The 54666-nt window shown below is 70.1% G+C and carries 53 protein-coding genes (2 of these 53 cut by a window edge); 18 read left to right on the plus strand and 35 right to left on the minus strand.

Annotated features, from left to right (window positions below; genetic code table 11):
• The 4 genes in view from G6N75_RS10760 to G6N75_RS10775 are tightly spaced (at most 13 nt apart) and all read right to left on the minus strand, a layout consistent with a single transcriptional unit that may run on beyond the window.
• Positions 1–862, minus strand: the 5' portion of a protein-coding gene (locus tag G6N75_RS10760; protein WP_165348360.1) for an acyl-CoA dehydrogenase family protein. The gene continues 299 nt to the left of window position 1, outside the view; the window shows 862 of its 1161 coding nt (coding positions 1–862); the start codon lies at positions 860–862; its stop codon lies off the left edge, out of view.
• A 2-nt stretch (positions 863–864) separates the two neighbouring features.
• A complete protein-coding gene (locus tag G6N75_RS10765; protein ID WP_165348361.1) occupies positions 865–1659 on the minus strand; it encodes an enoyl-CoA hydratase-related protein in 795 nt (264 codons plus the stop codon).
• Complete coding sequence (locus tag G6N75_RS15495; RefSeq protein ID WP_165348362.1) at positions 1659–3791, minus strand: 3-hydroxyacyl-CoA dehydrogenase NAD-binding domain-containing protein; 2133 nt, start codon at positions 3789–3791, stop codon at positions 1659–1661. Before G6N75_RS15495 ends, G6N75_RS10765 begins: the two co-directional genes overlap by 1 nt.
• 13 nt (positions 3792–3804) lie before the next feature.
• Entirely contained in the window at positions 3805–5013 is a 1209-nt protein-coding gene (locus tag G6N75_RS10775) for an acetyl-CoA C-acetyltransferase (RefSeq protein WP_165348363.1), read from the minus strand.
• Positions 5014–5238: 225 nt separating this feature from the next.
• Between G6N75_RS10775 and murI the strand changes: the two genes are divergently transcribed.
• Positions 5239–6036 (plus strand): glutamate racemase, encoded by a 798-nt coding sequence (murI, locus tag G6N75_RS10780; RefSeq protein WP_206203077.1) that lies wholly within the window; start codon positions 5239–5241, stop codon positions 6034–6036.
• A 10-nt stretch (positions 6037–6046) separates the two neighbouring features.
• Here murI and G6N75_RS10785 read toward each other — a convergent pair whose 3' ends face one another.
• The 3 genes from G6N75_RS10785 to G6N75_RS10795 are packed head-to-tail and all read right to left on the minus strand — an operon-like array spanning position 6047 to position 9971.
• The gene (locus G6N75_RS10785) at positions 6047–7540 is read right to left on the minus strand and encodes a helicase HerA-like domain-containing protein (protein ID WP_346765527.1); all 1494 of its coding nucleotides are present in this window, start codon (positions 7538–7540) and stop codon (positions 6047–6049) included.
• A 2-nt stretch (positions 7541–7542) separates the two neighbouring features.
• Positions 7543–8868 carry an MFS transporter gene (locus G6N75_RS10790; protein ID WP_346765524.1) on the minus strand — a complete coding sequence of 442 codons (1326 nt, stop codon included), beginning with the start codon at positions 8866–8868 and terminating at the stop codon, positions 7543–7545.
• On the minus strand, positions 8865–9971 hold the full coding sequence (locus G6N75_RS10795) for a prephenate dehydrogenase/arogenate dehydrogenase family protein (protein ID WP_165348366.1): 1107 nt from the start codon (positions 9969–9971) through the stop codon (positions 8865–8867). Before G6N75_RS10795 ends, G6N75_RS10790 begins: the two co-directional genes overlap by 4 nt.
• Before the next feature lie 73 nt (positions 9972–10044).
• Between G6N75_RS10795 and G6N75_RS10800 the strand changes: the two genes are divergently transcribed.
• Positions 10045–11754: a CoA-transferase gene (locus G6N75_RS10800; RefSeq protein WP_165348367.1), complete on the plus strand. Its 1710-nt coding sequence runs from the start codon at positions 10045–10047 to the stop codon at positions 11752–11754.
• Between the two features lie 13 nt (positions 11755–11767).
• Positions 11768–13495, plus strand: a complete 1728-nt coding sequence (locus tag G6N75_RS10805) for a thiamine pyrophosphate-binding protein (RefSeq protein WP_165348368.1) — start codon at positions 11768–11770, stop codon at positions 13493–13495.
• Positions 13496–13505: 10 nt separating this feature from the next.
• Here G6N75_RS10805 and arsB read toward each other — a convergent pair whose 3' ends face one another.
• Genes arsB through thrA form a run of 4 tightly spaced genes read right to left on the minus strand, consistent with a single transcriptional unit; the run spans position 13506 to position 18742 of the window.
• Positions 13506–14597 (minus strand): ACR3 family arsenite efflux transporter, encoded by a 1092-nt coding sequence (arsB, locus tag G6N75_RS10810; RefSeq protein ID WP_165348369.1) that lies wholly within the window; start codon positions 14595–14597, stop codon positions 13506–13508.
• A complete protein-coding gene (locus tag G6N75_RS10815; protein ID WP_165348370.1) occupies positions 14594–14941 on the minus strand; it encodes a metalloregulator ArsR/SmtB family transcription factor in 348 nt (115 codons plus the stop codon). Before G6N75_RS10815 ends, arsB begins: the two co-directional genes overlap by 4 nt.
• A gap of 49 nt (positions 14942–14990) precedes the next feature.
• Positions 14991–16280: a threonine synthase gene (thrC, locus tag G6N75_RS10820; RefSeq protein WP_165348371.1), complete on the minus strand. Its 1290-nt coding sequence runs from the start codon at positions 16278–16280 to the stop codon at positions 14991–14993.
• Entirely contained in the window at positions 16280–18742 is a 2463-nt protein-coding gene (gene thrA / locus G6N75_RS10825; RefSeq protein ID WP_165348372.1) for a bifunctional aspartate kinase/homoserine dehydrogenase I, read from the minus strand. The genes thrC and thrA overlap by 1 nt, the downstream gene beginning before the upstream one ends.
• 86 nt (positions 18743–18828) lie before the next feature.
• Between thrA and G6N75_RS10830 the strand changes: the two genes are divergently transcribed.
• Positions 18829–19869: a phosphotransferase gene (locus G6N75_RS10830; RefSeq protein ID WP_206203078.1), complete on the plus strand. Its 1041-nt coding sequence runs from the start codon at positions 18829–18831 to the stop codon at positions 19867–19869.
• Positions 19870–19964: 95 nt separating this feature from the next.
• Entirely contained in the window at positions 19965–20153 is a 189-nt protein-coding gene (gene hemP, locus G6N75_RS10835; RefSeq protein WP_165348373.1) for a hemin uptake protein HemP, read from the plus strand.
• 17 nt (positions 20154–20170) lie between these two features.
• On the opposite strand, the gene G6N75_RS10840 is transcribed toward hemP, so the two are convergent.
• The 3 genes from G6N75_RS10840 to G6N75_RS10850 are packed head-to-tail and all read right to left on the minus strand — an operon-like array spanning position 20171 to position 22772.
• Positions 20171–20809 (minus strand): class I SAM-dependent methyltransferase, encoded by a 639-nt coding sequence (locus tag G6N75_RS10840; RefSeq protein ID WP_165348374.1) that lies wholly within the window; start codon positions 20807–20809, stop codon positions 20171–20173.
• Positions 20806–21666: an S-formylglutathione hydrolase gene (gene fghA / locus G6N75_RS10845; protein ID WP_165348375.1), complete on the minus strand. Its 861-nt coding sequence runs from the start codon at positions 21664–21666 to the stop codon at positions 20806–20808. The genes G6N75_RS10840 and fghA overlap by 4 nt, the downstream gene beginning before the upstream one ends.
• Complete coding sequence (locus G6N75_RS10850; protein WP_165348376.1) at positions 21666–22772, minus strand: S-(hydroxymethyl)glutathione dehydrogenase/class III alcohol dehydrogenase; 1107 nt, start codon at positions 22770–22772, stop codon at positions 21666–21668. Before G6N75_RS10850 ends, fghA begins: the two co-directional genes overlap by 1 nt.
• A 138-nt stretch (positions 22773–22910) precedes the next feature.
• Here G6N75_RS10850 and G6N75_RS10855 point away from each other — a divergent pair, with 138 nt between their 5' ends.
• From G6N75_RS10855 to G6N75_RS10870, 4 genes are all read left to right on the plus strand, one after another.
• Positions 22911–24137, plus strand: a complete 1227-nt coding sequence (locus tag G6N75_RS10855; RefSeq protein WP_165348377.1) for a saccharopine dehydrogenase NADP-binding domain-containing protein — start codon at positions 22911–22913, stop codon at positions 24135–24137.
• 69 nt (positions 24138–24206) lie between these two features.
• A complete protein-coding gene (locus G6N75_RS10860) occupies positions 24207–25658 on the plus strand; it encodes a circularly permuted type 2 ATP-grasp protein (protein WP_165348378.1) in 1452 nt (483 codons plus the stop codon).
• Positions 25659–25660: 2 nt separating this feature from the next.
• Entirely contained in the window at positions 25661–26590 is a 930-nt protein-coding gene (locus G6N75_RS10865) for an alpha-E domain-containing protein (protein ID WP_165348379.1), read from the plus strand.
• 2 nt (positions 26591–26592) lie between these two features.
• A complete protein-coding gene (locus G6N75_RS10870) occupies positions 26593–27627 on the plus strand; it encodes a putative zinc-binding metallopeptidase (protein WP_165348380.1) in 1035 nt (344 codons plus the stop codon).
• Here G6N75_RS10870 and G6N75_RS10875 read toward each other — a convergent pair.
• The 7 genes from G6N75_RS10875 to G6N75_RS10905 form a co-directional block, all read right to left on the minus strand.
• A complete protein-coding gene (locus G6N75_RS10875) occupies positions 27566–28321 on the minus strand; it encodes a peptidase (RefSeq protein WP_165348381.1) in 756 nt (251 codons plus the stop codon). The genes G6N75_RS10870 and G6N75_RS10875 overlap by 62 nt on opposite strands.
• Before the next feature lie 10 nt (positions 28322–28331).
• Entirely contained in the window at positions 28332–28730 is a 399-nt protein-coding gene (locus G6N75_RS10880) for a hypothetical protein (RefSeq protein ID WP_165348382.1), read from the minus strand.
• Positions 28731–28876: 146 nt separating this feature from the next.
• Positions 28877–29167, minus strand: coding sequence for an RNA-binding protein (locus G6N75_RS10885; RefSeq protein WP_165348383.1), 291 nt, complete (start codon positions 29165–29167; stop codon positions 28877–28879).
• 91 nt (positions 29168–29258) lie between these two features.
• Positions 29259–30530, minus strand: a complete 1272-nt coding sequence (locus G6N75_RS10890; RefSeq protein ID WP_165348384.1) for a DEAD/DEAH box helicase — start codon at positions 30528–30530, stop codon at positions 29259–29261.
• 178 nt (positions 30531–30708) lie between these two features.
• On the minus strand, positions 30709–31155 hold the full coding sequence (locus G6N75_RS10895) for a RidA family protein (RefSeq protein ID WP_165348385.1): 447 nt from the start codon (positions 31153–31155) through the stop codon (positions 30709–30711).
• A 22-nt stretch (positions 31156–31177) separates the two neighbouring features.
• Positions 31178–32839: a GMC family oxidoreductase gene (locus G6N75_RS10900; RefSeq protein ID WP_165348386.1), complete on the minus strand. Its 1662-nt coding sequence runs from the start codon at positions 32837–32839 to the stop codon at positions 31178–31180.
• Positions 32832–33431, minus strand: coding sequence for a gluconate 2-dehydrogenase subunit 3 family protein (locus tag G6N75_RS10905; RefSeq protein ID WP_165348387.1), 600 nt, complete (start codon positions 33429–33431; stop codon positions 32832–32834). Before G6N75_RS10905 ends, G6N75_RS10900 begins: the two co-directional genes overlap by 8 nt.
• A gap of 180 nt (positions 33432–33611) precedes the next feature.
• Between G6N75_RS10905 and G6N75_RS10910 the strand changes: the two genes are divergently transcribed.
• The 3 genes from G6N75_RS10910 (at position 33612) to G6N75_RS10920 (ending at position 35906) form a co-directional block, all read left to right on the plus strand.
• Positions 33612–34631, plus strand: coding sequence for a serine/threonine protein kinase (locus G6N75_RS10910; protein ID WP_165348388.1), 1020 nt, complete (start codon positions 33612–33614; stop codon positions 34629–34631).
• A gap of 32 nt (positions 34632–34663) precedes the next feature.
• A complete protein-coding gene (locus G6N75_RS10915) occupies positions 34664–35077 on the plus strand; it encodes a nitrous oxide-stimulated promoter family protein (protein ID WP_240901081.1) in 414 nt (137 codons plus the stop codon).
• 85 nt (positions 35078–35162) lie between these two features.
• On the plus strand, positions 35163–35906 hold the full coding sequence (locus G6N75_RS10920; protein WP_165348389.1) for a twin-arginine translocation signal domain-containing protein: 744 nt from the start codon (positions 35163–35165) through the stop codon (positions 35904–35906).
• A gap of 9 nt (positions 35907–35915) precedes the next feature.
• Here the strand turns inward: G6N75_RS10920 and G6N75_RS10925 are convergent, their stop codons facing one another.
• The 10 genes from G6N75_RS10925 to G6N75_RS10970 all read right to left on the minus strand — a co-directional run bounded on the left by G6N75_RS10925 (position 35916) and on the right by G6N75_RS10970 (position 45540).
• Positions 35916–36659, minus strand: a complete 744-nt coding sequence (locus G6N75_RS10925; protein ID WP_165348390.1) for an ankyrin repeat domain-containing protein — start codon at positions 36657–36659, stop codon at positions 35916–35918.
• Between the two features lie 97 nt (positions 36660–36756).
• Entirely contained in the window at positions 36757–37764 is a 1008-nt protein-coding gene (locus G6N75_RS10930) for a formate dehydrogenase subunit gamma (RefSeq protein WP_165348391.1), read from the minus strand.
• A 127-nt stretch (positions 37765–37891) separates the two neighbouring features.
• Complete coding sequence (locus G6N75_RS10935) at positions 37892–38074, minus strand: hypothetical protein (RefSeq protein ID WP_165348392.1); 183 nt, start codon at positions 38072–38074, stop codon at positions 37892–37894.
• A 61-nt stretch (positions 38075–38135) separates the two neighbouring features.
• Complete coding sequence (gene fdh3B / locus G6N75_RS10940; RefSeq protein ID WP_165348393.1) at positions 38136–38723, minus strand: formate dehydrogenase FDH3 subunit beta; 588 nt, start codon at positions 38721–38723, stop codon at positions 38136–38138.
• Between the two features lie 14 nt (positions 38724–38737).
• Entirely contained in the window at positions 38738–41629 is a 2892-nt protein-coding gene (locus G6N75_RS10945) for a formate dehydrogenase subunit alpha (RefSeq protein WP_165348394.1), read from the minus strand.
• Positions 41630–41681: 52 nt separating this feature from the next.
• Positions 41682–41891 (minus strand): twin-arginine translocation signal domain-containing protein, encoded by a 210-nt coding sequence (locus G6N75_RS10950; RefSeq protein ID WP_165348395.1) that lies wholly within the window; start codon positions 41889–41891, stop codon positions 41682–41684.
• 42 nt (positions 41892–41933) lie between these two features.
• Positions 41934–42608 (minus strand): molecular chaperone TorD family protein, encoded by a 675-nt coding sequence (locus tag G6N75_RS10955; RefSeq protein ID WP_206203079.1) that lies wholly within the window; start codon positions 42606–42608, stop codon positions 41934–41936.
• A gap of 167 nt (positions 42609–42775) precedes the next feature.
• Entirely contained in the window at positions 42776–44449 is a 1674-nt protein-coding gene (locus G6N75_RS10960) for a 4Fe-4S binding protein (RefSeq protein WP_165348396.1), read from the minus strand.
• A complete protein-coding gene (locus G6N75_RS10965; RefSeq protein WP_165348397.1) occupies positions 44439–45047 on the minus strand; it encodes a DUF3306 domain-containing protein in 609 nt (202 codons plus the stop codon). Before G6N75_RS10965 ends, G6N75_RS10960 begins: the two co-directional genes overlap by 11 nt.
• A 4-nt stretch (positions 45048–45051) precedes the next feature.
• Positions 45052–45540, minus strand: coding sequence for a DUF3305 domain-containing protein (locus G6N75_RS10970; RefSeq protein ID WP_165348398.1), 489 nt, complete (start codon positions 45538–45540; stop codon positions 45052–45054).
• A gap of 192 nt (positions 45541–45732) precedes the next feature.
• Between G6N75_RS10970 and G6N75_RS10975 the strand changes: the two genes are divergently transcribed.
• The gene (locus G6N75_RS10975) at positions 45733–46686 is read left to right on the plus strand and encodes a helix-turn-helix transcriptional regulator (RefSeq protein WP_165348399.1); all 954 of its coding nucleotides are present in this window, start codon (positions 45733–45735) and stop codon (positions 46684–46686) included.
• 43 nt (positions 46687–46729) lie between these two features.
• On the opposite strand, the gene G6N75_RS10980 is transcribed toward G6N75_RS10975, so the two are convergent.
• The gene (locus G6N75_RS10980) at positions 46730–46945 is read right to left on the minus strand and encodes a DUF6494 family protein (protein ID WP_206203080.1); all 216 of its coding nucleotides are present in this window, start codon (positions 46943–46945) and stop codon (positions 46730–46732) included.
• Positions 46946–47001: 56 nt separating this feature from the next.
• Positions 47002–48378 (minus strand): sigma-54 dependent transcriptional regulator, encoded by a 1377-nt coding sequence (locus tag G6N75_RS10985; RefSeq protein ID WP_165348400.1) that lies wholly within the window; start codon positions 48376–48378, stop codon positions 47002–47004.
• 273 nt (positions 48379–48651) lie between these two features.
• On the opposite strand from G6N75_RS10985, the gene G6N75_RS10990 reads away from it, so the two are divergent.
• The 4 genes from G6N75_RS10990 (at position 48652) to glp (ending at position 52067) form a co-directional block, all read left to right on the plus strand.
• On the plus strand, positions 48652–49356 hold the full coding sequence (locus G6N75_RS10990; protein WP_165348401.1) for an ABC transporter permease: 705 nt from the start codon (positions 48652–48654) through the stop codon (positions 49354–49356).
• The gene (locus G6N75_RS10995; RefSeq protein ID WP_165348402.1) at positions 49349–50125 is read left to right on the plus strand and encodes an ATP-binding cassette domain-containing protein; all 777 of its coding nucleotides are present in this window, start codon (positions 49349–49351) and stop codon (positions 50123–50125) included. Before G6N75_RS10990 ends, G6N75_RS10995 begins: the two co-directional genes overlap by 8 nt.
• Before the next feature lie 65 nt (positions 50126–50190).
• Entirely contained in the window at positions 50191–50811 is a 621-nt protein-coding gene (gene mobA / locus G6N75_RS11000; RefSeq protein WP_165348403.1) for a molybdenum cofactor guanylyltransferase MobA, read from the plus strand.
• Positions 50808–52067, plus strand: a complete 1260-nt coding sequence (glp, locus tag G6N75_RS11005; RefSeq protein WP_165348404.1) for a gephyrin-like molybdotransferase Glp — start codon at positions 50808–50810, stop codon at positions 52065–52067. Before mobA ends, glp begins: the two co-directional genes overlap by 4 nt.
• A gap of 50 nt (positions 52068–52117) precedes the next feature.
• On the opposite strand, the gene G6N75_RS11010 is transcribed toward glp, so the two are convergent.
• Together G6N75_RS11010 and G6N75_RS11015 are read right to left on the minus strand one after the other, a co-directional pair.
• The gene (locus tag G6N75_RS11010) at positions 52118–53254 is read right to left on the minus strand and encodes a porin (protein WP_165348405.1); all 1137 of its coding nucleotides are present in this window, start codon (positions 53252–53254) and stop codon (positions 52118–52120) included.
• A 58-nt stretch (positions 53255–53312) separates the two neighbouring features.
• Entirely contained in the window at positions 53313–54071 is a 759-nt protein-coding gene (locus tag G6N75_RS11015) for a substrate-binding domain-containing protein (RefSeq protein ID WP_346765525.1), read from the minus strand.
• 134 nt (positions 54072–54205) lie between these two features.
• Between G6N75_RS11015 and moaB the strand changes: the two genes are divergently transcribed.
• Positions 54206–54666 carry the 5' portion of a molybdenum cofactor biosynthesis protein B gene (moaB, locus tag G6N75_RS11020; protein ID WP_206203081.1) on the plus strand. It continues 58 nt past the right edge of the window, so 461 of the gene's 519 nt are visible here — the first part of the coding sequence; the start codon lies at positions 54206–54208; its stop codon lies off the right edge, out of view.

Here is a 54666-nt window from a genome sequence, read left to right on the forward strand (position 1 = left end):
TCTCGGCCAGCTTGAAGCGCGTGTTCTGGAACTCCGCGATCGCCTTGCCGAAGGCGCGGCGCTCCTTGACGTAGTCGATGGTGATCCGCAGCGCCGCCTCGGCCGCGGCGACGCAGCCGCAGGCCACGATCAGCCGCTCCTCGGCGAGGAACTGCATCAGGTAGTAGAAGCCCTTGCGCGGGTCGCCGAGCACATTGGCCTTCGGCACCTTGACGCTGTCGAAGAACAGCTCGGCGGTGTCCTGCGCCTTGAGGCCCAGCTTCTTCAGGTTGCGGCCGCGGGTGAAGCCCGCCATGCCGCGCTCGACCAGGAACAGGCCGACGCCGTGCGGATGGTCCGGCACGGTGCGCGCGGCAACGATGAACACGTCGCCGTTGATGCCGTTGGAGATGTAGATCTTGGAGCCGTTCAGCACCCAGTGGTCGTCCTGCTCCACGGCCATGGTGCGGATGCCGGCGACGTCGCTGCCGGCGCCCGGCTCCGTCATGGCGATGCCGAGGATGGTTTCGCCGCTGATGCAGCCCGGCAGGAAGCGCTGCTTCTGCTCCTCGCTGCCGAGCTGGCCGATGTAGGGTGCGCACAGGCGGCTGTGCAGCGACAGGCCGAAGCCGGCGTCGCCATGGAACGCGTTCTCCTCGATCAGGATCTGCTCGAAGCGGAAGTCGTGCACGCCCATGCCGCCGTAGGCCTCGTCGGCCCACATCAGGCAGTAGCCCTGCTCGCCGGCCTTCTGGAACAACTCGCGGTCGATGATGCCGGCTTCCAGCCAGCGGTCGAGGTGCGGCTGCACCTCGGCCTGCAGGAATTTCGTCACGGAGTCCCGAAAGATCTCGTGGTCTTCCTCGAAAATATTGCGGTGCATAGTCACTTCCCCTTGAACTCCGCCTTGCGCTTGGCGAGAAAGGCTGCCACGCCCTCCTTCGCGTCCTCGCTCTCAACGCACACGTTCTGCAGCTGCGCCTCGTAAGCCACGGCCTCGCTGAAGCTGAGCGTCATGGCCGCCCGCATGGCGAGCTTGGTGCGCGCCAGGGCGAGCGGCGCCCGCTCCGCCAGGCTCTCCACCCAGGCCAGGCTTTCCGCCTCCAGGGCCGCGGCCGGCACCACGCGGTTGGCCAGCCCCAGCTCGAGGCAGCGCGCCGCCGGGACGCGCTCGCATTCCACGCACAGCTGGTAAGCGCGGTGATAGCCCAGCGTCCGCGCCAGCAGCCAGGTGGCCCCGCCGTCAGGGATCAGCCCGATGGCGGCGAAGGGCGAGAGGAAATACGCGTCCTCGGCCATCATCACCAGGTCGCAGGCCAGCGCGAAAGACAGCCCGATCCCCGCCGCCGGGCCCGCCACCGCGGCCAGCACCGGCTTCTCCATGCCCGCGATCATGTCCAGCACGGGCCGGAAGTCGGTGTTGAGCAGGTCCTCGACCCGCCGGTCGGTGGGGAAGCCCTGCTTGAGGTCCGCGCCGGCGCTGAACTTGCCCTCTGCGCCGCGCAGCACCACGGCCCGCACCGACTTGTCCGCGGCCGCGCGCATCAGGGCGTCGCGCAGGTCGTGGGCCAGCTGGCGGTTGAAGGCGTTGAGGACCTCGGGCCGGTTGAGCGTGACGATCGCGACGCGGCCGCGCTGCTCGTACTGCACGGTCCCGCCGCCTTCCTCTCCGGCCGCCATCAGCGCATCCGCTCGCGGCCGCGCAGCCACTCCGAGGGCCGGTAGTGCTCGCCGACCTCATCCGCCATCCGGTCGCAGGCAGCGAGGAAGTCACGCATGCCCACGGTGTCGATGTAGCTGGCGGTACCGCCGGTCCACGGCGGGAAGCCCCAGCCGAAGATGGAGCCGACGTCGGCGTCCGCCGGGTCGGTGACCACGCCCTCCTCCAGGCAGCGCGCCGTCTCCAGCGACTGGATGTACAACAGCCGCCGCTTGACCGCCCCCACGTCGGGCTGCTCCGCCGCCACCGGATAGACCTCGGCCAGGCCCGGCCAGAGATACTTCTTGCCGCCCTCCGGGTACTCGTAGAAGCCGGCGCCGTAGCGCTTGCCGAGCCGCTTCAGCTCGTCGTGGAACTTGATGATCACCGCGTCCGCCGGGTGCTCGCGGTAATCGTCCCCGAGGTCCTTCCGGGTCTGCTTCATGATCTTGTACTGCAGGTCCAGCGTGACCTCGTCGGACACCGCCAGCGGGCCGACCGGCATGCCGGCCATCTTCGCCGCGTTCTCGATCAGCGCCGGCTTCACGCCCTCGGCCAGCATGGCCAGGCCTTCCTTGACGTAGGTGCTGAACACCCGGCTGGTGTAGAAGCCGCGGCTGTCGTTGACCACGATCGGCGTCTTGCGGATCTGCTGCACGTAGTCGAGCGCGCGCGCCACCGCCACGTCGCCGGTCTTCCCGCCGACGATGATCTCGACCAGGGGCATCTTGTCCACCGGCGAGAAGAAATGGATGCCGATGAACTGCTCGGGCCGCTGCGAGGCCTCGGCCAGGCCCGTGATGGGCAGCGTGGAGGTGTTGGAGGCGAAGATCGAGCCCGCGGGGATCACGGCCTCGGTCGCCTCGGTCACCTTGCGCTTGATGTCGCGGTCCTCGAACACCGCCTCGATGACCAGGTCGCAACCGGCGAGATCGGCATAGTCGGTGGTCGGCTTGATGCGCGCCAGCACGTCTGCGGCCTTGTCCGCGGCCATCTTGCCGCGCGACACGCGCTTCTCCAGCAGCCCCTTGGAGTAACCCTTGCCCTTCTCCGCGCTCGCCAGCTCCGTGTCGAGCAGCACCACTTCCATGCCGGCGAAGGCCGAGACGTAGGCGATGCCCGCGCCCATCATGCCGGCGCCGAGGATGCCGAGCTTCTGTACCGGGATCTTGTCGACGCCCTTGGGCCGGCGCACCAGCTTGTCGGCCGCGCCCTTGTCGAGGAACAGGGTGCGGATCATGTTGCGCGCCACCGGGCCGGTCAAAAGCTCGGTGAAATACTGCGACTCGATCTCGAGGCCCTTGTCGATCGGGACGATGCTGCCCTCGTAGACGCAGGACAGGATCGCCAGCGGCGCCGGGTAGTTGCGCTGGGTCTTCTGCGCCACCAACGCCGTGCCCACCATGAAGGTCTGGGCCGTGCCGGGGCGGCTGGCGCCGGCGCCGCCGGGGAACTTGAAGCCCTTCTTGTCCCACGGCTGCACGGGGTCGCCGTGCTCGAGGATCCAGGCGCGCGCCTGCGCGATCATCTCCTCCGGCGTGTCGGCCAGTTCCTCGATGAATCCGGTCTCGTGCGCCTTGACCGGGTCGAGGTGCGTGCCCTCGACCATCAGCATCAGCGCCTTCTCGCTGCCGATCATGCGCGGCAGCCGCTGGGTGCCGCCGGCGCCGGGCAGCAGGCCCACCTGCACTTCCGGCAGCCCGATCTTGGCCTTCGGGTTCTTCAGCGCGACCCGGTGGTGGCAGGCCAGGCAGAGCTCGAGCCCGCCGCCGAGCGCGGTGCCGTTGATCGCGGCGACCAGCGGCTTGCCGCAGGTCTCGAGCTTGCGGAACAGCAGGCTGAAGCTGCGGGCGAAGCCGTAGATCTCGGCCGGGTCCCGCATCCGCTCGAACACGCCGACCAGGTCCTTGAGGTCGGCGCCGGCGATGAAGCTGTCCTTGCCCGAGGTGATGACCGCGCCCTTGACCTTGTCGTCGGCCGCCAGCGCGTCGACGGTCTGCTCGAGCTCCTGCATGAACTCCGGCGTCAGCACGTTCATCGGCCGGCCGGGGATGTCGATGACCAGCAGCGCGACGCCGTCCTGGTCCACGGAATACTTGATGGTGTCAGTCATGGTCGGCGTCCCCTCAGTCGCGCTCGAGAATCGTGGCGGTGCCCATGCCGGCGCCTACGCAGAGGTTCACCAGCCCGGTCGCCAGGTCGCGCCGCTCCATCTCGTCGAGCAGCGTGCCCATCACCATCGCGCCGGTGGCCCCGAGCGGATGGCCGAGTGCGATCGCGCCCCCGTTGACGTTGATCTGCTCGTGCGGCACCTCGAGCTGCTGCATGTAGCGCAGCACCACGGAGGCGAAGGCCTCGTTCAGCTCGAACAGGTCGATGTCGCTGCGCTTCATCTTCGCCCGCTCCAGCGCCTTCAGCGCCGAGGGCGCCGGACCCGTCAGCATGATGGTCGGCTCGCTGCCCACCGAGGCGAAGGCCCGCACCCGGGCGCGCGGCTCCAGGCCGAGGTGCTCGGCCATCGGCTTGCTGGCGACCAGCACGGCGGCGGCGCCGTCCACGATGCCGCTGGAGTTGCCGCCGGTGTGCACATGATTGATCCGCTCCACGTCCGGGTAGCGCTGCAGCGCCACGGCGTCGAAGCCGGCCTGCTGGCCGGGAATCTCGAAGGCAGCCTTCAGCCCGGCCAGGCCCTCGAGCGTGGTGTCGGGCCGCATGTGCTCGTCGTGGTCCAGCACCACCTGGCCGAGGCGATCGCGCACCGGCATGACGGACTGGGCGAAGCGGCCGCCCTGCCAGGCCGCGGCGGCCCGGCGCTGGCTCTCCAGCGCGTAGGCGTCGCAATCCTCGCGGCTGATGCCGTAGCGCGTGGCGATCAGGTCGGCGCTGATGCCCTGCGGCACGAAGTGGGTATGCCACGCCACCTGCGGGTCGGTGGCCATGGCGCCGCCGTCCGAGCCCATCGGGATGCGCGACATCGACTCCACGCCGCCGGCGACCACCAGGTCGGCCTGGCCCGACATGACCAGCGCGGCCGCGGTGTTCACGGCCTCCAGCCCCGAGGCGCAGAAGCGGTTGATCTGCTTGCCCGGCACGCCCTCGTCGTAGCCGGCGTTGAGCGCCGCCACGCGGGCGATGTTTGCGCCCTGCTCGCCGACCGGGGCGACGCAGCCCATGATGACGTCCTCGACGAAGGCGGTGTCGAGCTGGTTGCGGTCCCGCAGGGCCTGCAGGACCTGGGTGAGCAATTCGATCGGCGTGATCCCGTGCAGGGCGCCGCTGGGCTTGCCGCGGCCGCGCGGCGTGCGCACGTGGTCGAGGATGTAGGCGTCGGTCATGACTCGCTGTCCCGTGTGGTGGGCGCCGACGCACGCGACCTCGGGATCGCGCCGCAGGCGACTGGGCGATGGGCTGAGCCGCAGACCCATGGAGTCATACGGCCGTTTGACTCGCCCATTATAGACACGGAGGCCGCCGGCCCGCAGGCCCCTTGCCGGCGCCTGCCCGAGGTTGCCCGGCCTCGACGCGAAGGGTAACTTTGAGTGTTTCGGCGGGAGGTCATCTTGCGGATCGGCGTCTTCGATTCCGGCCTCGGCGGGCTGTCGGTGTTGCGCGAGATCCGGCGTGAAATGCCCGCCGCCTCGCTTCATTACGTCGCCGACTCGGCCTGGGTCCCCTACGGCCCGCGCGGCGAGGCGTTCATCCAGCGCCGCTCCCTGGCGCTGGCGGGGTTCCTCGTCGAGCACGGCGCCGACGTCGTCGTGGTGGCCTGCAACACGGCGACGGCGGCTGCGGTGCCGTTGTTGCGGCAGTCGCTCGGCCTGCCCATCGTCGGCATGGAGCCCGCGGTCAAACCGGCCACGGCCGCCTCCCGGAACGGCCGGGTCGGCGTGCTGGCCACCGTCGGGACGCTGCAGAGCGCCCGCTTCGCGGCCCTGCTCGACCAGTTCAGCAGCAATATCGAGGTGCTCACCCGGGCCTGCCCCGGGCTGGTCGAGCAGGTCGAGGCCGCCGCGCTGGACACGCCGCGCACCCGCGCGCTGGTGGAGCAGTACACCGCGCCCCTGCTGCGGGCCGGCATCGACACGCTGGTGCTCGGCTGCACGCACTTCGTCTTCCTCCGGCCCCTGATCGAGGCCGTGGCCGGGCCGGAGGTCACGGTGATCGACACCGGCGCCGCCGTGGCGCGCCAGGTGCGGCTGGTGGCCGGCTGCCTGGAGGGGGCCGGCGACCGGGCCGGCGGCGTCGAGTTCTGGACCAGCGGCGACGCCGAACACCTGGCCGCACCGCTGAACGCATTGTGGGGCGAGCGCGTCGCGCTCAACAGCCTCCCCGGCGAGTACGTCGGGCAGAGCGCCTGAGCCGGAGCCCTCAGCGGCCCTTGCTGAGCGAGCCGAGCAGCCCCCGCAGCAGCGAGCGGCCGAGGCTGCGGCCCAGCTGGCTGCTCATGCTGCGCACCGCACTCTTGGTCGCCGCTTCCACGTAACCCTGGCGGCTGCTCCGCCGGGGCTGCCGGGCCTTTTCCGCCTTCGCCGCGGCCTCGGCCGCGGCCCGCTCGGCGGCCGCCTGCTCCGCTGCCGCCGCTGCCTGCTCGGCCCGCGCCGACAGGATCTCGTAGGCCGACTCGCGATTCACCGCCTGGTCATAGAGCCCGCCGACCGGGCTCCGGCTGCGGACCACCGCCCGCTCCTCCTCGGTGATCGGCCCGATGCGGGAGCAGGGCGGACGGACCAGGCAGCGCTGGACCACGCCCGGCACGCCCTTCGCTTCCAGCACCGAGACCAGCGCCTCGCCCACGCCCAGCTGGGTGATGGCCGTCTCAGTATCCAGCGCCGGGTTCTGGCGGAAAGTCGTTGCCGCCGCGCGCACCGCCTTCTGGTCGCGCGGCGTAAAGGCGCGCAGGGCATGCTGGACGCGATTACCCAGCTGGCCCAGCACCGGGTCGGGCAGGTCGAGCGGGCTCTGGGTGACGAACCAGACCCCGACGCCCTTGGAGCGGACCAGCCGCACCACCTGCTCGACCTTGTCGACCAGGGCCGGCGGCGCGTGATCGAACAGCAGGTGGGCCTCGTCGAAGAAGAACACCAGCTTCGGCAGCGGCGGGTCGCCCACCTCCGGCAGCTGCTCGAACAGCTCGGCCAGCAGCCACAGCAGGCAGGTGGCGTAGACCCGCGGCGAGTGGAACAGCTCGCGCGCGTCCAGCACGTTGATGATCCCCCGGCCCGACAGGTCGGTCCGCATCAGGTCCTCGAGCTTGAGCGCCGGCTCGCCGAAGAAGGCGTCGCCGCCCTGGGACTCCAGCGCCAGCAGGCGGCGCTGGATGGCGCCGATGGACGCACCGGTGATACGGCCAAAGCGCGTCGAGATTTCTTTCTGGTGTTCGGCCGCGTAATTCAGCAGCGCGCGCAGGTCCGGGATGTCGAGCAGCAGCAGCCCCTCCTCGTCCGCCAGGCGGAACACCACCTGCAACACGCCCTCCTGGGTGTCGTTCAGCTCCAGCAGACGGCCCAGCAGCATCGGCCCCATCTCGGAGACGGTGGTGCGCAGGTGATGGCCGCCCTTGCCGAACACGTCCCAGAACACGACCGGCGAGGCGGCCAGCACCGGCGGCGCCATGCCGATGGTCGCCACGCGCTCGTCGATTTTCGGGTGCGGCTTGCCGGCCTGCGACAGTCCCGCCAGGTCGCCCTTGACGTCGGCCAGGAACACCGGCACGCCGCGGGCCGAGAAGGCCTCGGCCAGCACCTGGAGGGAAACCGTCTTGCCGGTGCCGGTGGCGCCGGCGATCAGGCCGTGGCGGTTCGCGTAACGGGGGTCCAGCGCGACCTGCGTGCCGCCGCCGCCCCCGATCAGGATGTGCTCGATAGTCAACTCGCTGGCTCCTCTCGCGTCACTTCATCCAGGCGGCCGGCGCCCGCGGCGCCGGCCAGGGCAACCAGGCCCAGCAGGCCGATGGTCGGGGCGATGCCGATCACGCCGGCAACGATACCGAACACGCCGCCGGCCAGCAGCACCGCGCCGATGGCCGTGTTGCTCACCGCCACGTAGGTGGCCCGGGTCTCCATCGTCGCCATGTCCACCAGGTAGGTCTTGCGGCCGATGCGCACGCCGGCGTGCGCGATGCCGATCAGGAAAAAGGCCCCGACCACGACGATGCCGGCGGGCAGGATGGGGGCCCCGGCCATGTGCCAACCCGCCACCGCCAGGCTCAGCACGCCGGCGAACACGGCGGCGAGGCGCAGCACGTCGCGGCTCGAGCGGTCGGCCATCCGGCCCCAGAACCCGGAGCTGACCGTGGCCGCGACCCCCGCGGCGACCAGCAGGGCGCCCAGCCCGCCGAGGCCCGTATCGGACGCTTCGCGGGCCAGGGCGGCGTAGAACGGCACCAGCAGGGCGGTGGACACCAGCAGGGCCCGGGTGATGACGAAACGCCGGAACGGCGCGTCCGTGCGCAGGATCGCCAGGCTGCGCAGGGCATCGCGCCCGGCGTTCCCGCCGCCGGCGGTAGCGCCGGGCGCCTCCCGCAGGCCGGCAAAGAAGGCAGCCGCCAGCAGCCAGAGGCCGGCGGCGAGCAGCAGCAGCCCGGCCGCCCCGGCCGCGCCGCCGGCGCCGCCCCGCCACTGCAGCCAGGCGCCCACCGCCACCGTGACGAGGCCGGCCGCCGCGGTGGCGTAGCCCGTGAGCGTGCCCCGGCGCGTTTTCGACACCGTCTTGCCCATCACGTCCTTGGCCGCGACGGAGCCGACGCCGCGCGCCAGGCTGAACACCGCCAGCAGGCCGACCACCGCCCAGCCGGCCGCAGCACCTTCGAGCAGCAGCGCGGCTGCCGCCATCGCGGCGACGCACAGGGCCTGCGCCACCGCGCCGCCGACCCAGAACCACTTGCGCACCGCGCGGGCGCGGATCGCCGCCGCCACGAACAGCTGCGGCAACAACACCAGCGACTCGCGCAGCGGCACCAGCAGGCCGATAAAGAACGCCGGTGCGCCCGCCGCCGCCAGCAACCAGGGCAATACCAGCTTGGCGCTCGCCAGCTCGTCGCCGATCTTGTTGCACACGTAGGCGCCGAGCTGCAGGAAAAAATTCACCGGCTGGTCGTTGCAGGCCGCGTCCGGGATGTCCCGGCAGACCCGTGCGTCCTCGTCGCCGGTGACGAGGTCGTACAGTGAGCCGGCGAGTTCCGCTCGCCTCACCCGGACCCCTCGGCCAGGTAACATGCGCCCGTCCGCATCAGGGCCGTGAAGCCGGCCGCGTCACCCGCGGCCACGGCCTGCTCCACCCGGGCCGCCGCCGCCGCCAGGGCCGCCACCGGCTCGTGGCCGTGGGGATTGAGCGACTGGATTTCGAAGTAGAGCTCCGGGTTTTCCGCCGCCACCCGCGTAGCCACCTTGAGCTGCGCGCCGAAGGTCGTGCTGGCGAAGCCCGCCAGCTCGTCGATCGGCCGCCCGCTGGCCGCCAGGGCGGTGAAGAAGGCGATGTTCGCCGCGTGCGACAGGCCGAGCACCCAGGCCACCAGCCGGTCGTGCTGCTCTAGCGTCATCTCGGCCAGGCTCGCCGAGGTCTGTTCGAACAGGGCCCGCGCCTGGCCGAGCGCCGCGGGCGCGCCGATGTCGACCAGGATCACGTGCCGCCCGGCGAGCAGCCGGACGTCGGGCCCGAACATCGGGTGGATCGAGGCGACGGCGATCCCGGCCTCGCGCAGGCGGTGCAGGGCCGCGGCCACCGGCGCCTTGATGGAGCCGATCTCGATGACCAGGCCGCTCGGCTGCAGCACCGCGAGCTCCTCCAGGATGGCGGCCGTGGCCGCCAGCGGCGCCGCGACGACCACCAGTTCGGCAGTGCGCGCGGGCCCGCGCCAGTCTTCGTGCCAGGGAAGTCCCGCGACCTCGCCCGCGGGGTCGGACACGCCTACGTCCCAGCCCTGCGTGGCGAGGAAGGAAGTGAACCAGCGTCCCATGCGGCCGGCGCCGCCGATGACCAGCGCGCTGCGCCCGGCGCCGGCGCCCAGCGCGACCAGCCGGTCCCGCTCCTGGGTGGTGAGCGAGGCTTCGATCATGGCGCCCACCAGGCGTTCCCCCAGGTCCGGGTCCAGCCCGCGGCCGGCGGCTCGGGCGCGCGCCTGCTGGCGCACCTCGTGCTCGCGGGTGAAATCGCGCGTCGGCTGGCGCGAGCGTCGCTTCAGGCGACCGATCTCCGCCACGATCTCCTGGCGCCGCGCCGCCATGTCGATCAGCTCGCCGTCGATGCCGTCCAGTTCGGCCCGAAGCCGGGCCAGCGTGGCCTGCGGATCGTCCAAAGCCCCTGCCCTCCCCGATATCGTGGTTCGCCAGCATAGCCCAGCCTGCCGGCGTGAGGCATTATCCGGGTTTATGCGCGTCAGCGAACGTATCGGGCTGGTCGGCCGCATCCTCTGGTGGCGGCTGAACTGGGAGCGGCGGGACCTCGATTACCGTCCGCCGGGTACGCTCGACCCGCGCTTCATGACCGCCCGGGAGGCGGCGGCCCTGGTGCCGGACGGCGCCTGCTGCCTGTCATCGGGCATGGCCGGCAACGCACGCTGCTCCACGCTGCTGTGGGCGATCCGCGAGCGCTTCGAGCGCGAGGGCCATCCCCGCGGCCTGACCTGGATCGCGGTCGGCGGCCAGGGGGGGCGCGGGCGGGCGCCGGGCTCGGTGGAGGAAGTGGGCCTGCCGGGCCTGCTCGAGCGCTTCGTCTCCGGCCATGTCGAAACCACCAAGGCGATGCTGGCCATGGCCGACGCCGGCCGGCTCGAGCTGCACGTGATGCCGCAGGGAGAAATGTGCTTCGCGCTCGAGGCGCAGGGCCAGGGCGGCGACGCGATCGAGAGCCGCACCGGCGTCGGCACTTTCCTCGATCCGCGCTGCGGGCGCGGCTCGCCGGTCACGCCGGGCGCGCAGCTGCAGCTGATCGAGCCGGCGGGCGACAAACTGCGCTACCGGCTGCCGAAGCTGCAGGTGGCCGTGCTGGCCGCGCCCTGGGCCGATGCCGAGGGGAACGTCTACTTCCACGATGCCGCCACCATCACGGAGATGCGGGAGGCGGCGCGGGCGGCGCGCGCCAACGGCGGGCGCGTGCTGGTCACGGTGGCCGGCATCATTCCCGCAGACCCGGCGCGCATCAGCCTGCCGGCCGAACTGGTGGACGCGATCGCCGTCAATCCCCGCCAGGAGCAGACCATCCTTTCGCCGCAGCAAGGCTTCCTGCCGCTGTTCACGCCGGACGGCGACGGCGACGACGCGGCCGCGATCGAGAAGCTGCGCTTCATCAACCGCTTCCTCAAGCTGACCCCGGTGCGCGGCCCGATCGAATGCGCGCTGGCCCGGCTCGGCGCGCACGTGTTCGCGCAGGCGGTACAGCCCCCCGCCGGCGTCAACATCGGCGTCGGCTTCGGCGAGGAGGTCTGTCGCGAGCTCTACCAGAGCCCGCTCCGGCCCGACCTGACCTTCACTACCGAGACCGGCGTCTACGGCGGCCTGCCGGCGCCCGGCATCTACTTCGGCGCCGCGGTGCACCCCGAGCGGCTGGAGAGCTCGGCCTGGGTCTTCCGCCACTACCAGGACCATCTCGACGCGACGGTACTCGGCTTCCTCGAGGTCGACGCCACCGGCAACGTCAACGTGTCGCGCCGGGGACCGCGCTTCATGGACTACGTCGGGCCCGGCGGCCTGCCCAGCATCACGGCCAGCGCCCGGACCTGCCTGTTCGTCGGCACCTTCATGCAGGGTGCGAAGTGGGCGCTCGAGGACGGCCGCATGGTGCTGCAGCAGGCCGGCCGGCCGAAGCTCGTCGACACGGTGTCCGAAGTCACCTTCAGCGGCCGCGAGGCGCTCAAGGCCGGCAAGCAGGTCTGGTACGTGACCACCGTGGGCGCCTTCCGGCTCGGCGCCGACGGGCTGGTGCTGGAGATCGTCATGCCCGGCCTGGACGTGGAGCGGGACATTCGCCCGCATTGCGGGCTCCGTTTTGCCTTGCCCGAGGACGGTCCGCAGGTTGCGCCGGCGTCGGTGCTGACTGGAGAGAACTACCGGCTCACATGGGGCACGGGCGCCGGGGGCTGAGGGGGAAAAGCAGATGAACGGTGGCGCAAGAATCGCGCGGGTGCTGCACGATCGGGGCGTGCGGGAGATTTTCACCCTGTGCGGGGGCCATATTTCCCCCATCCTGGTCGAGGCCAAGCGCATCGGCATCCGAATCACGGACGTGCGCGACGAGGCCACCGCGGTATTCGCCGCCGACGCCCACGCGCGGCTCACCGGCACCCCCGGCGTGGCGGCCGTCACCGCCGGTCCGGGCCTGACCAACACCATCACGCCGCTGAAGAACGCCCAGCTGGCCCAATCGCCCGTACTCGTGTTCGGCGGGGCCACGGCGACGGCGCTGAAAAAGCGCGGCGCGCTGCAGGACATCGAGCAGATGCCGCTGATGGCCCCGCATGTGAAATATGCCCGCGCCGTGCGCCGCCTGAAGGACCTGGCGCCGGCGGTGGTCGAAGCGCTCGAGGCCGCCGGGTCCGGCGTCCCCGGGCCGGCCTTCATCGAGTGCCCCGTGGACCTGCTGTACGACGAGGAGACCATTCGCGGCTGGTATGCGGACAGCATGCCACGCGGCAACAGCCTGGCCGAGAAGGCCATCCGGACCTATTTGAGCTGGCATACCGACCGCCTGTTCAGCGGCGGCGACAAGCTGCCGCGCCCCGCCGAGCCGGCAGCCCCGGTGATGCCGCGGCCAGAGGGCATCCGCGAGATCGCGGCCCGCCTGGCGCAGGCCGAACGGCCGGTGATGGTCTGCGGCAGCCAGGCCATGAACCGGCCCCAGGAAGCCGAGCAGGTGCGCAACGCCATCGAGCAGCTCGGCGTCCCCGTCTACCTCTCCGGCATGTCCCGCGGCCTGCTGGGCAAGGAGCATCCCTTGCTGTTCCGCCACCGCCGCCGCGACGCCATCAAGGGCGCCGACCTGGTGATCCTGGCCGGCGTGCCCTGCGATTTCCGTCTCGACTACGGCAAGCAGGTCCGCCGCAGCGCCCGGCTGGTGTCCTTCAACCTCAGCCGCCGCGACCTCCGGCTCAACCGTCAGCCCGACGACGGCCTGCTCGCCGACCCGGGCATCTGCCTGCGCCAGCTGGCCGAGGCGATGGACGGGCCGCCCCCCGCGCGTGAAGCCTGGCTCGCGGAGCTGCGCGAGCGCGACGCCGCGCGGGAGGCCGACATCGACCGGAAAGCCGGCGTGTCCGGGGCGGGCGTCAACCCGCTCCGGCTGTGCCGCGAGATCGATGCGGTGCTGCCCGACGACAGCGTGCTGGTCGCCGACGGCGGTGATTTCGTCGGCACGGCCTCCTACACGGTGCGGCCGCGCGGCCCGCTGCGCTGGCTGGACCCCGGCGCCTTCGGCACGCTCGGCGTGGGTGGCGGCTTCGCCATCGGCGCAGCGCGGGCCCGGCCGTCGAGCGAGATCTGGATTCTCTACGGCGACGGCTCGCTGGGGTACAGCCTGATCGAGTTCGACAGCTACGTGCGCCACGGCCTGGCGCCGATCGCCATCGTCGGCAACGACGCCTGCTGGGCGCAGATCGCGCGCGAGCAGGTGAAGATGCTGAAAGACGATGTCGGCGTGCGCCTGGCGCGCACCGACTACCACCGCGCGGCCGAGGGTCTCGGCGCCGCCGGCCTGGTCATCACCCGCGACGAGGACGTGGCGCCGACGCTGGCGCGCGCCCGCGAGCTGGCGGCCGGCGGCACGCCGGTGCTGGTCAACGTCCACCTGGCGGAGACCGACTTCCGCGAAGGATCCCTCTCGATCTAGGGCCGGGCGGTCAGCCCGCTGCCGCCCCGGCTGCGGCGAAGAACTTGCGGCGCAGCCACAGCGAGACGTGCACCAGCCCGATGAGCACGGGCACCTCGACCAGCGGCCCGATCACGGTCGCGAAAGCGACGTCGGAGGCGATGCCGAAGATCGCGATGGCCACGGCGATGGCCAGCTCGAAGTTGTTGCCCGAGGCGGTGAACGCGAGCGTCGCGCTGCGGCTGTAGTCGGCGCCGATCCGTTTCGCCATGAAGAAGCTGACCAGGAACATCAGCACGAAGTAGATCGTCAGCGGCAGGGCCACCAGCAGCACCTTGGCCGGGAACTGCAGGATCTGGTCGCCCTTGAGGCTGAACATCACCACGATGGTGAACAGCAGGGCCACCAGCGTGAGCGGGGAGATGCGCGGGATGAAGACCTGCTCGTACCACTCGCGTCCCTTGAGAGGAAGCAGGATCACGCGGCTGAGGATGCCGGCGGCAAACGGAATGCCGAGATAGATCATGACGCTGCGGAAGATTTCGCCGATGGTGATGTCCGCGACCGTCTTGCCGCCCGCGCCGGTCACCCCGGACAGGTCGAGGCCGAGCCAGCCCGGCATGACGGTGATGAACAGCCAGGCCATGAAGCCGAAGGTCAGGACCTGGAACACGCTGTTGAGCGCGACCAGGCCGGCGGCGTATTCGCTGCTGCCGTGGGCCAGCTGGTTCCACACCAGCACCATGGCGATGCAGCGCGCGATGCCGACCAGGATCAGCCCGACCATCAGCTCCGGGTAACCCGAAAGAAACAGCACCGCCAGCAGGAACATCAGCACCGGCCCCACCAGCCAGTTCTGCACCAGCGACAGCGCCAGCACCTTCCAGTCGCGGAAGACCCGTCCCATCTCCTCGTAGCGCACCTTCGCCAGCGGCGGGTACATCATCAGGATCAGGCCGATCGCGATGGGGATGCTGGTCGTGCCGACACTGAGCCGGTCCAGCAGCCCCTGGACGCCGGGCCATGCCGAGCCCAGCGCGACGCCCGCGGCCATGGCGGCGAAAATCCACACCGTCAGGAAGCGGTCCAGCAGCGACATCCGGCGCGCCACGTGCTCGGTCATGCCTGCGCCTCCTGCTCGGCCACCGGCCGCCTGGCGCCGGCGAGCCCGCACAGCTCGGGCCGCCCGGCGCAGCATTCTTCGGTCAGGTAGCCGAGCAGGTCCCTGACGGTGGCCGGCTCGACGCAGTAGCGAATGAAGCGGCCGTCACGCGTGGCGCGCACCAGCCCGGCGGCCTCCAGCGCCGCGAGGTGAAAGGACAGGCTCGAGGGCGGCAGTCCGAGCGCCTGGGCGATCTCGCCGGCATTCGCGCCTTCGCCGCCCGCCGCCACCAGCAGGCGGAAGACACCGAGGCGATGCTCGTGCGCCAGCGCCCCGAGTATTTGCACTGCGTTGGTCGTTTCCATATTTCCAGTAAAATCGAATTATTGGGCTGCCAGTGTACACCATCGAGCGTCAGGCGGAGACTCCGGCCAGCAGCCCGGCGAGCTCGTGTGCCTGCGGCCCGATATCGACGCAGTGCCGCGGCCTGGCCATGAGCCCGGCGAGCGCCGGCGGCATCGGCACCTGGGCGCCGACCAGCGGTTCCACGACGTCCTCGAACTTGGCCGGGTGGGCCGTCGCCACCACGACCCATGGCCGCTCGGCCGCCGCTGCGCCCAGCGACTCCCAGGCATGGACGGCCGTGGCGGTGTGCGGGCACCAGGCCTGGCCGTAGCGCTCCGGCCCGCGCCGGATCGCCGCCCGGATCTCCTCGTCGCTCACCCGGACCGCACTCGCCTCGCCGCGCGCCGCCTCGGGCGAGCCCGTCATGTGCAGCAGCCGCTCCATGTTGCTCGGGTTGCCGACATCCATGGCGCTGGCCAGCGTGTGCACGGTCGCGCGCGGGGTCCACGGCCCGCCGGCGAAGAACTCGCCGACGGTCTCGTTGGCGTTGGTGGCCAGCACCACGGGGCCGATCGGCAGGCCGCAGCGCCGCGCCCAGAGGCAGGCGAGCGAGTTGCCGAGATTGCCGCTGGGAATAACGAATCCCGGCGCCATGCCGGTCTCGCGCCAAAGGCGGAGGCCGGCCCAGGCGTAGTACGCCGCCTGCGGCAGGAGCCGCCCGATGCTGATGCTGTTGGCGGAGGTAAGCCCGGCCCGGGCGCGCAGGGCGGGGTCCGCAAACGCTTCCTTCACCATGCGCTGGCAGTCGTCGAAGTCGCCGTCGACGCGCAGGCTGAGCACGTTGTGGCCCCAGCACGTCAGTTGCGCTTCCTGCCGGGCCGAAACCCGGCCGCGGGGATACAGCAGCACCACCCGGAAGCCGGGGCGCCCGTCGAAGGCCGCCGCCACGGCGCCGCCGGTGTCGCCGGACGTGGCCACCAGCACGGTGCGCTCCCCCTCGCGCGGCAATCGCGCCAGGCAGGCGGCCAGGAACCGCGCCCCGACGTCCTTGAAAGCGGCGGTCGGACCGTGGAAGAGCTCCAGCACCCGGAAACCATCGGCAGCAGCCAGCGGCAGCGGGAAGTCCAGCGCCTCGGCGCAGACCGCCTCGAGCGCGCCGGCCAGCAGGTCGTCCGCGAAGAACGGCGCCAGCAGGGTGGCGGCGGTCGCCGCGAACGCGGCATCCGGCTGGAAGGCGTCCGGCGCCAGCACGGGGAAACGCTCCGGCACGTACAGGCCGCCGTCCGGGGCGAGGCCTGCCAGCATGGCGGTCCCGGCTCCAACGGGCGGCGCCTTCCCGCGCGTGCTGAAGTACTGCATCAGACGTCGGCGCCGAGATAGGACGACAGGCGCAGCAGGTCGGCGAACACGCCGGCCGCGGTGACCGCCGGCCCGGCGCCGGGACCCTGGACCACCAGCGGGTTGTCGCGATAGCGCCGGGTGACGAACTGGATGATGTTGTCGGTCAGCCGCGCGTGGGCGAAAGCATGGTCGGCCGGGAACTCCTCCAGCCCGACGGAGGCCCGTCCCGTCGCACCGTCCAGCCGCGCCACGTGCCGCAGCACCCGCCCCCGCGCCCGGGCCGCCTCGAGCCGGGCCAGCATCCGGTCGTCCCACTCGGCCAGGCGGGACAGGAAGTCCTCGATGCTGACGTCTCGCAGCTCCGCCGGCACCAGGCTCTCCACCTCGACCTGCTCCAGGCCGATCTCCAGGCCCATCTCGCGCGCCAGGATGACCAGCTTGCGGGCCACGTCCCTGCCCGACAGGTCGTCGCGCGGGTCCGGCTCGGTGAAGCCGAGCTCGTTGGCCTCGCGCACGATGGCCGAGAACGGCCGGCTGCCGTCGTAGCCGTTGAACAGGAAGGCCAGGGTGCCGGACAGGATGCCCTCGATGGCGATGATCTCGTCGCCGGTCTGGCGCAGGTCGCGCAGCGTCTGGATGATCGGCAGGCCGGCACCGACGGTGGTCTCGCCGAGATAGCGCACGCCCGCCGCCCGGCGCACTTCCTGCAGCCGGCGCCAGTCCGCCAGCGGGCCCGAAGCCGCCAGCTTGCTGGGGGTGATGATGTGGATGCCGCGGGCCAGCCAGTCCGCGTAACGGGCCGCCACGGCCGCGTGGCCGCTGCAGTCGATGATCACGGCGTGCGGCAGGTGCTCCGCCTGGACGTGCCGGGTGAAGGCGTCGAGCTCGGTTTCGACGCCGCCGGCCAGCGCCTCGCGCCAGCTATCGAGCGCCACGGCCCGCGGCGCCAGCACCATCCGCCGGGAGGCAGCGATGGCCCGTACCCGCAGGTCGAGGCGCGACTCGGCGGCGAGGCGCGGAATCTCGCCGGCGAGCTGGTCCAGCAGGTGGGCGCCGACGCCGCCCGGCCCGACCACGCCGATGGAGACGGCCTGCGGCGAAAGATAGAAGGCCGCGTGCACCGCGCGCAGCGCCCGGTCGGCGTCGTCGCTCGGGATCACGGCCGAGATATTTCTTTCCGAGGCGCCCTGCGCGATGGCGCGCACGTTCACGCCGGTCCGGCCCAGCGCGCCGAACAGCTTCGCCGCCACGCCGGGCAGCCCGCGCATGCCCTCGCCCACCACCGCAAGGATGCTGCAGTCGTGCACCAGCTCCACCCCCTCGACCTGGCCAGCGCGCATCTCGGCGGCGAAGGCCTGGGCCACCGCGGCGCGCGCGCGGAGCGCGTCGGCCTGCGGCACGGCGCAGCAGATGGAATGCTCGGAGCTGCCCTGGGAGATCAGCACCACCGAGATGCCCGCGCCGCGCAGCGACTCGAACAGGCGGCTGGCCGTGCCCGGCACGCCGATGAGGCCCGCGCCCTCGAGATTCAGCAGCGCCATCCCCTCGATGGTGGTGACGCCCTTGACGCCCCCGTCCTCGCCCACTTCGCCGATGCGCGTGCCGAGGCCGTCCGGGTGCGCCGTGTTGCGGATCCAGACCGGGATCTCGCGCGCGACCAGCGGCGCCATGGTCCGCGGGTGCAGCACCTTGGCCCCGAAATACGCCAGTTCCATCGCCTCGTGCCAGGACAGCTCCGGGATCACCGCCACGTCCGGGATCCGGCGCGGGTCACCGCTCATCACTCCGTCCACGTCGGTCCAGATCACCACCTCCTCGGCGTCCACCAGGGCGGCGAAAATCGAGGCCGTGAAGTCGCTGCCATTGCGCCCGAGGGTGGTCGGCGCCCCGTGCGGATCGCGGGCGATGTAGCCCGTCACCACGCGCACCGCCGGCGGCGGCGTCCAGGCGGCGTCGAAACGGGCGCGCGTGGGTTCCCAGGACACGGTCGGGCCCAGCTCGCTATCGACCACGGTGAGCGCGTCGCGGGCATCGAACCAGTCCGCCTCCACGCCCTGCTCGGCCAGGGTGGCGGCGAGCAGCCGGGCGGACCAGAGCTCGCCGTGGCCGGCCACCAGCGCGTATACCTCGGGCGGCGCGCGCCCGATCAGGGCGGTGGCCTTGAGCACGTCGTGCAGGTCCGTCCGGTCCCGCTCCAGCGCCGCCAGGCATTCGGCCTGCCGCTCGCCGCTCAGGAGCGCAGTCGCCAGACCGGCGCAGCGCGCCATGATCGACGCCAGCGCGACCGGCCAGTCGTCACGCTGCTCGGCGGCCTGCACCAGGGCGTGCAGGGCGTCGGTCACGCCGGCCGGGGCGGATACCACCGCGACCGCGGGGTTGGTCTCGAGCCCGGCCAGGATGGCCCCCACGCGCCGGAACTCCGGCACGCCGGCGAGACTGGTGCCGCCGAACTTGTGGACCGCGCTGACGTGAGTGCTCATGACCTGAGCGAGACTACGACAGGCGGTGTTGCGCCGCAACGAGGCAGGGGCTTGCCCGGACGTGGCCGGACGCGGACGATGGCGGCGTGGACCCGCTGACCGACATCGATCCCGCCGTCCCGGCCGCCTGGGCCCTGGACCCGGCCACGTTGCGCCCGCTCGGCACGGGGCTGATCAACCGGACCTTCCTGGCCCGGACGGCGGATGGCACTCCGCGGGTGCTGCAGCAGCTCAATCCCATGTTCCCGGACACGGTCAACGAGGACATCGAAGCGGTGACGGCCCACCTGGCCGCACGCGGGCTGCTCACGCCACGCCTGCTGCGGACCCGGGACGGCCGGCTGTCGGTGCCCGGCGCCGGCGGCGGCTGGCGCGCCATGACCTACATTCCCGGCCGTGTGCTCGACGCCGTCGGGTCCCCGGCCGAGGCGGCCAGCGCAGGCCGGCTGCTGGCCCGCTTTCACCGGGCCCTGGACGACCTGGAGCACGACTTCCGCCACCGGCGTCCGCCCGTGCACGAGCCGGCACGCCACCTGGCTGCACTGGCCGCGGCGCTGGCCGCCCACCCGGAGCACCGGCTGTACGATGCGGCCCGCACGCTCGCGGCGCAGATCTTCGCCGCGGCGGATGCGCTGCCCGCCCTGCCCCCGACCCCCGCGCGGATCGTCCATGGCGACCCGAAGATCAGCAACGTGGTATTCGCGACCGACCGGCCAGAGGCCCTGTGCATGCTCGACCTGGACACCCTCGGCGCGATGCCGCTGCCCTTCGAGCTGGGTGACGCGATGCGGTCCTGGTGCAGCGTCAGCGGCGAAGACGAGCCCGAGGGGCAGTTCTGTGCCGCGCGGTTTGGGGCCGCGTTCGCGGGCTATGCGGCAGAGGCCGCGGGCTGGTGGACCGGGGCCGAGCGCGACGCCGTGCTGCCGGCGACGGCCGCGATCCAGGTCGAGCTGGCGGCCCGTTTTTGCGCGGACAGCCTCAACGAGTCCTATTTCGGCTGGAACCCGGCGCGGTTCCCGGCCCGGGGCGAGCACAACCTGGCCCGGGCCCGCGGCCAGCTGGCGCTGCACCGCGCCCTGCGGGCCCAGTGGAACTCGCTGACCGCCGCGGTTGCGGCCACGCCCTGACCGGGAGCGCGCCCCCTGCGGCAATCCCCGATTGCCGGTCTCCCTGCGGACCGCCAAAGTGAACGACCAGAGAATCGGGCCGCAGGTGCTACCTGATGAACAAGCAATCACCCGAGCCCCGCGCTGCGGCAGCCCAGGGCGTGGTCAATCGCCTTTCCGCCCGCCCGGCCCGCATCCCGAGCAGGGTCGTCCTCGGCGGGGACCACCAGGTCGTGATAGTGCACGGCGCTGACGAGTACCTGCTGAAACTCACCAGCGACGGCAAGCTGGTCCTGACCCGCTGATCGTTACACGCTGACGCTCAAGCGCTGAAAGCGAGGCGGCCCGCCGGTTCCCGCTGCGCCAGCAGCTGGGCCAGGGCGCGGCCGCCGATCATGCCCTCGCGCCAGAACTGCAGCCGCAGCCCGGCCGCGAAACCCAGTGCTTCGCCTGACGCGGCCCGATGGGGACTGTCCCCGGGACAGTCCCCACCAGCGCCGGCGAAACGTTGCGCCTTGCAGCGCGCCTCAGCCTCGGTGCGTTCGAGCACCACCTGCACCAGCAGCAACCCGCCCGGCGCGAGCAGCTCGCGCGCCTGCGCGATGACCGCCGGCGAGTAGAAGTCGATGCAGGTGACCAGGTCGAAGCCGGGCGCGAGCGCCGGCAGGCCCCGGTCCAGGTCGGCCTCGATGCCGGTGACGCGGTCGGCGACTTCGGCCGCCTCGGCCTGGGCCCGCAGCTTCGCCAGGCCCGAAGGCGAAATATCGACGGCCGTCACCTCCAGGCCGCGCCGGGCCAGCCAGACCGCCAGCTGGCCCTCGCCGCAAGCGATGTCCAGGGCGCGCCCGCGGCGCGGCAGGACCGGCTCGAGTTCGCACACCAGCGGCTTGACGCGCTCACCCATCACCAGCCCCTCGCGGCCGTAGCGGGCCTCCCAGCGCTCGCGGTCGGAGACACTCATGCGGCCCCCAGGACCGCGGCGTGATGGCGCAGGTGGTCCTCGATGAAGGTGGCAATGAAGAAATAGCCGTGGTCGTAGCCCTCGTGCCGGCGCAGCTCGAGCGCCTGGCCCGCTTTCCGGCAGGCCGCCTCCAGCGCCTCGGGGTAGAGCTGCTCGGCCAGGAACTGGTCGTCCATCCCCTGGTCGACCAGGATCGGGGGCCGGTCCGCCCGGCTGCCGCCGGCCTCGAGCAAGCGGGTCGCGTCCCACAGGCCCCAGCTCGCGGTGTCGGCGCCGAGATAGGCATTGAACGCTTTCTGGCCCCAGGGGCAGCGCATCGGGGCGGCGATCGGGGCAAAGGCGGAGATCGAGGCGTAAGTCGCGGGATGACGCAGCCCGAGCACCAGCGCCCCGTGCCCGCCCATGGAATGGCCGAAAATGCCCCGGCGCGACAGGTCGGCGGGGAAGTGCTCGGCGAGGAGCGCGGGCAGCTCGGCCGTGACGTACTCGTGCATGCGGTAGTGCCGCGACCACGGCGCCTCCGTGGCGTCGAGGTAGAAGCCGGCCCCCTGCCCGAGGTCCCAGGCCCCGTCAGCCGCGTCGGGCACGCCCTCGCCGCGCGGGCTGGTGTCCGGCGCGACCAGCATCAGCCCCAGCTCGGCGGCGACCCGCTGGGCGCCCGCCTTGATCATGAAGGTCTCCTCGGTGCAGGTCAGGCCGGACAGCCAGGTGAGCACCGGGACCGGGCCGTGCGCGGCGGCCGGCGGCGTGTAGACGGCGAAGCGCATGTCACAGCCGGTGCTCGTCGCGGCGTGGCGGTAATAACCGACGGCGCCGCCGAAGCTGCGGTGCTCGGACAACAGCTGGGGCGCGGTCATCAGTAAAGCACCACGGAACGGATGCTCCGGCCCTCGTGCATCAGGTCGAAGGCGGTGTTGATCTCCTCCAGCGGCATGGTGTGCGTGATCAGGTCGTCGATGTTGATCTTCCCGTCCATGTACCAGTCGACGATCTTCGGCACGTCGGTCCGGCCGCGTGCGCCGCCGAAGGCACTGCCGCGCCAGTTGCGCCCGGTCACCAGCTGGAAGGGCCGCGTGGCGATCTCCTGGCCCGCTCCGGCCACGCCGATGATCACGCTGGTGCCCCAGCCCTTGTGGCAGCACTCCAGGGCCTGGCGCATGACCTGCACGTTGCCGATGCACTCGAAGCTGTAGTCCACGCCGCCGGCCGTCAGCGCCACGATCTCGCCGACGATGTCGTCCACCTCGGCGGCGTTGACGAAGTCGGTCATGCCGAACTTGCGCGCGAGCTCCGCCTTGGCCGGGTTCAGGTCCACGCCGATGATGCGATCGGCCCCGACCAGGCGCGCCCCCTGCACCACGTTCAGGCCGATGCCGCCGAGGCCGAACACCGCGACCGTCGAGCCGGGCTCCACCTTTGCCGTGAACACCACGGCGCCGATCCCGGTCGTTACGCCGCAGCCGATGTAGCAGACCTTGTCGAAGGGTGCGTCGGGACGGATCTTTGCCACGGCGATTTCCGGCAGCACGGTGTAGTTGGAGAAGGTCGAGCAGCCCATGTAGTGCAGCAGCGGCTTGCCGTCGAGCGAAAAGCGGCTGGTGCCGTCGGGCATGACACCCTGGCCCTGCGTGGCGCGGATCGCCTGGCAGAGGTTGGTCTTGGGGTTGAGGCAGAAGTCGCACTCGCGACACTCGGGGGTGTACAGCGGGATGACATGGTCGCCTGGCTGCACCGACCTGACGCCGGGACCGACATCGACCACCACGCCGGCGCCCTCGTGGCCGAGAATGGCCGGGAAGGCGCCCTCCGGGTCGTCGCCGGACAGCGTGAAGGCATCGGTATGGCAGATGCCGGTGGCGCGGACCTCCACCAGCACCTCGCCCGCGCGCGGGCCATCGAGGTCGACGGTCTCGATGGACAGGGGTTGACCGGCCGCAAAGGCCACGGCTGCGCGCGTTTTCATCTCGTCTCTCCGGTTCGATCGGGCTCCGGGATGATTATCGAACTTGGGGACCGGACCTGCCACCCGCCCGACGCCCGGCGGATTGCGTTATCTTTGGGCACCTCCCCGCAAACCTCGCCCACCAGAGCAGCCAGCCTGATGCAAACGCGTGAATTCGACCTGATTCTCTGGGGCGCCAGCGGCTTCACCGGCCGGCTGGTGGCCGAGCACCTGCTGCGCCGGACCGCGGCGGGACTGCCGCTGCGCTGGGCCGTGGCCGGGCGCAACGCGGGCAAGCTGGCGGCCATCCTCGACGAGCTCGGCGCCTCCCGGGTGCCGATCGTGCTGGGCGACAGCCATGACCCGCGGGCGCTGGCGGAACTGGCGCGCCGGACCCGGGCCGTGTGCAGCACGGTCGGGCCCTACGCGTTGTACGGCTCCGAGCTGGTGGCCGCCTGCGCCGACCAGGGCACCCATTACTGCGACCTCACCGGCGAGGTGCACTGGATGCGCCGGATGATCGATGCGCACGAGGCGCGCGCGCGGGAAACGGGGGCGCGCCTGGTGCATGCCTGCGGCTTCGACTCCATTCCCTCGGACCTGGGCTGTTTCTTCCTCCAGCGGGAAGCGCTGGCGCGCTACGGGCAGCCCTGCGGCTCGGTCAAGCTGTTCGTCACGCGAATGAAGGGCGCCTTCAGCGGCGGCACGGTCGCGAGCATCCTCAACGCGCTCGACGCGGCCCGCAAGGACCCCGCCGACCGCAAGGCCATGGGCCATCCTTACGGCCTGAATCCGCCCGGCGAGCGCAAGGGGCCGGACGGGCGCGACCAGTCCACGCCGCTGAAGGACGCCGACGCGGACTGCTGGACCGCGCCGTTCGTCATGGCCTCGGTCAACACGCGCATCGTGCGGCGGACTCATGCCCTGCTGGGCTGGCCCTGGGGCAAGCGCTTCCGCTACGCCGAATCGGTCAGCACGGGTCCGGGCCTGCCCGGTCTCGCCCGGGCCACCGCGATCACGGCCGCGCTTGGCGCCTTCGTGGCTGCCGGCTCCATCGGCCCGGCGCGCACGGTCATGAACCGCCTGCTGCTGCCGCAGCCCGGCGAGGGCCCGGACGAGGCGGCGCGCGAGGCGGGGAACTTCGAGCTCCGGCTGGTCGGCCGGAATCCCGCGGCGCCCGGCCGCCGTCTCGTGGCCCGGGTAACGGGCCGGCGCGACCCCGGCTACGGCGCCACCGCGCGGATGCTGGGCGAGGCGGCCATCTGCCTCGCGCTGGAAGACCTGCCGGTAGCCGGCGGCTCATGGACGCCGGCCACGGCCTTCGGCGACCTGCTGCTCGAGCGCCTGCCGGCCCATGCCGACGTCGGCTTCGCGCTGGAGGACTGAGCGGGCGCGCTGAGGGCTCGCGCGGCCCTGCTATGCTTGGCACGCGAGGCGCCGAGGCGGAGTCCGTCGATGAAAATCAGCTGGAGCGAGTATGACCCGGGCGGGGCCTGGGACGAGCTGCTGAGCGGCCCGGGCCGCCCGCGGCCGCATGCGCGCCGGCTGACCCGCCACCTGGCTGCCCTGACGGCGAAGCAGCTCGGGCTGCGCCAGGCCGCGGCCGAGCGCGCCATCGTCGAGATGGGCATCACCTTCACGGTCTACAGCGAAGGCCAGAACATCGACCGCGCCTGGCCCTTCGACATCATTCCGCGCGTGATCGCCGCCAGCGAATGGCGCGGCATCGAGGCCGGCCTGAAGCAGCGGCTGACGGCGCTGAACCTGTTCATCGACGACATCTACAACGAGCAGCGCATCCTCGCCGACGGCCGCTTCCCGCGCGAGCTCATCGAGACTTCCAGCAACTTCCTGCGGGAATGCAGCGGCTTTCGCCCGGCCCACGGCGTGTGGGCGCACGTCTGCGGCAGCGACCTGGTGCGGGACGCGGACGGCACGGTCTACGTGCTCGAGGACAACCTCCGGGTCCCGTCGGGCGTCTCCTACATGCTGGAGAACCGCATCGTCACCAAGCAGGTGTTCCCCGAGCTGTTCGCCCACCAGCGGATCCTGCCGGTGGACGACTACCCCTCCCAGCTGTTCGACACGCTGGCCTCGCTGTCGCCGCGCCCCCTCGACTACCCGGAGGTCGTGGTGCTCACGCCGGGAATCTACAACTCGGCCTATTTCGAGCACGCCTACCTGGCCCAGGCCATGGGCGCCGAGCTGGTCGAAGGCGGGGACCTGGTGGTGGCGGAAGACGACTGCGTCTACATGCGCACCATCGCCGGCCTGGAGCGCGTCGACGTCATCTACCGGCGCGTGAACGACACCTTCCTGGATCCCGAGGTGTTCCGCCCGGACTCCATGCTCGGCGTGCCGGGGCTGATGCGCGCCTGGCGCGCCGGCAACGTCGCCATCGCGAACGCCCCGGGGGCAGGCGTGGCCGACGACAAGCTGGTGTACGCCTTCGTGCCCGACATCATCCGCTATTACCTGGACGAGGAGCCGATCCTGCCCAACGTGCCGACCCACGCCTGTGTCCGGCCCGACGAGTGCCGGTACGTACTGGAGCACATGGAGGAACTGGTGGTGAAGCCGGTCAACGAATCCGGTGGCTACGGCATGCTGATCGGTCCGGCCGCGAGCCGCCAGGAAATCGAGAAGTTCCGCCGCCTGGTGAAACGCAAGCCGCGCAACTACGTCGCCCAGCCGGTGCTGCAGCTGTCCACCGCCCCGACCCTGGTCAAGAACCGCCTCGAGCCGCGCCATCTCGACCTCCGGCCCTTCAGCCTGCAGGGCGACCGCAGCGCGGTCACGGCGGGCGGCCTGACACGCGTGGCCCTGGTCAAGGGCTCGCTGGTGGTCAATAGCAGCCAGGGCGGCGGCAGCAAGGACACCTGGGTGGTCGAGGACGGGGAGGCCTGAGGATGCTGTCGCGCGTCGCCGAACGCATGTACTGGGGCGCCCGCTATGTCGAGCGCGCGGAGAATGCGGCCCGCCTGGTCCGCGTCTACGACGCTGCGCTGATGGACCTGCCGCGCGAGGCCGGCGTGGGCTGGCCGCTGCTGGTGGACATCTGCGGGGCCCGCCGGCTCTTCAACGAGCGTTTCGCCGGCGGCGGCGAACGTGAGACGCTCCGGTTCCTGGCGGCTGACGCGGCCAATCCCAGCTCGATCATCGCCTCGCTGGAAAATGCCCGGGAGAACTTTCGCACCACGCGCGACCTCTGCCCCACCGAAGCGTGGCGCGCCGTGAACGAGCTCTATCTCTACGGGCGGCGCGAATTGCCGAAAATGGCCTCGCCGCGCCGGCGGCACGAGGTACTGTCCGGCATCGTGCGCCAGGCCCAGCAGCTCACCGGCCTGCTGTCCGGCACCATGAGCCACGGCGACGCCTACCATTTCATTCGCCTCGGGCGGAACCTGGAACGGGCCGACATGACGACCCGGATCATCGACGTCGCCGCCGCCGCGCTGATGGGTGCGCATGCGGCCGAGGCGCGGCCCGACAATACCCTTTGGATGGCGGTGCTCAAGTCCCTCTCCGGCTACCAGATGTACCGCCAGTACGTGCGGCGCCGGATCCGCGACCAGGACGTCGTGCGCTTCCTGCTGCACGACCCGCTGTTCCCCCGCGCCGTCGCCCACTGCCTGCTGGAGCTGGAGGCCAGCACCGCGCTGCTGCCGAACCATGAAGCCCCCTTGCGGGCCCTGCTCAGGCTGCAGCGCATCGTCAACGAGCAGCTCCCTGAGGAGTTCAACGAGGCGCTGCTCCACCAGCTGATGGACGACCTGCAGCTGGAGCTCGCGGCCGTGCATGCCCAGGTGGCGGCCGCCTGGTTTCTCCCGGAGGCCTGAGGATGAAACGTTTCCGCTGCGCCTGCGGCCTCACGGTCTTCTTCGACGACTACAGCTGTACCGGCTGCGGGGCGGAGCTGGGCTATGCCCCCGGCCCCGCCGTGTTTCTGGCGCGGCGGCCGCCGCAGGAGCTTTTTCTCGCCCCGGACGGCCGCGCCTGGAAGCCCTGCCGCAACCGCCTCGAGCACCGCGCCTGCAACTGGCTGCTGCCGGCCGGCGACCCGCTCGACTTCTGTGCGGCCTGCCGCCTCAACCGGACGATTCCGAACCTCGGCACGGAGCACAACCTGCGGCTGTGGCGCCGGACCGAGCAGGCCAAGCGCCGGCTCGTCTACAGCCTGATCAACCTGGGCCTGCCGCGCGAGACCGGCGACGGGCGGCCGCCGCTGCGCTTCGAGTTCCTCGAGGACCAGCGGAGCAACCCGGACGTCGCCGAGTCGCTGGTCATGACGGGGCATCGCGCCGGCATCATCACCATCAACCTGCTGGAGGCGGACGACGTGGCGCGCCACGTGGTGCGGGAGCAGATGGCCGAGCGCTACCGCACGCTGCTGGGACATTTCCGTCACGAGAGCGGACACTATTATGAGCCCATGCTGGTGCCGCCGGGATCTGCCCGCGACGCCTACCGGGAGCTGTTCGGCGACGAGCGCCTCGACTACGACGCCGCGCTGGCGCGCTACCACGCCGAGGGTCCCGACCCGAGCTGGAACGGCCGCTGCATCAGTCCCTATGCCTCCGCCCATCCGATGGAAGACTGGGCCGAAACCTGGGCGCATTACCTGCACATCAGTGACGCGCTGGAAACGGCGCGCGCCACGGGACTGATCCGCGAGCCGGCCTCGGACGACTGGGAAGCGGAGCTGGGGCTGTGGATTCCCGGCGCTGTGAGCCTGAACGAGATGGCGCGCTCACTCGGCCTGGACGATCCCTATCCCTTCGTCATTACGCCGCCGGTGCGCGCCAAGCTGGGCTTCATTCATCAACGACTCGCAGCAGCTCGGCCGGACGCGGCGGCAGCGGCGGCAGCACGCTGAAGGCCTTCTCCACGTAGCCCTGCCAGGCGCGCCCGAGTTCGCGCAGGTAGTCGTCGTCGGGGCCGAAGATCATGTGGCGCACCAGCTGCGGGCGCGCCGGGTCGTAGATCAGCACCTCGATCGGGGGACCCACGGTGACGTTGCTGCGCATGGTGGCGTCCATCGACAGCAGCATCACCCGGGCCGCGTCATCCAGCTCAAGGTCCGGCTTGACCAGGCGATCGAGGATCGGCTTGCCGTATTTCAGCTCACCGATCTGCAGGAAGGGTGTCTGGCTCGAGGCGCGGATGTAGTTGCCTTCCGAATAGACCAGGAAGATCCCCGGCGCGCGGCCGCGGATCTGGCCGCCGAGGATGAAGGTGGCGGTCATCGCCGTATCCGGCTCACCGCCCTCGGCATGCTTGCGCCCCTGCTCGGCATTGATGCCGCCCAGATACTCGGCCGCCTCGGCCATGCTCTGGACCGTGCGCAAGTTGGGGCGGCGGTCGAACTCCAGGTCGTGCCGAATCCGGGTCCGGACGGCCTGGGTGGTGCCCAGGTTGCCGGCCGACAGCAGCACGAAGAACCGGTCCGCCGCCTCGAGCAGCACGTGCATCTTGCCGAACACGCTGACCTGGTCCGGACCCGCGTTGGTACGCGAGTCCGAGGCGAACACCAGTCCGCGCTCGACCGCCAGGGCAACGCAGTAGGTCATGCTGGGCGGCTCAAGGCATCCGGATCTTGCCGCCGCCGGGGCCGCCCGCCACGCCCGGAGGGACCTGTGCTCCGCCGGCTTCCGGCAGGATGATGGAGCCCGCCGCCTCGCGGCGCATCTCCTGCAGGCGCTGCATGGTTTCCTGTACGGCCTGCTCCGCTGCCGCGCCGAAGCCTTCGACCGCCTCCGCCAGTGAGCCGGCGGGAATCTCGAAGGACAGCGGCAAGGCGCCGGCCGGGGTCATCACCTGGGCCTGGCCGACATACAGCACTGACCGGCTGCTGTCGGGCTCGCCCGCGGCCGTCACCGGGGTCAACCGCTGGATAGTGCCGACCCGCCGGTCGGTAAACATCTCTTCACTGTAAAGATCCGCGGCGTTCATGCCGGCGCCGCTGTCCTGCTCTGCCATGTCTGCGTCCTGTGGGAAGCGAAGTTGGTGCGAACCTTAACAAGTTCGGCCGGCGGGTGGAACGGATCGGGCGGCGCCAAAGAAAAGGGGCCCCTTGCGGGGCCCCTTGCCTGCGCGGGACCGAAGCCCCATGCGTAGTCAGCGCCTTACCAGCGACCGCCGCCGCCGCCGCCGCCGCTGCGAGCGGGGCGCTCTTCGCGCGGCTTGGCCTGGTTGACCTTGACGTTGCGGCCGTTCAGCGGCTTGTCGTTCAGCCCGCGGATGGCGGCCTCAGCCTCGGAGTTGTCCGACATCTCGACGAAGCCGAAGCCCTTGGACTGGCCCGAGAACTTGTCGGTGATGACAGTGGCGCGAGTGACGGTGCCGAACTCCGAAAATGCATTCCGCAGGTCGTCTTCAGTCACGCTGTAGGCCAGGTTTCCAACATAGATATTCATAACGTTTGTGCTCATTCCATACAAAAGTGCGTCGTCGTGATGATGCGGCTGCGGGTACCCGACGCACGAAGCGCCCGCTGCCGAGTTGCCCTCAGGGGCAAATTCTCTGTCTGCCGGCGCCGGCGCCGCGTGAGCGCCGGCCGTGCCGTTCCCGGCCGCCCTGCGCCCGCGGCCTGGCGGCCACGCCGCCACGCCGGCCCTGCTCGATGGGCTCGGCCCGGATGCTCGGGTCGGGCTCGAAGCCGTTGACGGCGCGGCGCGGAATCCGGCGCCCGAGCAGCCGCTCGATATCGGCCAGCAGCCTGTGCTCGTCCACGCATACCAGCGAAACAGCCTCGCCTTCGCTGCCGGCGCGACCCGTGCGGCCGATGCGGTGCACATAGTCCTCCGGCACGTGAGGCAGTTCGAAGTTGACCACGTGCGGCAGCTGGTCGATGTCCAGCCCGCGCGCGGCGACCTCGGTCGCCACCAGGGCGCGCACTGCACCCGCCTTGAAATCTGCCAGCGCCTTGGTGCGGGCGCCCTGGCTCTTGTTGCCGTGGATCGCCGCCGCGCTGATGCCGTCGCGCTCCAGCTGCTGGGCCAGGCGGTTGGCGCCATGCTTGGTGCGGGTGAATACCAGCACCTGGCGCCAGTCGCCCTCCTGCATCAGGCGGGACAACAGCTCGCGCTTGCGGCCGCGATCGACCGGGTGCACCACCTGGGTGACCAGCTCGGCCGGCGTGTTGCGCCGCGCGACTTCGATCTGCACCGGCTCGGAGAGCAGGCCACCCGCAAGGGCGCGGATCTCGTCAGAGAAGGTGGCGGAGAACAGCAGGTTCTGGCGCTGCCGTGGCAACAGGGCGATCACCTTGCGGATGTCCCGGATGAAGCCCATGTCCAGCATGCGGTCGGCCTCGTCGAGTACGAGAATTTCCACGGCGGACAGGTCGACCGTGCGCTGCTGCGCGTGGTCGAGCAACCGGCCCGGTGTCGCCACCAGGATGTCCACGCCGCGGCGCAGGGTCGCAATCTGGGGGTTGATGCTGACGCCGCCGAAAATCACCGCCGCCTTCAGCTGCGGCAGGTAGCGGCCATAGGTCTCGATATCGCCGGCCACCTGGGCCGCGAGCTCGCGGGTCGGCACCAGCACGAGGACGCGAATCCGGCGGCGGCCCTCGACCCGTTGGGCAGCGAGGCGCTGCAACATCGGCAGGGTGAAGGCGGCGGTCTTGCCGGTGCCCGTCTGGGCGCCCGCAAGCACGTCACGGCCTTCGAGGACGACCGGGATCGCCTGGCACTGGATGGGAGTCGGGGCGGTGTAACCTTCTTCGCCGACTGCACGAAGAAGCTCGGCCTGGAGGCCGAGAGAATCGAATGACATAAGTAAGCGTGATCTCCTGATCGTATATTTCGCCCAGCGGAAGCTTAGCTCCGGCCGGTCCAGGCTCGATGTTCAAGTTGCTCGAGGCTGACCAGTGGGGCTGCCGCAAGGGCCGGATGCAGACCGGTGTGCATCAGGAGTGCGCGCACTATAGCACAGCGCGAGCAAAAACAATGATTTATTTTCCGAGCGCCACGATGCACTCGATTTCGACCCGGGCATCCAGCGCGAGGCCGTTGACGCCCAGCGCGCTGCGGGCCGGCCGATTCACCGGGAAGAACTCCCGGTAGACCTCGTTCATCGCCGCCCACTCGCCCATGTCGGCGAGAAAGACCGTGCACTTGACGACCCGGTCCATCGAGCCGCCATGGCGCAGCACGGCAGCGCGGATGTTCTCCAGCGTCTGGCGCGTCTCGGGCTGGATGCCCCCCGGGGCCAGCTCGCTGGTGCCCGGCCTGTTCCCCAGCATGCCGGACAGGAACAGCAGGTCGCCCGCGCGGACCGCCTCGGAGAAGGGCCACCGGCCGTCGGTGTCGCCGGGCGCCGGGTGGAACTCGACCTCGCCGGCGACAGCGGTGCAGGCGAGCAGTAATCCCGCCAGGAAAGAAATGGTGCGTGCGTTCATGCCTCGATGCCTCCGTGTCGCCTCAGATCTCGCCGCGGCGGGCGAACTCGCCGATGTGCTCCGCGGCCCGGAAAGCCAGCGCCATGATGGTCATGGTGGGCTGTCCGCGGCCCGAGGTGACCATGCTCGAGCCGTCGCAGATGAACAGGTTCGGGATCTCGTGGCTGCGATGGTAGCGGTCGACCACGGCGCGGGCCGGGTCGTCGCCCATCCGGCAGGTACCCAGCAGGTGCGCCCCGATCGTCTCCGGCCCGACCGGCTTGCGCCAGATCTTCTCGGCGCCGGCGGCCGCCACGATGCGCTCCGCCCAGTCCTGCAGGAAAGTCGCCATGGCCAGGTCATGCGGGTGGTCGTTGTAGGTGACCCGCATGGCGGGCCGGCCGTAGCGGTCCTTGAGCTCCGGGTCCAGCGTAATGTTGTTGCGGTCCATGGCCAGCGAAGTGGTGCTGGCGGCGAGCATCATGCTGCGGGTGAAGCCGTAGGCCAGGTCGCGCTTGAAGCCGGCGCCCCAGCGCGGCGTGTCCGGCGGCAAGCCGGTGAGCGCATAGAGCATCGGCGAGGCGCTCAAGAAAGGCCGGGCATCGATGGCGCCGCCGCCGTAGAAGCCGCGCTTCGGGTCGGACTCGTAGAAGTCATGCACGATGCGGCTGCACTGCACGCTCTTGTAGTCGTTGAGCGGCTGCTCGAACCAGGCGTAGGTCGAGGAGTGCGCATTGAACATCAGGTTGCGGCCGACCAGGCCGCTGCCGTTGGCCAGCCCGTCGGGGAACCGCCCCGACGCCGACATCAGCAACAGCCGCGGCGTCTCCGCGCCGTTGGCGGCGACGATCACGGCCTTCGCCCGCTGTGCCTGCTCCTGTCCCCCGGCATCGTAGTACAGCACTTCGCTGGCCCGTCCCCGCGCGTCGGTCTCGATCCGGTGCACGGTGCTTTGCGGGCGGATCTCGCAGCGCCCGGTCGCTTCCGCCTGCGGGATCATGGTCACCAGGGTGGAGGACTTGGCGCCCATCTCGCAGCCGAAACCCATGCAGAAGCCGCAGTGGACGCACGAGGCGCGGTTGTTGAACGGCTGCGACAGGATCGCCACCGGCGCCACCTGCGGATGCAGGCCGAGCTCGCGGGCGCCCTTCTCCAGCAGCACACCCGAAGACTTGTTCGGCATCGGCGGCAGGGGATACGGCCGCGAGCGCGGCGGGTCGAAGGGCCCGGGCGCGCCGGACACGCCGATCTCCCAGTCGACGCGCGTGTAGTAGGGCTCCAGCTCTTCGTAGTCGAGCGGCCAGTCGGCGAGGTCGGCATTCTCGATGCCGCCCAGCAGGCTGCGCTCCTTGAAGTCCACGGGCCGCAGCCGCCAGAAGTTGGCGGAGAAATGCACGCTGCTGCCGCCGACCATGCGGGCGTAGTAGGCCGGCGGGATCTCCGGCACCGCCGCTGCCTCGCCGGCGTCGTGGCGGAAGCTCTGCGGATCGCCGCCCCGCTGGCCGCCGAGGTACTCGTCGTGGAAAGCGATCGCCAGCTCGTCGTGCGTGAACTCGTGGGTACGCCGGTAACGCCCCTGCTCCAGCACCACGACCGTGAACCCCGCCACCGACAGCTCGCGCGCCAGGATGCCGCCGGCGGAACCCGACCCGATGATCACGAAATCCACCGGCTCGCGCAGCGGGAAACGCGGTTGCTCAGCCATGGTCGTGGCTCTTGCCATGGCCGGACGCCGGCAGCTCCTGCCCCATGGCCTCGGCGTCATAGTGGCCGAAGGGCGGCGCCCAGGCGTGGCGGTGCTCGAAGCCGATGAGCTGCCAACCGAGGTGATCGCGATTGCCGCCGTAGGTCGGCAGGGCGAACGCGCCGGCGACGGTCAGGAAATGCAGCACGCTGAAGAAGGAGGTGTCTTCGACCTGCGGCAGGAGCGCGTCCTGCGCCCCCGGCGGCAGGTCCGCGAAGGGGCGACCGCCGGTTTCGACCGCCAGCGCGTCGAGCGACGCCATGCCTTGCCGGAGGGTGTCTGCCTCCGCCGCCATGAAGCCGCCGACCGCCTGGTCGATGAAATAGACGACCTCCATTTCCCGCGCGCCCGGCGTCTCGTCGCTCGGGATGATGCGCGCCGTCACCGCTTCCAGGCCGCGCGCCTCGGCCGCGCCGAGATGGCGGAAGGGCTGGCCGGCCGCCCTGGCCGCCACGGCCGCCTGCGCCGCAGCCAGTACCGCGGGCGCCTGGAGGGCGAGCCAGGCGCCGCCGGCTGCGCCGCCCGAAGCCTGGAGGAAGGCGCGACGGCTCATCGCCCCCGCCTGCCGCTGCCGTGGGCCTGACGCCATCGCTGCACACTCCTGGGGGCGGGGCCGGAGCCCGGTGCGCCGAACATACACGCTTGGCGGCGGGGATGCGAATTGGTCGCGATGCAGCATGCCGCGCGCCGGCTGCTATAGTCCTGCTCCCCTGCTCGCCACCCTACAACGGCCATGAACGAAGCACGCGACGATACCCTCGCTTACCAGGACCTGCAGCCAAACGACATCCTCGCGGCGGTGGAGAGCCTGGAACTGCGGTGCGACGGCCGCCTGCTGCCGCTGAACAGTTACGAGAACCGGGTGTACCAGGTCGGGCTCGACGAAGGGTCGCCCGTGGTGGCGAAGTTCTACCGGCCGGGACGCTGGAGCGATGCCGCGATCCAGGAGGAACACGACTTCGCTGCCGAGCTGGCGGAGCGTGACGTGCCTGTCGTGCCGCCGCTGCGCCGGGCCGGCAGCAGCCTGCACCGGCACGCCGCCTTCCGCTTCAGCGTCTCGCCACGCGTCGCGGGGCGGGAACCGGAGCTGGACGACCTCGGCCTGTTGCGCCAGGTCGGGCGCCTGGTGGGACGGCTGCACCTCTGCGGCGAGCTGCGCGATTTCGTCCACCGGCCTCGCCTCACGCCGGCGCGTCTCGGCACCGAGTCCAGCCGGTTCCTGCTCGAGCACGGCTTCCTGCCGGAGCCGCTGCGGCCCGCTTACGAGAGCCTGTGCCGCGACCTGCTGGCGGCGGTGGAAGACGCCTGGGCGCTGGTGCAGCCCCGGGAAATCCGCCTGCACGGCGACTTCCACCCCGGCAACGTGCTCGTCCACGACGGCCAGGTGCGGATCGTCGATCTCGACGACTGCGTCTCGGGTCCCGCCGTCCAGGACCTGTGGATGTTCCTCTCCGGGGAGCGCGCCGAGCAGGAACCCCAGCTCGCCGAACTGCTGGCCGGCTACCTCGAGTTCCGGCGCTTCGACCTGGCCGAACTCCGGCTGGTGGAGCCGCTGCGCAGCCTCAGGATCATGCACTACGCCGCCTGGATCGCCCGCCGCTGGCAGGATCCGGCCTTCCGCATCGCCTTCCCGTGGTTCGGCACCCCCCGCTACTGGGACGAGCACGTGCTGTCGCTGCGCGAGCAGCTCGCGCTGGTGCAGGAACCGCCGCTGGAATGGTTGCCGCCGCAGACTGCGGACAACGCCTATTGATCCGGCTGCGGGAATAGATGAGTATTTTTCGCATGAATGAGCAGCGCCAGCACATGATCCCCGGCCCCCACCTGCCGCCGCTCCCGGGCCGCCTGAGCCGGGAGTTCCTGACCATGCAGCGCATGGTGGAAATCTGGTGCCGCGACCAGCATGGCGGGGATATCGATCATCACGGGATCTGCACCGACTGCAACGATTTCCTCGAGTACGCCCACCGGCGCCTCGAGAAGTGCCCCTACGGCGAGGACAAGCCGACCTGCGCCCGGTGCCCGATCCATTGCTACAAGCGCGCCCAACGCGAACTGGCCCGCGAGATCATGCGCTACGCGGGGCCGCGGATGATGCTGCGCCATCCCTGGCTCTCGCTCATGCACCTGGTCGACAAGGCGCGCAAGGTCGAGCATCCGATGACGCTGCGACGCCGAACTGCCAACCGGGACGGCTAGTCCGGGCGCCGGGCCCCATCCACCTGTTGCCGTGTCGCGGCCGGGTGTTAGCATTTCCCGGTAGCGATTCAGCAGGGCTCGATCAATGTCCGGAGACTCCGTTTCCCGCCGAGGTTTTCTCAAGCTGTGCGCCAGCACCGGCGCACTGGTGGCCAGCAGTCCTTCGCTGCTCGCCCGCACCCCGGCCGAGCGCAGCCACAACACGCCCGCCCGGCTGTTGCACAACAGCGGCCGGCCGTTGCGGCTGGAAGACCTGGTCGTGGGGGAGAACTACGTCTTTCATTACCCTTATGTGAGTACGCCCTGCTTCCTGTTGAACCTCGGCAAGCCCGCCCTGCCCCGTGAGGGCCTGGAGATGGACGACGGCCGCAAGTACAACTGGCGCGGGGGCATCGGGCCGGACCGCTCCATCGTCGCCTTCTCGGCGATCTGTGCCCACCGGATGAGCTACCCCACACCCTCGGTCAGCTTCATCAACTATCGCCACGAGCAGATGACCTATACCGACCAGGAGTTCAAGCTGGCGCACCGCGAACAGGTGATCTACTGCTGTTCCGAGGGCAGCGTGTACGACCCGGCGGAGGGTTGCCGCGTGCTCGGCGGCCCGGCACCGCAACCGCTGGCCGCGGTCGATCTCGGCCTGGACGAGGCCACCGGCGAGATCCGCGCGCTCGGCATGTACGGCGGCGACATGTTCGAGCGTTTCTTCGAGAAGTTCGCTTTCCAGCTCGAACTGCAGCACCAGGTCAGGGACATCCGCGCGCCGGTCGGTCCCGACACCGAGGTGCTGCCCCTCGGTACCTACAGCCTCAACACCAACGTCTGCTGAGCGCCCGGGTCAACCGGGACGGTGTACCCGCCCGGTGAGCAGCGCCGCGGCTTCGCCATGCCCTTGCAGGCGCGCCACGTCCGCCGGCGTCCTGCCGGCGCCGTCGGCCGCCGACGCTTCCGCGCCGGCATCCAGCAGCCGCCGCACGATCTCGGTATAGCCCCGCCCGGCCGCGATGTGCAGGGCCGTCGCGCCGGACTCTTCCCGGGCCTCGAGATTGGCGCGCTCCGAACCGAGCAGTGCATCCACCGCCGCCACATGGCCGGCGGACACTGCGCGCATCAGCGGCGTCCAGCCGTAAGCGTCGGCATCGGCCGCATCGGCCCCGGCATCGAGCAGCAGCTTGATCGCATCCGCGCGCCCCTTCGCCGCGCCGACGAGTAGCGGCGTCCAGCCGATGCGCGCCCGGGCGTTCGGGTCGGCGCCGGCCTCCAGCAGGAGTCGCGCCATGGCGACGTCACCCGCCGATACCGCGTACATCAGCGCCGTGCCCCCGTTGGCGTTGCGGTCGTCCACCCCGGCCCCGGCCGCCAGCAACTGCCGCGCCAGTGCGAGGTCGCCGTCGCCCGCGGCGTGCATCAGCCCGGTCTTGCCCTCGCTCGCGGGCGCCGCGTAATCATGCATGGTCTCGAGGCGGCCGTCCCAGCCGCGCGGGTCCACCGCCTCGGCCGGGAGCGCGGCCGCGATGCCCCCCAGGGCCAGCAGGAGCGCCACCGGCCGGGTGGCTGATCGGATCGTTGCAATCGCGCTCATCACGGCAAAGATGCCTCGAAAGAAATGAAAAGGCCAGTCCGGAAAATGAGCGGGGGCGCCAAGGCGCCCCCGCTCGGATCGTTGCTGACAGCAGGGCTCAGGTCGTGAGCGGCTGGCCCGCGCCGGCGCCCCTGGAAGCTTCCTTGGGGTTGCCGTGCTTCATGACCTCTTCGTACCACAGGTTGTGGTGGGCTTTCGCCCAGAGCTCGTCCACCTCGCCGCTGATCATGCCCTCCAGCGTGCCCTGGTTACCCAGGGTACCGAGATACATGTGGCCGAGGGAGAAGGCGATCAGGGCGACCCCGCTCACGGCGTGCGCGATGTGCGCCAGCTGCATGGTGCCGCGTTCCCAGCCGAAGTTCGGGAACAGCAGGAAGAAGCCGGAGACCAGCAGCACGATGCCGCCGAAGAACAGCAGCCAGTACCAGATCTTCTCGCCCGCGTTGACGAACCCGGCCGGCGGATGCTTGCTGCGATCGAAGTAACCGCCGCCCATCTTCAGCCAGGCGAAATCGTAGGCCTTGGGCAGGCTCTCCTTGATCCACGGCACCATCATCAGCACCAGGCCGACGGCGAAGGGCACGGCGAGCCAGTCATGGACCGGCTTGGCGACGTTCGCAAAGGCGGCAAACGCTTCCTTGCCCATCCACGGCATCATCACCGTGCGCCCGAACAACAGGCTCAGGCCGGTGATGCCCAGGATGATGAACAGGATGGCGGTGTACCAGTGGATGACCCGCTCGAACAGCGTCCAGCGGGTGATGGTGCGGCCGGAGCGCTGCTCCAGCTTTACCGTGCCCGCGATGAGGTGGAACAGGATGATGGCGCCGAGCACGGCCAACAGCCCGATGCCGCCATAGCGCATGATCGGGCCTTCGCGGACGGCGCGCCAGACCTCCCCTTCGCTCTGGATAAGGACGTTGGTTTCCTGTCCCGAGACCGCGGTGTAGCCCGCAGTGCCCTCGCGCGCCGCGCGCCAGAAGTCCCTGCGCTGCTGCTCTTCCTTCGCCACCGCAGCCGCCTCCTCCTGGGCCTGTTGCTGCTGGGCGAGGGCCTGGCCGGTCGTGTCGCTGGTCAGCAACATGCCGGTGAGGGGCAGGACCATTGATAACCCGAGGACGAGAGCCACCGTCCACAACGCGCGCCGGAGCTTGCGCTGCTTCCTTCCCTCGGTACCCGGTTGAGTTCTTTCGACCGTCACGTGGATTCCTCCCGTCGTGTAGGCTAGCTGGCTAGCGGTCGCGTTGCTTTTCCATGCGCTTGTCGAGTTCCGCCCTCAGTTCTTCCGACCTGAGGTCCTCGACCAGCGGATCGCTGGCACCCTTGTAGACACCCGGCTCGTACACAGTGACGTCGGAGCAGCCGGCGAGCGCCAGCAGGGCAGCCGCCGAAAGAGCCAGTGTGAGTGATTTCATCGTTGTTCTCCAGCTTCGGCGCGGGGCGGCCGGAGCCGCCCCGCCCCTTGGTGCAGCGCGCTCAGGCCTGCTTGTAAGCCGTCTCCCAGCCCCAGGTCTGCGGGCGGCCGCCGCGCTTCAGCACGCGCTCACGATAGATGTCGGCGACCATGTCGCCATCACCCGCCAGCAGCGCCTTGGTCGCGCACATCTCGGCGCACAGCGGCAGCTTGCCCTCGGCGATGCGGTTGCGCCCGTACTTCTCGTACTCCGTCTCGGAGTTGTCGGACTCGGGGCCGCCGGCGCAGAAGGTGCACTTGTCCATCTTGCCGCGAATACCGAAGGCCTCTTTCTGCGGGTACTGCGGCGCGCCGAAGGGGCAGGCGTAGAAGCAGTAGCCGCAGCCGATGCAGAGGTCCTTGTCGTGCAGCACGATGCCGTCGTCGGTGGTGTAGAAGCAGTCCACCGGGCAGACCGCAGCGCAGGGCGCGTCGGAGCAGTGCATGCAGGCCACGGAGATCGAGCTCTCGCCCGGCGCGCCGTCGTCGAGCGTAACCACGCGTCGACGGTTTACGCCCCAGGGCACCTCGTGCTCGTTCTTGCAGGCGGTCACACAGCCGTTGCACTCGATGCAGCGCTCGGAATCACAAAGAAACTTCATTTTCGCCATGGTGAGTTAACTCCTTACGCCGGGCGAATCTGGCAGAGGGACGTCTTGGTCTCCTGCATATTGGTGACCGAGTCGTAGCCATAGGTGAAGGCGTCGTTACACGCCGACCCACGCACGTACGGGTGCGTCCCTTCCGGATACTTGGAGAGCAGGTCCTTGCCTTCGAACCAGCCGCCGAAGTGGAACGGCGTGAACACCACGCCGCGGCCCACGCGTTCGGTGATCATGGCCTTGAGCTTGATCTTGCCGCCCTCCGGGCCGTCCATCCAGACCCACTGGCCGTCCTTGATGCCGCGGTCGTTCGCGTCCGCCGGGTGGATCTCGACGAACATGTCCTGCTGCAGCTCGGCCAGCCACGGGTTGGAGCGGGTCTCCTCGCCGCCGCCCTCGTACTCCACCAGGCGACCGCTGGTGTGGATCAGCGGGAAGTCCTTGGAGAAGTCCTGGGACTGGATCGAGGCGTACCGTGCCGGGAGGCGCCAGAAGGCCTTCCGATCCGGGTAGGTCGGGTACTGCTCGACCAGGTCGCGCCGCGACGCGTAGAGCGGCTCGCGGTGGACCGGGATCGGATCCGGGAAGTTCCAGACCTTGCAGCGGGCCTTGGCATTGCCGAACGGGGCGCAGCCATGCTCGATGGCGACGCGCTGAATACCGCCCGAGAGGTCGGTCTTCCAGTTCTTGCCCTCGGCGGCGACCTTCTCTTCCTCGGTCAGGTCGTCCCACCAGCCGAGCTGCTTCAGCATGTCGGCGGTGAATTCCGGATACCCATCCTGGATTTCCGCACCCTTGCTGTAGGAGTCCTCGGCCAGCAGGTTGACACCCTCGTACTCCACGCCGAACCGGGCGCGGAAGTTCAGGCCGCCTTCCTTCACATGCTTGCTGGTGTCGTACAGCACATGGGTGCCCGGATGCTTGAACTCCGGCGTGCCCCAGCACGGCCACGGCAGGCCGTAGGTGTCGCCGTCGCAGGGGCCGCCCTCGGCCTTCAGCGTGGTCGGGTTGAAGGTGTGCTTGTTCTCGAGGTGCAGCTTCAGCCGCTCCGGGCTCTGGCCGGTGTAACCGATGGTCCACATGCCGCGATTGATCTCGCGGGTGACATCCTCGACCAGCGGCTCGTTGCCGTTGACCTGGATGTTCTTGAACATCTGCTCGTGGAACCCGAGCTTCTTCGCCAGCATGTACATGATGGTGTGGTCGGGCTTCGACTCGAACAGCGGCTCGATGATCTTCTCGCCCCACTGCAGCGAACGGTTGGACGCCGTACGCGAGCCGTAGGTCTCGAACTGCGTGCAGGCCGGCAGGAGGTACATGCCTTCCTTCTTCCGGTCGGGCAGCACGGCGGTGTGGGTCGGATAGGGATCGACCACCACCACCAGATCGAGGTTCTCGAGCGCCTTCTTCTGCTCGGCGCCGCGAACCTGGCTGTTCGGGGCATGGCCCCACATGAAGAGGGCCTTCAGCGCCGACTTCTGGGACACGTTCTCGTCCGTCTCGTTGGCGCCGTCGAACCAGCGGGACACCGTGATGCCCTTCAGGTTCATGGCCGGCACCATCTTGTTGCCGTCGGCGTAGCTCGCCTGGTCGAAGCGGGACTTGATCCACTCGAAGTCGAGGCCCCAGACCCGCGCCCAGTGCTTCCACGAACCCTCGGCCAGGCCGTAGTAGCCCGGCAGGGTGTCGGCCAGCACGCCCAGGTCGGTGGCGCCCTGCACGTTGTCGTGGCCGCGGAAGATGTTGGCGCCGCCACCCGACTTGCCGACGTTACCCAGCGCCAGCTGCAGCACGCTGTAGAGGCGCGTGTTGTTGTTGCCGACGGTGTGCTGGGTGCCGCCCATGCACCACACGATGGTGCCGGGGCGATGCTCGGCCATGGTCTGGGCGGCCTTCTTGACCTCGTCGCCGGGGATGCCGGTGACGTTCTCGACCACGTCCGGGGTCCACTTGGCGGCCTCGGCGCGGATCTCGTCCATGAAGGCCACGCGCTGCTGGATGTACTCCTTGTCCTCCCAGCCGTTCTCGAAGATGTGCCAGAGCAGGCCGTAGATCAGCGGCACGTCGGTGCCCGGCCGCAGGCGCAGGAACTGGTCGGCGTGGGCGGCGGTGCGCGTGAAGCGCGGGTCGGCCACGATGACCCGGGCCCCGTTCTCCTTGCCGCGCAGCACGTGCTGCATCGACACCGGGTGGGCCTCGGCGGCGTTACTGCCGATGAAGAAGATGCACTTGGAGTTGTGCATGTCGTTGTAGGAGTTCGTCATCGCGCCGTAGCCCCAGGTGTTGGCCACACCGGCGACGGTCGTCGAGTGACAGATGCGGGCCTGGTGGTCGACGTTGTTCGTGCCCCACATGGCCGCCATCTTGCGATACAGGTACGCGCCCTCGTTGCTGAACTTCGCCGAGCCGACCCACATCACGGAGTCGGGGCCGTACTGCTCGCGAATACCCGTCAGGCGGTCGCCGATCTCGTCGATGGCCTGGTCCCACGTCAGGCGTTCCCACTTGCCGTTGACCATCTTCATCGGGTACTTCAGGCGGCGCTCCCCGTGACCGTGCTCACGCACCGAGGCGCCCTTGGCGCAGTGCGCGCCGAGGTTCAGCGGGGAGTCGAAGTCCGGCTCCTGGCCGGACCAGACGCCGTTCTGCACTTCTGCAATCACGCCGCAGCCCACCGAGCAGTGGGTGCAGATCGAGCGCTTGACTTCGACCGGGCCGCTGACGAACTTGCGCTCGACGGCGTTGGCCTGGGAGCGCTTCATCATGGCCGGCGGCAGGGCGGTCGCGATCGCGCCGGCGCCGAGCGCCAGGCCGGTGCTGCGCAGGAAGGCGCGACGATCGACCGCGCGACCGAGCACGCCGCTCAGGGCGCCTGTCGTATTCGAGGAATGGTTGGATTTCTTGGTCAGCTTCATCGCCGATTCTCCGCTTTGTGACCGGTGGGGGTACGCATCCAATCCCGGGGGATCAGATACGGGCCCTCTGGTAGTAGGTCCGGATGTGCGGCGTCTCGTGGTAGCCCTTGCTTGGCTCGGGCTTGGACACCGGGGCCTCCACGACGGGGGCCGCGACCGCGTTACCGGTAGCCATGGCGACTGCGGTGGCGCCGCCCGCCATCGCAATACCCTTCAGGAACCGGCGCCTGCCGTTAGTTTCCGCTTTTGCTTTCAGGCTCATTGTGCTCTCCACTTGAGTCCGCTCCAATCGAACTGATCCAACTCAGCTCACGCTCGGCTTCGCCGTCGGCGTCGCCAGGAATTCGCTGAGATACCGTTTCTCTACCTGGATGAACTGTTCCCCGAGCTGGCCCACCGCACGGTAGAACCGCGCCGACGGGGCCTGCTGCATATCGCGGAAGAACCGGCCCATCCAGGGCGAAATGTGTCGGTCGAAGAAGCCGGCCTGCGACTCGAGGGTCGCGGGCTCTTCGCCGGTGATGATCATGGCCATCACGTCGCACAGGGCGGCGGCGTGATCCTCGGGCTCGCTCACGCCGTCCTGGCGCTCGAAACCGAGGAAGCGCAGCTCGTCGCGAAGCCGCGCCAGGGGCTTTTCCATCAGGAATCCAGTGAGGTACCACGAGCCGTAGGGCACCAGTTCGCCCCGGCCGACGCCGATGAACAGGTCCTGGTACTCGTCGGCAAGCTCCGCCGGCGAGCTGCGGCCGGAGGCCTGGGCGAGCATCCGCCAGGCAGCGCCGACCAGGTCGTCGCTCTCCGCCCCCTCGGCGTTGATCTCGCCGAGAACGCTGAGGAGCCGCTCGTCCGGGGACCGCCCGAGCAGCTGGGCCAGCAGGCTCCAGGTGTTGGCGCGCAGCTGGTCCTCGGCAGTCACGGCCGGTGCCGTCCCGCCCTGCGCTGCGTCCATCCCCAGCTCCGCGCTGGCCTCGGTCATCGTGTGCTCTTGGTTTTCACTATGGTCATTCATTTGCAACTATCAGGCCAGTGTTTATTGGAAAATCGGCGCCAGGAAGGACTAATACGCAGAGCTCTCGCCGCGCCTCTCTCATCGAGTGAGACTTTTTGTCACCCCAATAGGTTATTTTTGTACCAGGCTTGGCCTCAAGCCATCGGCGGGCCGCCGCCCTGCCGGCCGGACTTGAACATGTCTTTCACCCGGCAGTGATCGCACATCTGCAGGCGCCGCTTCGAGGCCTCGTCCTGGAACATCCAGTGCCCCTCCAGCTTTTTCAGCATGTTGTCGAGGATCGACTGGGTGGCGAAAGGCTTGCCGCAGGAGATGCAACAGAACGGCTGCTCTTCATGCAGCACGCGGGGCTGCTGGCGCAGCTCGGCGTCGAACAGGAAGCGCGGTTTCAGGGTGATCGCATCCTCGGGGCAGGCCTTCTCGCACAGGCCGCACTGGACGCAGTTCCATTCCGTGAACTTCAGCTGCGGCAGGTCGCCGCCGGCGTTGATGGCCGCCACCGGGCAGACACTGGCGCAGCTCATGCACAACGTACAGGCGTCCCGGTCCACCCGGATCTCGCCGAAAGGCGCCCCGGCCGGCAGGTCCACGGTCTTGCGCGGCGACGGGGCGTGGCGGTAGAGATGCTCGATCACCAGCCGCAGGATGCCCCGCTTGTCGTCGGGGCAGGCGAACTTGGCCGGCTTGCACACGGCGCGCTCCGGCAGGGCCTGCCACCAGGCCTCCGGATCCGCCTCCGCCGCCGCGGTGTCGATCACCGTCAGGCTGGCGGGCGCATAGCCCATCCCTTCCAGCAGGGCGCGACCGAAGCCGACCTGGGTCCGCAACTCGCCGACCATGCGGGCCGGAGCGCCCCGGGTCACGGCGATCACGACGGCGCGGGCCCCGTAGGCCAGCGTGGCCAGCCAGGCGTCCAGCCCGAGCGAGCCGATCTCCTCGATCTCGACGGGCAGGATGTTCTCCGGCATCGCCGGGCCGAGCCGGTTCTCCAGCGCGTCGCGCGACCAGGCGTCGTGCAGCAGTAGCACCGGGTCGCTGCCGCCCGCGGCGGCAAAACCCGCCAGCAACTGCTTGAGGTGGCCCAGGAGGTCGTTGACCGCCGGGAAGGCATAGCTCATCGCCCCGCTCGGGCAGGCCGCGACGCAGCTGCCGGCGCCCTGGCAGAGGTAGGGGTCCACGCTCACCTTCTCGCCGATCGAGGTGATGGCGATGGTCGGGCAGGCGTCGATGCAACGGGTGCAGCCCTTCAGGCCGCTGTTGCCATGGGCGCAAATCGAAGGGTCATAGTTGAAGTACTTCGGCTTTTCGAACTCGCCGCGCATTTCCGGGATCTCGGCCAGCGCCCGCTCCAGCGCGCCCTCGCTGCCCCCGCCGGCGTAGTAGCCCACGGGCGGCACCTCGTGCGGCAACAGCGGCGGATCGCACAGGTCGAGCACCAGGTCGAAATGGGGCGTGGCCGCCCCGGCGGCTTCGGCCAGCGAGACGGTGTCATCGCCGGTGGCGAGATTGACGAGGAACCGGCCCAGGCGGCCCTCGACCGAGGGCCGGCCGCCGCGCACGACCACGAACTCGTCCACCTTGGACGGCTCCGGCGCCGTGTCCCCGGGGACCAGGAGGGTGCTGGGCACCGCGGCGCCCAGGCGCCGCGCCGCCGCCAGCGCCGCCTCTTCTTCGCCGATAATGACGAGGCGGCCGCTGGACTGGTAGGTCACGATCGAAGTCGGCGCGCCCTCGATCAGGGCGGGCTGCGCCAGCACCTGGGCGCGGGCGCGCCCGGCCTCGGTCGTGGCAGGAAGCTCAAGCGTCACGTTGCTTATCCTCGCTGGTGTCTGGTCCTGCGGCAGGCTCCTCGCCCGCCCCCTCGGCAGGCTCGTCGGGCGGCGCCGCGGCCTCCGTGTCCCCGGAGTCGTCCGTCGCGGCAGCCACTGCCGCAGCTTCGCCCTCGGCCGCCTCAAGCTGCTTCTTCAACAACTGCTCCGCGGCATGCTTCATATCGGCAGTAATGATGTCGCCGAGCACGGGGAAGCTGGTGTAGTCGTCGATGTAGTCGTCGAGCTCGCAGATATAGTTGAACTTCTGGCTGCGGAACAGCTTGCGCAGCGCCTGCTTGCGCAGCGCACCGCTGACCTTCGGCGACATGAAGCCGCTGTAGTCCGAGTTCTCGTCCAGCGCCTCGAGCGGCGGCAACGCTTCCTCGCCCGGCGGCTCCGCTGCGGCCTCGTCCGTCCCGGCCGGCGGCGCGGTCTCCTCGGGTGCGGGCGCGGGCTCTTGCGCCGGGGCTTCCCGGCGGCGCGCGGCCTCGTCCGCCTTGAGCCGCGACCAGCGGTTCAGGAAGGCTTCGTCGGCGGGCTTCTCCTCCGGCGCCGGCTCGGGCTCCGGAGGCGTCCAGAAGGGTTTCTCGTTCATAGGGTCACTGCGGGCTGTCGCCGGTCCAGTCTTCGCGCTTGCGCTTGCGTTTCGGCCGCGGCTTGAAGTGGGTCATGACGAACTCCTCGAGCTGCCCGACAACCTCGGGCGGGATCGGCACGGAGAAGACCTTGTAGTCCGCCTCGACCGCACTGGTCGATTCGGCATGGTCGGCGGTGACGTCGATCGGTTCGAGCTCGCCGTTCTCGTCCTCGCTGCAGACGATGAACAGCGACGGGCGGGCCCCCGTCAGGTTGAACCAGTAGGTTTCGGCGGCGTCCCGATAGAGCTCCAGGCGCAGGCCGTCCCACAGGTACTGGGTCGCATCCTCGCTGTCGCGCAGCGGGACCCGCCGTGCCTCGCCGGCGGCGAAACGCTCGCCCACCAGCACGGCCACGCCTTCCCAGTTGACCAGGTTCCAGCCCGAACGCTGGATAAGCTTGCGCGCCAGCACGACGCCGACGGGAATGCTGAGCTGTGGTGTAGGTCGCATAAGAATCCGCTGAACTCGGGGGCCGGACAATGCAGGGGGCCGGACCGGCAAGGGTACCAGCTTGCCCCGCGACCCGCTCGGCCGGCAGCGGACCAGGTCCGGACCGCAGAAGGATACGGAATGTTTCTTGCATGACTCAAGCACCGGGGCGCGCTCGCGAGGCCCCCGCCGGCAACCCCCGGAGGGATGGAGATGGCGACATTCGAAGACCGGCTGGAAGACGTCGCAGCCGAAGCCGCCGCCGGTCGCCGGCCGGACGAGGAGCTGCCGCGTTTCATGAGCGTGCGGCAGGTGGCGCGCTACCTGCAGGTCAACGAGAAAAAGATCTATGCCCTGGTGGCCGACGGTATCATCCCGGCCAGCAAGGTTACGGGCAAATGGCTGTTTCCCCGGGACCTGGTGGACCAGTGGCTGCTGGAATCGAGCCATGGCGGCCTGCTGGCGGACCGCATGCTGCTGGCCGGCAGCGACGACCCGCTGATCTACCGGGTCATCATGCAGATTGCCAACGAGGTCCAGGCCAAGGCGCTGATCAGTTACACGTCCACCGGGACCCAGCTCGGCCTGTCGCTGCTGGCGCGGCGCCGGGCGGACATCTGCGGAATTCACTGGGGACCGGCCGAGGAGAGCCGCCAGCGCCATCCCGCCCTCCTGCGCCAGTACCCCCAGCATCACGACTGGGTGCTGGTGCGGGGCTTCCTGCGCGAGCAGGGCCTGATGGTTGCCCCGGCCCTGGCGGGCAGCGACCCCGAGGAACTGTTCTCCCGCGACAAGCAATGGGTAATGCGCCAGGAGGGCGCCGGATCGCGGCGCTTCCTGCAGGAACTGATCGCCCGCCACGGCCTCGACCCGGCCTCGCGCCGGGGCTCGACGCGCGCTTACTCGGAGCGTGACGCCGCCTCCGCCATCGCGATGGGCTACGCGGACGTCGGCATCGGCGTCCGCGCTGCCGCCACCGAGTTCGGGCTGGACTTCATGCCCATCGGCTGGGAAGCCTTCGACTTCGCCATGCACCGGCGCATGTTCTTCCGCACCCTGTTCCAGAAGATGGTGGATTACCTGCGCGGCTCGGAGTGCCACCGGCTGGCCCAGAAATTCGGCGGCTACGACTTCAGCGAGACCGGCAACCTGGTCTGGCCGGTGTAGCTGCCACGGCGCCCGCCCTGCGGCGGGCGCCATGGCCCGCAAGTCAGGCGAGCTCGAGCTTTCCGTCGATCACCTGGTGCACGCCGAGCCCGGGCAGCTCGAGCGTGACTTTCGCCGCGACGCTGTCGCCGGCGCCGAGCTGGCCCGCTTCGACCGCCGCGCGGACCGCCTGCTCGATTTCCCGTTGGGAGGTGATACCGACGACTTTCAGGAACTTGCGGATCTCGAGGTTGAACTTGTCCTCGTTCAATGCGCTCATGGCTGTACTCCTTCAGGTTGGGTTCGTGGTCGGATGCGGGCGCTGAGCCGGCCGGCTCAGGCCGTGTCGTTGTCGTGACCGCCGCCGGGCAGGCGGCGTTCGAGCGTTTTGCGGGATACGCCGAGCCGGCGTGCGGCCGCGGACTTGTTGCCGCCGACGGCGCGCAGCACCCGCGCCATGTGATGCTGCTTGACCTGCTCCAGGGTCCAGTCGAGCGGATACGCCCCGCTGTCGACCGGGTCGGGCTCCGGCAGGATGCGGAGCTGGTCCAGGGCCAGCCCGCCGAGCATCAGGCTGCGCTCGATGAAGTTCTTCAGCTCGCGGACGTTGCCGGGCCAGCGGTAACGCTGCAGGCGCTGCATGGCCTCGGGCGTCAGCGGCAGCGGCGCCACGCCGAGCGTGGCGGACAGGCGCCCCATGAAATGCGCCGCGAGCACGGCGATGTCCTCGACCCGGTCGCGCAGGGGCGCCAGGTTGACCTGCGCCACGTTGAGCCGGAAATAGAGGTCCTCGCGGAAACGTCGCTCCTGCACCAGGGCCGGCAGTTCGTGCTGCGTCGAGGCCAGCACGCGCACGTCCACCGGCACCTCGCGGTCGCCGCCCACGGGACGCAGCGCGCCCTCCTCCAGCACCCGCAGCAGCTTTACCTGCAGCGAGAACGGCATCTCGCTGATTTCGTCGAGATACAGCGTGCCGCCGCGCGCCGCCACGAACAGGCCCTCGCGCTCCTGGTGGGCGCTAGTGAAAGCGCCCTTGGTGTGGCCGAAGAGTTCGCTCTCCAGCAGCTCCGGCGCGATCGCGCCGCAGTTGACCGCGACGAACTGCCCGCGGCGCATGCTCAGCACGTGCAGCCACCGCGCCACCAGTTCCTTGCCGGTGCCGGTCTCCCCCTCGATCAGCACCGTGCCCGGCAGCGGCGCGATGCGCTGGACCAGGTCGCGCACCTCGCACATCTGGGGACTGTCCCCAACCAGGTCGCGGTCCCGCACGATGCCGTCCCGCGCCTGGAGCCGGGGCGCCGCAGCCGGCTCGGCCGCCTGGACGCCGAGGCGCCGCAGGGCCTCGAGCAGGGCGTCCAGCTCCAGCGGGCGGGTCAGTACCGCCGCCGTCCGGCCGGCCAGCGCCTGCTGCAGGCCGGGCGCCTGGCCGGGCTCGGCCAGCACGGCGGCGCGGACCTGCACGCCCTCGCGCGCCAGTTCGTCCAGCCAGTCCACTGCGGCCGCGTCCGGCAGCTCGGCATTCACCACCAGGAAGCCGAAATGGCAGCGCGCCATCAGCTGGCTGGCCTTCAGCGCGCCCTCGGCGGAATCCACCAGCGCCACGTGGCGGCGCATGGCCTGGCGCAGCTGGCTGCGGAAATCGGGACCGCCGCCGACGATGAGCACCGACGCGCCCCTGAGGTCACTGGCCTGGTTGTCTGCTGCGAGTTGCAAAAGGTTGTTCCCGTGGAAGGCGGTGCCTTGGCAAGAGGGTGGCGAAGGCTAACTGGTGCGTCAGAATTGCGCAAGGCGCCCGGAGAGCCGGCGCAAAATGTCGCACTGCGTCAGATTTTCCCCTGGATGCAGGGACTGGGCTCGGCCATGGTAACCGATCCTTACCGCAAGTGCCCTGATGGCACTGGCTTTGCATGATCCAGGTACCCGGCCCCACCCGGGCGCGCCAGCCGGCGCGCCTGACTCCGGCAGCAGGAAATATCCGCCGACACGATGAATGACTTTTCCGCCGCTTTTGCCATGGCGGCCCAGCTGGTTTTGAGCCTCGACCCGGAACTGGTCGAGATCGTGCTGCTGTCCCTTTATGTGAGCCTGTCGTCGGTGGCCCTGGCGGCGCTGTTCGGGCTGCCACTGGGGGCCACCGTCGGCATGCTGCGCTTTCCCGGCCGGCGCGCCGTCATCGTCATGATGAACGCACTGATGGGCCTGCCGCCGGTGGTGGTCGGGCTGGTGGTGTACATGCTGCTGTCGCGTGCGGGGCCGCTCGGCGAGTTCGGGCTGCTGTTCACGCCGACCGCGATGATCATCGCGCAGTTCATCCTGGTGGCGCCGATCGTCAGCGCCCTGTCCCGCCAGGTGGTGGAAGACCTGCACGAGGAATACGGCGAGCACCTGCGCTCGCTCGACGCCGGGCCGCTCGACAGCGTCGCCACGCTGTTGTGGGACGGGCGTTTCCGCCTCCTTACCGCGGTCCTGGCCGGCTTCGGCCGCGCCATCGCCGAGGTCGGCGCCGTGCTCATCGTCGGCGGCAACATCCTGCATCACACGCGCGTGATGACCACCACCATCGCGCTGGAGACCAGCAAGGGCAACCTGGCCCTGGCCCTGGCGCTCGGCATGATCCTCATCGTGCTCGCGGCCGCGGTGAACGCCGCGGCCAGCATCCTGGCCGGCATGGGGGAGCGGCAGCATGGCTGAGGTCCGGGCAACCCACGACAGGCGCGCGGCCAGCACGGACCAGGCGCCAGCCGCGCATCCCCTCATGCCGCTCGAGGTGCACGGGGTCGGCTTTGCCGCCGGCGGCAAGCAGATCATCGACAACGTCAGTTTCACCATTCGCGGCGGGGCGCGCACCGTCATTCTCGGCCCCAACGGCTCGGGCAAGAGCCTGCTGCTGCGGCTGCTGCACGGGCTGCTGGCCCCGGCGTCGGGGCGCATCAGCTGGGCCGGGTTGAGTCCCGCGCGGGCACGGCGGCGGCAAGGCATGGTCTTCCAGCGCCCGGTGATGCTGCGACGCTCGACCCTGGCCAACCTGACGCATGCCCTGGCAGTGCATGGCATGCCGCGCGCCCAGCGCAGGGAGCAGGCCCGCCGTGCGCTTGCCGTGGCCGGCCTGGAAGACCGGGCGCGGCAGCCCGCCCGGACCCTGTCTGGTGGCGAGCAACAGCGTCTTGCGATCGCCCGCGCCTGGGCGCTCGAGCCCGAGGTGCTGTTGCTGGACGAGCCCACTGCGAATCTCGACCCGGAAGCGACTGCGGCGATCGAGGCGCTGGTGCGCGCCGTCGAGGCGCGCGGGACACGGATCATCATGACCACGCATGACATCGGCCAGGCGCGGCGACTTGCCACCGAGGTCATGTTCCTGCATCGCGGCCGCCTGCTGGAGCACGATGCAGCGCATGCCTTCTTCGCCGGCCCCGCGACGCCGGCCGCCGCCAGCTTCATCGGCGGCGGCCTGCCGCTCTGAGACGGCACGCAGCCGGCACCAAAAATCCTTAACATTGCCGGCCGGCCCGCTATCATGCAGACCCCATGGACGCGCAAGACACACGACTGCCCATCACCGCGGTGATCCTCGCCGGCGGCCGCGCCACGCGCATGGGCGGCCAGGACAAGGGCCTGGTGCAGCTCGCCGGGCGGCCCATGATCGCCCATGTGCTGGCGGCGCTGGCGCCGCAGGTGGAATGGCTGGTGGTCAACGCCAACCGCAACCTCGATCGCTACGCCGGCTTCGGCTGGCCCGTGGTGCGCGACGACGACACCGGCTTCCTCGGGCCGCTGGCGGGGCTGGCGGCAGGGATGCGCGCGGCCTCCACGGCGCTGGTCATGACCGCGCCGTGCGACTGCCCGATGCTGCCGCCCGACCTGGCGCCGCGCCTGCGCGACGCACTCGAACGGGAGGACGCGGAAATCGCCGTGCCGCATGACGGCGAGCGCCTGCAGCCCGTGTTCATGCTGGTCAAACGCGAGCTCAGGGACAGCCTCGAGACCTACCTCTCCAGCGGCGGCCGCAAGATCGACCGCTGGTTCGAGCACCATCGCCTCGCGGAAGTGGATTTCTCGGACCGGCCGGACACCTTCGTCAACGTCAACGACCCGGATGAGCGGCGCGCCGTCGAGGCGCAGCTCGCAGCCGCAGGAATCACGCGATGAAACACCAGAACCCCGGCTGCGGCGGCGGCCACGACGACCCGGCGCAGCCCCTGCATGAGGCACTGGCGCGGATCACGGCGGCGATCCGCCCGGTGGAGGGTTTCGAGTGCGTAGCCACGCGCGACGCCCTGGACCGCGTGCTCTACGCGCCGGTGCATTCCTCCGTCGACGTGCCCGCGTACAGCAACTCCGCCATGGACGGCTACGCCCTCGCCGGGGCCGGCCTGCCCACCGCGGGCGAGCGCGCCTTTCGCGTCATCGGCGCCGCGTTCGCCGGGCATCCCTTCGCCGGCACGGTCGGCGACGGTGAGTGCGTGCGCATCATGACCGGCGCGCCCGTGCCCGACGGCGCCGACACGGTGGTGATGCAGGAACGTGTGCGCCGCGAGGGCGACGATGCGCACATCGGCGCCGGCCACCGGCCCGGCGACAACGTGCGCATGGCGGGCGAGGACCTGAAGGCCGGGGCCGTGGCGCTGGAGCCGGGCGTGCTGCTGCGCCCGGCCCACCTCGGCCTGGTCGCCTCGCTGGGCATCGGGGAAGTAAAAGTGCGCCGCCGCCCGCGCGTGGCGTTCTTTTCCACCGGCGACGAACTGGCCTCCATCGGCGAGCCGCTCGGCCCGGGCCAGATCTTCGACAGCAACCGCTACACCCTGTTCGGCATGCTGACCCGCCTCGGGGTCGAGGTCATCGACCTCGGCGTGGTGCGCGACACGCGCGAGGACCTGGAGCAAGCCTTTCACCTCGCAGCGGCGCAGGCCGACGCCATCATCACCTCCGGGGGCGTGTCCGTGGGCGAGGCCGACTTCGTCACCGAGACGCTGGACAAGATCGGCGACGTCGGGTTCTGGACCGTGGCCATCAAGCCGGGGCGGCCGGTGGCCTTCGGCCGGGTCCAGGGCGCGCTGTTCTTCGGCCTGCCCGGCAACCCGGTCTCGGTGATGGTGACCTTCTACCAGCTGGTGCAGCCGGCGCTGCGCATTCTCTCGGGCGTCGCCGCGCCCGAGGCCCCGGCGCTGGTCACCGCGGTGCTGGAGTCACGGCTGAAGAAGAAGCCGGGGCGGCGCGAGTTCCAGCGCGGGGTGCTGCGGACTGCGGCGGACGGCAGCTATCGCGTCGAGACGGCGGGCAGGCAGGGGTCGGGCATCCTGCGCTCCATGGCGCACGCCAACTGCTTCATCGTCCTGCCGGAGGATTGCGGCGACAAGGACGCAGGCTCGCAAGTGACGGTGCAACCCTTCACCGGCCTGTGCTGAGCCGCGCCCCGAAGGAGCGCGGCCCAGCCGGATTGCGCGCCTTTGACCAGTCAGAAATGAAATGCAGCCCGCCCGATGAGGATGTCGGGCGACTCGTCGCCCACGACCTGCCCATCCACTACGGCATCGCTGTCCTGCACGTCCACCATGATGTAGTTCAGCATGAAGCGCACGTTCGGGTTGGCGTAATAATTCACGCCGACTGAAATGTTGTCCTGCTCACCGCCCTGGAAACCGGAGTCGTTCAGGTCGATGCTGCTATAGCGCAGCGCCAGTTCCCATGCGCCCCGTGCCGGGTCGCCGGGCGTGATGCCACGGAAGCGGCCGCCACGATACCCGCGCGTCTCGCCCGTGAGCATCCACGACCCGTGCACGTACCAGCCTGAGAAATCGGGCTCAGCGCCCGCGCTGCGGCCTACGCCGACGCCGAGATACTCCCCCTGGACCATCAACGGCCCGGACTGGAATGCCGCCTCGAAGCCATACTTGGTGGTGCTCTCGACGTCGCTGATGCTGCCCGTGTCGATCAGCCGGTTGCCGTCGGCGCGGGCCTCGGGACGGTCGGAGAAACGCGCGCTGGCGTAGTCGCGCACGTCCTCGTAAGCCACGGACAAGCCCAGGTGTAACAGGCCCGCATCGAGTTGCGGCGCGTACATGAAGCGCGCGCCGATGCCGATGGGATCGTCGCCCGGCTCGTTATCGCCAATGGCGCGGCCGTAGACCATGCCCTGGAAGCCCAGGGCGCCGCTGAAATAGTCGTAACCCAGGCCCAGCCGATAACCGTCCACCAGGGCGTTGGAGGGCGATGGCCGCTCGATGAAGGGCATGGTATTGGTGCTGGACAGCTCCTCCATGCCCTGGGGCACTTTGGTGTGGCCGATGTTCAGCGTGCCGCCACGCCAGTTCCGCCGCAGGACCACGTCCTGCGCGCTGGTGTCGTTCTCGGCGAAGTCGTATTCGATGACCGCCGACCAGTCGTCCGTGAGCACGCCCTGCATCCCGATGCGGGTGCGGCGCACGTTGAACCCGTCATCCAGGTCGAGTTCGTCGTTGTCGTGGATGCCGTAATCCAGGTGCAGGCGGCCGCGTAGCTCGAACTCGGGGGCCGCAGCAGCAGCGACCGGGTAATAAGCCAGCGCGGCGCCGAGCATCGTGCACAGCGCAACGTGCAAGGTTGTTTGTTTCATCTTGGGATTCCCTCTTGCTCCGTCTATGGGCCGAGCGCGCAGGAGAGAACACGCCGCGTCATTCGGCGTGAGCGCTCGGGAAAAACAGTTGCTCGCCGCGCACTTTGAAATCCGCAATTGCCGACTGGCCGGCGGCGGACACCAGCCACTCGTGCCAGGCCCGCGCCAGGTCGTGCTTCAGGTGGGGCAGCCGCTCGGGGCTGAGCAGCAGGCTGCCGTACTGGTTGAACAGCGCCGGGTCGCCCTCGAACACGATCTCGAGGTCCCGGCGGTTGGCAAAGGCGATCCAGGTGCCGCGATCGGCCAGCACGTAGGCGTCCATTGCCGCGGCGGAGTTCAGGGTCGCGCCCATGCCGCTGCCGAGCTCGCGATACCAGCTGGCTTTCGGCAAGCCGCCGGCCGACTCCCAAATGCGCTGTTCTGCGCGGTGGGTGCCGCTGTCGTCGCCACGGGAGGCGAAGATCGCTTCGTTGGCGCGGATCATCCGGAAGGCCTCGGCCACCGTGCTGGCGGCCTTGACGCCGGCGGGATCGCCGGCCGGCCCGATGACCACGAAGTCATTGTACATCACGTCGCGGCGCTCGGCGGCATAGCCTTCCGCCACCATCTGCTCCTCGCCAGCCGTGTCGTGGACCAGCAGGCAATCGGCGTCGCCGTTGCGGGCGATGGCAAATGCCTGGCCGGTGCCCACCGCCACCACGCGGACGTCGATGCCGGTAGCGCTGCGGAATAGCGGGACGAGATGAGAGAACAGGCCGGTGTTTTGCGTCGACGTCGTGGAGGCCAGTACGATGAAGCGGCCGTCTTGCGCGGACACGACACCACTTGCGCCAGCCAAAAGGCAGGCAACCACGAGCAGCCAGGGGCGCAGGCGAAAGCGGTCCAAGAGGCCCTCCGCGAGTTCGCGTCGATTACAATGGCCCGTCCCGCCAGGCCAACCGGAACGCAATTATGACCGAACGCAGCTTCGTCCCGCTCAACATCGCCGTGCTGACCGTTTCCGACAGCCGCGGCGAGGCCGAGGACAAGTCCGGCAAGCTGCTGGTCGAGCGTCTCGGCAAGGCCGGGCACCATTGCCACGAGAAGCGCATCGTGCGCGACGACGTCTACCAGATCCGCGCCTTGGTCTCGGCCTGGATCGCGGACCCCCAAGTACACGCCATCATCACCACCGGCGGCACCGGGGTGACCGGGCGTGACGGCACCCCGGAAGCCGTGCAGCCGCTGCTGGACAAGACCCTGGACGGCTTCGGCGAGATCTTCCGCATGATCTCCTGGCAGCAGATCAAGACCTCGACCATCCAGTCGCGCGCCGTCGCCGGCGTGGCCAACGGCACTTACGTGTTCTGCGTGCCAGGCTCCTCGGGCGCCTGCGCCACGGCCTGGGACGAGCTCATCGAGGCGCAGCTGGA

It is taken from the genome of Thioalkalivibrio sp. XN8, from assembly GCF_011058255.1.
Taxonomy (GTDB): domain Bacteria; phylum Pseudomonadota; class Gammaproteobacteria; order Steroidobacterales; family XN24; genus XN24.

Excerpts from the sequence above, each read along its gene's own strand:
- G6N75_RS10765 (WP_165348361.1), bottom strand. The coding sequence starts at position 1,659 with ATGGCGGCCGGAGAGGAAGGCGGCGGGACCGTGCAGTACGAGCAGCGC.
- G6N75_RS15495 (WP_165348362.1), bottom strand. The coding sequence starts at position 3,791 with ATGACTGACACCATCAAGTATTCCGTGGACCAGGACGGCGTCGCGCTG.
- G6N75_RS10775 (WP_165348363.1), bottom strand. The coding sequence starts at position 5,013 with ATGACCGACGCCTACATCCTCGACCACGTGCGCACGCCGCGCGGCCGC.
- G6N75_RS10800 (WP_165348367.1), top strand. The coding sequence starts at position 10,045 with ATGCGCGTCAGCGAACGTATCGGGCTGGTCGGCCGCATCCTCTGGTGG.
- G6N75_RS10805 (WP_165348368.1), top strand. The coding sequence starts at position 11,768 with ATGAACGGTGGCGCAAGAATCGCGCGGGTGCTGCACGATCGGGGCGTG.
- arsB (WP_165348369.1), bottom strand. The coding sequence starts at position 14,597 with ATGACCGAGCACGTGGCGCGCCGGATGTCGCTGCTGGACCGCTTCCTG.
- G6N75_RS10815 (WP_165348370.1), bottom strand. The coding sequence starts at position 14,941 with ATGGAAACGACCAACGCAGTGCAAATACTCGGGGCGCTGGCGCACGAG.
- thrC (WP_165348371.1), bottom strand. The coding sequence starts at position 16,280 with ATGCAGTACTTCAGCACGCGCGGGAAGGCGCCGCCCGTTGGAGCCGGG.
- thrA (WP_165348372.1), bottom strand. The coding sequence starts at position 18,742 with ATGAGCACTCACGTCAGCGCGGTCCACAAGTTCGGCGGCACCAGTCTC.
- hemP (WP_165348373.1), top strand. The coding sequence starts at position 19,965 with ATGAACAAGCAATCACCCGAGCCCCGCGCTGCGGCAGCCCAGGGCGTG.
- G6N75_RS10840 (WP_165348374.1), bottom strand. The coding sequence starts at position 20,809 with ATGAGTGTCTCCGACCGCGAGCGCTGGGAGGCCCGCTACGGCCGCGAG.
- fghA (WP_165348375.1), bottom strand. The coding sequence starts at position 21,666 with ATGACCGCGCCCCAGCTGTTGTCCGAGCACCGCAGCTTCGGCGGCGCC.
- G6N75_RS10850 (WP_165348376.1), bottom strand. The coding sequence starts at position 22,772 with ATGAAAACGCGCGCAGCCGTGGCCTTTGCGGCCGGTCAACCCCTGTCC.
- G6N75_RS10855 (WP_165348377.1), top strand. The coding sequence starts at position 22,911 with ATGCAAACGCGTGAATTCGACCTGATTCTCTGGGGCGCCAGCGGCTTC.
- G6N75_RS10860 (WP_165348378.1), top strand. The coding sequence starts at position 24,207 with ATGAAAATCAGCTGGAGCGAGTATGACCCGGGCGGGGCCTGGGACGAG.
- G6N75_RS10865 (WP_165348379.1), top strand. The coding sequence starts at position 25,661 with ATGCTGTCGCGCGTCGCCGAACGCATGTACTGGGGCGCCCGCTATGTC.
- G6N75_RS10870 (WP_165348380.1), top strand. The coding sequence starts at position 26,593 with ATGAAACGTTTCCGCTGCGCCTGCGGCCTCACGGTCTTCTTCGACGAC.
- G6N75_RS10875 (WP_165348381.1), bottom strand. The coding sequence starts at position 28,321 with ATGACCTACTGCGTTGCCCTGGCGGTCGAGCGCGGACTGGTGTTCGCC.
- G6N75_RS10880 (WP_165348382.1), bottom strand. The coding sequence starts at position 28,730 with ATGGCAGAGCAGGACAGCGGCGCCGGCATGAACGCCGCGGATCTTTAC.
- G6N75_RS10885 (WP_165348383.1), bottom strand. The coding sequence starts at position 29,167 with ATGAATATCTATGTTGGAAACCTGGCCTACAGCGTGACTGAAGACGAC.
- G6N75_RS10890 (WP_165348384.1), bottom strand. The coding sequence starts at position 30,530 with ATGTCATTCGATTCTCTCGGCCTCCAGGCCGAGCTTCTTCGTGCAGTC.
- G6N75_RS10895 (WP_165348385.1), bottom strand. The coding sequence starts at position 31,155 with ATGAACGCACGCACCATTTCTTTCCTGGCGGGATTACTGCTCGCCTGC.
- G6N75_RS10900 (WP_165348386.1), bottom strand. The coding sequence starts at position 32,839 with ATGGCTGAGCAACCGCGTTTCCCGCTGCGCGAGCCGGTGGATTTCGTG.
- G6N75_RS10905 (WP_165348387.1), bottom strand. The coding sequence starts at position 33,431 with ATGAGCCGTCGCGCCTTCCTCCAGGCTTCGGGCGGCGCAGCCGGCGGC.
- G6N75_RS10910 (WP_165348388.1), top strand. The coding sequence starts at position 33,612 with ATGAACGAAGCACGCGACGATACCCTCGCTTACCAGGACCTGCAGCCA.
- G6N75_RS10915 (WP_240901081.1), top strand. The coding sequence starts at position 34,664 with ATGAATGAGCAGCGCCAGCACATGATCCCCGGCCCCCACCTGCCGCCG.
- G6N75_RS10920 (WP_165348389.1), top strand. The coding sequence starts at position 35,163 with ATGTCCGGAGACTCCGTTTCCCGCCGAGGTTTTCTCAAGCTGTGCGCC.
- G6N75_RS10925 (WP_165348390.1), bottom strand. The coding sequence starts at position 36,659 with ATGAGCGCGATTGCAACGATCCGATCAGCCACCCGGCCGGTGGCGCTC.
- G6N75_RS10930 (WP_165348391.1), bottom strand. The coding sequence starts at position 37,764 with ATGGTCCTGCCCCTCACCGGCATGTTGCTGACCAGCGACACGACCGGC.
- G6N75_RS10935 (WP_165348392.1), bottom strand. The coding sequence starts at position 38,074 with ATGAAATCACTCACACTGGCTCTTTCGGCGGCTGCCCTGCTGGCGCTC.
- fdh3B (WP_165348393.1), bottom strand. The coding sequence starts at position 38,723 with ATGGCGAAAATGAAGTTTCTTTGTGATTCCGAGCGCTGCATCGAGTGC.
- G6N75_RS10945 (WP_165348394.1), bottom strand. The coding sequence starts at position 41,629 with ATGAAGCTGACCAAGAAATCCAACCATTCCTCGAATACGACAGGCGCC.
- G6N75_RS10950 (WP_165348395.1), bottom strand. The coding sequence starts at position 41,891 with ATGAGCCTGAAAGCAAAAGCGGAAACTAACGGCAGGCGCCGGTTCCTG.
- G6N75_RS10955 (WP_206203079.1), bottom strand. The coding sequence starts at position 42,608 with ATGACCGAGGCCAGCGCGGAGCTGGGGATGGACGCAGCGCAGGGCGGG.
- G6N75_RS10965 (WP_165348397.1), bottom strand. The coding sequence starts at position 45,047 with ATGAACGAGAAACCCTTCTGGACGCCTCCGGAGCCCGAGCCGGCGCCG.
- G6N75_RS10970 (WP_165348398.1), bottom strand. The coding sequence starts at position 45,540 with ATGCGACCTACACCACAGCTCAGCATTCCCGTCGGCGTCGTGCTGGCG.
- G6N75_RS10975 (WP_165348399.1), top strand. The coding sequence starts at position 45,733 with ATGGCGACATTCGAAGACCGGCTGGAAGACGTCGCAGCCGAAGCCGCC.
- G6N75_RS10980 (WP_206203080.1), bottom strand. The coding sequence starts at position 46,945 with ATGAGCGCATTGAACGAGGACAAGTTCAACCTCGAGATCCGCAAGTTC.
- G6N75_RS10990 (WP_165348401.1), top strand. The coding sequence starts at position 48,652 with ATGAATGACTTTTCCGCCGCTTTTGCCATGGCGGCCCAGCTGGTTTTG.
- G6N75_RS10995 (WP_165348402.1), top strand. The coding sequence starts at position 49,349 with ATGGCTGAGGTCCGGGCAACCCACGACAGGCGCGCGGCCAGCACGGAC.
- mobA (WP_165348403.1), top strand. The coding sequence starts at position 50,191 with ATGGACGCGCAAGACACACGACTGCCCATCACCGCGGTGATCCTCGCC.
- glp (WP_165348404.1), top strand. The coding sequence starts at position 50,808 with ATGAAACACCAGAACCCCGGCTGCGGCGGCGGCCACGACGACCCGGCG.
- G6N75_RS11010 (WP_165348405.1), bottom strand. The coding sequence starts at position 53,254 with ATGAAACAAACAACCTTGCACGTTGCGCTGTGCACGATGCTCGGCGCC.